Below are 56,243 nucleotides of genomic sequence, written 5' to 3' on the forward strand. Positions count from 1 at the left end.
TGTGATGGATAACCAGATTTACGGCTTGACGAAGGGCCAGCACTCGCCGACGAGCGCTCACGGCTTTAAAGCCAAGACGACGCCAGCGGGCAACATCGAAAACGCCCTCGTGCCGACGCAGATTGCGCTGGCCGCCGGGATCGGCTTCCTCGGTCAAGGCTTTTCGAGCGACGTCAACCAACTAGTTTCCCTGATTCAGCAGGCCATCGAGTACAAAGGCTTCTCGCTCATCAACGTGTTCAGCCCATGTGTGACGTACAACAAGGTGAACACGTACGACTGGTACCGGGAGAACGTCGTCAACCTCGACAATCGCCCCAATTACGACCCGGCTGACCGCGCGACGGCGATGCGGACCGTGATTGAGACACATGGACTGTGTACGGGTCTCATCTACAAGGACGACTCACGCGTCGCCTACGAAGACCAGATTCAGGGCTACGCCAGTCGCCCGCTCTCCGAGGCAGACCTGCGACTTGAGCGCAAAGTGTTCGAAGAGGCCCTGCACGAGTTCGCGTAACGAAACAGATTGATATATGGGTGTGTGAATCACGAGGTCAGGAGCATACGCCCCTGACCTCTTCCGCCTTGTGAGGAGATGAACGATTGAGGAAATTGTTGCAGTGGATCTTTTCGCTCGACCTCGCCCTCTGGTTTGGCGGCGGTGTGTACTTCTCCGCGATGGCAGCCGAGGAACTCTCCAATCAACTGAGTCTCTCGCAATTTGGGCACGTCATCGGCATCCTCTTCCCGCCGTTTTTTACCCTGATGGCGATCACGGCCGTCATCGGCTCCATCCTCTACATCGTGATCGGGCGAAGCAGCGGTATGCACTCGAAGTCGTACACGGTGGGCCTCTGGCTGGTACTGTTCGGCGCGCTCGCCGCCCTCGTCAACTGGCTCATTCTACTGCCGAAGGTACAGCACATCGAACAGGCGATAGGCCCGCTCGCAAGCGCGAGCAGCGCAGAGTTGCAGCAGTTCGGGATGTGGCACGGTCTGTCGCTCGGTCTGCACTTTCTCGAGATGGCGGCCGTAGCCTTGGTCTGGCTTTGCTTTTCACTCAACACATCGACGACGGGGAGGAAATCTGCATGACAGGAGCAGGAGAAAACCACCGCATCGATAGTCTGTCTTGGCATGCTGTACGCTTGCCTGAAGGCAGTACACTCGTTCGCAAGCATACGTTTGAATACACCACAGCGGCGAACATGTACGACCTCGAGTTGTACGAGCACCAGGACAAGACATGGCACGCGATTGCTCTTCCCCGCGGCGGTAGTCGGGTGATCATCTACGGTTCGAACGTGGTCGACACCGCACAAATGGCCATCCAAGTTGTAGTGGACAAGATTCGCCGCGAAGGCCTCGAAGCGTGGGACGAGCCCGCTGTCTCCGAAACGGATGCAGAGGACACCGAATCCGAGCATTGACGGAAGCGGGAGCCTGGGGCGGGAGCCTGGGGCGGGAGCCATTATCGATTCCGCGACCGCGATAACCGCACAGAACAGCTTATCGCGGGTTTTTGCGGGGTGACAAGGTGGAATAGCCAGTTGATTACCGCTTAAACGGCCGTGATCGGCTGGATTTCCACCATATTTAGCGCCCGAAGCGGTTCTGGACCGCTAACTCGTCCCCTGCGAACCCATTTTCGAATGAATAAGCCACCCTGCGCCGCTATTTCGTCGGCCATCGAGCCTGCCCCATCGAGCCTGCCCCATCGAGCCTGCCCATTACCACCACTTGCCAAATACGGCGCCGATCAGTACGCCGATGATTGCCCCGATAACAACTTCCTGCGGTTCGTGTCCGAGAATCTCCTTTAAGCGTTCGCCCTCTTCGGTTGCGGACGCTTCTACGGTCATCCCTGACTGCGACATTTCAACCGCGATGCGATTCAGCAACACGGCGTGTTCACCGGCATGTCGGCGGATCCCGCCCGCGTCGTATAACACGATCGCTGAAAAAACGACTGCCGTCGCGAAGATCGGCGACTTCACGCCCACGACATACGCGAGTGCTGTCGTCAGCGCACAGACACCTGCGGCGTGAGAACTCGGCATTCCGCCCGCGTCGATGACTTTATGAAAATCCCATTTGCGGTGCGTCACAAAGTGAATCGGGACCTTGGAGAGCTGCGCGAGAATGATGGCCGTAAAAGCGCCCATCAGCGGAGCATTGTGCCAAAGGCCTAATAAAATGCGTATGAAATCTGTTTTCATATTCACCCACCACTACTCGTCCAAAGTCGGCTTTCCAGCAATACCATCGTATCACAACCTGCGCACGCACGCCTCATCGCCTCATCGCCTCATCGCCTCATCGCCTCATCGCCTCATCGCCTCATCGCCTCATCGCCTCATCGCAGGGCCCAAGCCACCACGCGTCCGGGCGCAGCGCACGCTTCACCACAGAGCGAGCGATGGGCCGGGGCTTTTGTACTACACTCGCGCACGGGCGAGGACATACGCTGAGTCAGCAGGGGTCGATCCGCTCGACGGCCCAGCCCAAAACGAGGAGGAACCCTACATGTTGCGTGTTCATGATGTGTATATCAACGACGAACGGTTCCAGGCAACCGAAGTCAACCTGCCCAAGACCAACCTACTGATGATCGAGTCCGCATCCGGGTATGTCATGTGCGGTGCACTCGACGTGGAACTGCTGCGCACGAAGCTCGTCAGCCGCGGAATCATCGCGGCTCGGGCCGTTGGCGTGAAGACGATGGACGACCTCCTGAACGGGACGGTTGAATCGTGCACGCAGGCGGCAGAAGGCATCGGGATTTGCGAGGGGATGCCGATTCGAGAAGCGCTTTTGTGCATGCGCGAACATGAAACACACGCCTAAGTACACTTCTTCTATTCCGTTTTGGCCCAGTTTCCTGTACGATGTGGACTGTGACATCTGACGGAGGTGCCGCATGTCCGCACAACACTTAGGGCTCTTTATTTCTCACTATGGCAATGTCGCGGTGTTTTTGTTGATGACGCTGGAGAGCGCGTGTATTCCAATCCCCAGCGAAGTGGTCATGCCGCTCGCAGGCTACCACGCTTTCACTGCACACCAGAGCTTCATTGTCCCGGTTCTAATCGGCACCTTGGCAAACGTCGTCGGCGGGCTCATTGCCTACGCCGTAGGGCGGGCTGGCGGGCGACCTTTCATCCACCGCTACGGCCGTTACATTCTACTCAACGACCGACACCTCGAACGGGCCGAACAATGGTTTGCCCGGCGAGGGGAGATCACGGTGTTTGTAACCCGGCTGCTTCCTGCTCTGCGCACCTTCATTTCGCTGCCGGCCGGTGTCGCCAAAATGGGACTGTGGCGGTTCACCATCTACACAGCCATCGGCTCGTTCATTTGGAACTTTGCGTTGACAGACGCAGGCTACCAACTTGGACAGCACTGGGAGACGGTCGCGAAGTACACCAAGCCACTCACGTACATCGGCGCAGTGCTCTTGGTGGCAGCCGTAGTGTGGTTTTGGTTTGGCCGTCGGCGCGCCAGCGCAGCACAGAGAACCCGCCAACAACGGTAGCTAGAGTGTTCGGTTGAACAAGATGGAGCGAACGCGATCAAACTGAGGGCCTGTGCCCTCCACCACTTCCTTCGGGACAAACACGCGGTACTCGCTGTCGGGCAGGAGCGCACGCACAACGCGCGACTCCCGGCTGAGTTCCGTGCGCGTTCCGTCCTCGCGCAGCAGCAAGATACCCTCGCCACGGTACACATACCCTGCAATCTCGGATGCCCTGCCAGAGACGTAATAGTCCGGATGGAAGCCAAGCGACCGTGCCGCAGTACGCAGCACCGCCCACTCCTCCACATTTGGCTCTGACCGCAGAACAGGTGAAAAGAGGCGCCTGTGCAGAAACCTTCGTGACAAGTCTGCCAGCACTTCATCGTGACACTTGGACCAGGTCCGAAACGCGTACAACAGCGTCGACTCATCCATCGCGAGGTAATCCGCCACAGACACGTTGGCTTCGTCCGCGCCGATAATCGCGAGAAGTTCTGCAGGCACATCCGGCAGTTCGCCAGCTTTGATGACTTCAGCCGCACGCCGTAGGATTTGAAACACCAACACGTCACTGCCCACCGTCACCGGGTGCAGATACACCTGTGTGTACATAAAATAGCGGGCCAGGATATACTGCTCGACGGTATGCAGGGCGTTTGCGCGCAACAAGATTTGACCGTCGACCAGTGTGAGCGACCGCAGCAGGCGAGCCAGTTCAAACCGCCCATAACTCACGCCCGTGTTGAGCGCGTCACGCAGCAGGTAATCCATGCGGTCCACGTCAAGTTGGCTCGTGATTAGCGGTTCGACCATCGGGTGGCGACCGTTCTTCTGCAGAATCCCCACGAGGTCGAGTGGAAAGTCCTCGTCTACTTCGCTTAAGATGCTGCGAATTTCATCGTCTTCCAGAATGATTCGGTGCGTCCAGTGTTCGTGGTGGACGGGGTAAATTGCTTCGAAGGTGTGTGAAAACGGTCCATGCCCGACATCGTGCAACAGCGCGGCCGACAAGGCCAACTTGCGATCACGCTCGTCAGACGGCCACCCGCACTCTTGCTGAAGGTGAATCAGCAGCCGCCGCATCGTTTCGTAGGCGCCGAGCGAGTGTGTAAAGCGGCTGTGCTCAGCCCCGTGAAAAGTGAGATACGACGTGCCGAGTTGGCGGATTCTGCGCAATCGCTGTACTGCGGCGGTGTTCACCAACTGCCAAATCCACGGGTCCTCCACCAGGATTTCATCATGGACGGGGTCCTTCAGGACCTTTTCAAAGTGTGGCATGTCGTCACTCCCGCTTTCGACTCGGCTTGTCCGCTCAAATCCCTGGTTTATCTCTCACTTTCGCAAAAACCCCCAGCCCTCGCCGCCCAAAGTGGGCAGACAAGTACTGGGGGTCTGTCGTCAGTCGCAGGAGCCCGGTTGGCCTGCGTCCTCCGCCGTCCGAAAACTTGCGCCACAGCCGCACGTCGTCGTAGCGTTGGGATTGTTGATTTTAAACCCTTGCCCGGTCAGGTCGTCGACGAAGTCGAGTTGTGCCCCGTCAATCAGGCGCTCGCTCGCTTTCTCCACGGCAATCTGGATACCTTTGAGCGCAAACACATCGTCACCAGGTTGAACGGCATCTAGCGCCATGCCGTAACTAAAACCGGAACACCCACCCGGTTTCGTATAAATGCGCAGCGCACTGACACCTTCCTCTGCATCCGCCAACATCTCCCGCAGTTTCTCGGCTGCGCTGTCCGATAAAGTCAACACCATAAGAAGGCTCACCTCACTTGGATTTCTATGCTTTTATTATACTCCAGGTGCCAAGGCGCGCACGTCTGCGAGTACGGCATCGGCATGACCGTCTACCTTGACCTTCGGGTAGACCTTCGCGACGCGCCCGTCCTGGCCGATCACGAACGTTGTCCGCACAATCCCGCGCGTCACGCGGCCGTACATGTTCTTGTCCTGTATCACACCATACGCTTCGCAAACAGAGGCGTCCTCGTCCGCGAGCAGCGGAAAGTTGAGTTCATACTTCTGGGCGAACTTAACATGGGATTTGACCGAGTCCTTGGACACGCCGAACACAACAGCGCCTGCGTCTTTCAGTTCGCGGTTCAGGTCTCGAAATGAACAGGCTTCTTTGGTGCAACCCGGTGTGTCGTCTTTCGGGTAAAAATACAACACTACCACTTGTCCACGCAACGACTCGAGTGAAACCTCCTGCCCGGATTGGTCAGGCAACGTGAACAGCGGTGCCATCTGTCCAACTTCCAGTTGTGCCATCGTGACAAACCTCCCTAAATCAGTATATCACGCAAGTTCCACATTCTTGTAGGCGTGGACGATGTCTGAACTGCCAATGATGCCAATCGGACGGTCACCGCGACAGACGAGCAGATAAGTGACACCGTGCCGGTTCATTTGGTCGAGCGCGTCAGCCAACGTCGCCCGTTCGTCCACACGGTGAATCACCTTCGGCAGCAACTTCGCGACCGCGTCACCCTTGCGGTGTTCGTCAGCGAGCGCTTCCAGCACCTGCGCGCGAGCGACGGAGCCGACGAGGTTTCCTTGCTCGTCGCGTACCCAGGCATACCACTCTCGACACGTGCCGAACTTATCCCACGCTTGCTTGACAGTCATCTCGGCGTGTAACGTCATTCGCTCGGGTGCGAGCGCCTCGCCCACAAACACAGCGCGCATTCGGTCTGGTTGACGGCGTCGTGCAATGTCGAGACCACGGCGGACCAGCTTCAAGGTGTAAATCGACTCCTTGCTCAGCGTCCCCGTCACAGTGGCGGCGAGCACGGACGTAATCATCAACGGCAGGATGATGCTGTAGTCCCCGGTCATCTCAAACAGCATCATGATGGCCGTGACAGGGGCCTGGGCACTGCCAGCAAACACACCAGCCATGGTGATGGCAGCGAGCGCCCCAGGGCTGATGGTGAGGTGTGGGAAGATGCGCAGCGCAACGAGTGCAAGCGCTCCACCAAGCATGGAGCCCTGGTACAAGCCAGGCGAGAACACACCGCCGGAACCACCGCCGCCAATGGTGATTGACGTAATGAGAAGTTTGAGCACCAACAAGACGAGTAACAGCCACAAGGCCAAGTGGTTCGACAACGCCTGGTCGACTGTGCCGTAGCCAACGCCGAGAACCTGTGGAAACCACATACCCGCGAGGCCCACCAGGAGTCCGGCGAACACAGCTTTGCTCCAGAACGGAATCTTGATGCGATCAAAGACGTCCTCCACCGCGTAGAGCACCTTGATGTACACGTACCCCCACACGCCAGCGAGCAATCCGAGTACGATGTAAATCCAATAAACGCGGAAGTCCCCCGTGTGAAATGGGAAGTTCGCGCGAAAGGAGGCATGATTGCCAAAAAAAACGCGGCCGATAGCCGCACTGACAACACTAGAGATGACGATGGCTGTAAAGTTCTGCAGTGCGAAACTGCCGAGAATGACCTCAGTGGCAAACATCACACCGCCGATGGGAGCGTTAAACGTGGCAGCGATACCGGCTCCCGCACCACACGCGACCATCAGGCGCAGATAACGCTCCGGGAGGCCAAGGTACTGACCAAAGATTGAGCCGAACGCAGAGCCAATCTGGACGATGGGGCCTTCGCGCCCGACAGAACCTCCGGATCCGATGTTAAGCGCTGACGCGATGGACTTGACGACGACCACGCGGCCGCGAATCTTGCTCCCGTTTTCGGCGATGGCTGCCATGACCTCTGGGACGCCGTGACCTTTTGCCTCTGGCGCAAAGTACTTCACAATAAAACTGACAATAACCAGGCCAATGACGGGTAGCAGCAGTACGTCGGCGCGTCCCAGAAACGACAACTGGGGCTTCAACTGACCAAAAAACAGGAATTGAAACACTTTGATAAGCTTCCGGAACCCGACCGCTCCAAATCCTCCGGCTAGCCCAATCAGCACAGCGTAGAGGAGCAACACCAATGGTTCTGGCATCAAGTGTGTGAGCCGACCGTGCACACCCTTGCGAGGCGTGGGCGGCTGTTTGGGCGATGATTGTTTCCCGGCGCTACGGTTCGTTATAGCACTGTCTGTAGTCGTGGGTGTCGTATTCCCAGACACTACTTCTCCCCTCCCCGCTTTACGCGCGCCTAGACGCGTGGTCGACCCAGCACCACTTTGACGTGACGAATTTCCGGGTCATCCGGCCCTTGCACTGGCAACCCAGCCCGTAAGTTCTCTTCAATGTAGTCGATGTTGTCCTGTGTAACGACTTCACCCGGCAGCAGAATTGGGATGCCTGGCGGGTAGACCATAATCATCTCCGCGATGGTCCGGCCGACCGACTCAGCGATTGGCACGACTTCCGTCTTCGCGTAAAATGCCTCGCGTGGCGACATGCGCAACTCCGGCATGGACGGCGACTGCACAGGCATTAAGTGCAGGTCTGTGCGATCGCGGTACGACGCCGCGATTTCAGACAGCGCGTCCACCAACTGGTCTACGTCATCCTGCCTGTCACCCCAGGAGATGATGCACAAAATGTTGTAAAGGTCGCTCAACTCGACCTCGATATTGAACTCTTCTCGCAGCATACGCTCCACGTCGTATCCCCGCAGTCCGAGCTTGCGGACGGACACTGTGAGTTTTGTCGGGTCAAGCGCAAACGTCGCGCTGTCGGTGAGGATTTCGTTGCCGACGCAGTACAGACCCTCAATGTCATTGATGCGCTTACGCGCATCCTCCGCCAGCGCAATCGCAGTCGCGATGCGTTCGTGCCCAAACAACGCGAGCTCGCGCCGAGCCACGTCAAGCGAGGCCAGCAAGAGATAGGAGGTGGAGGTCGTCGTGAGCATGCTCATCACGACTTGTACGTGCCTTGGGTCGACGAGTCCGGCGCGAACATTGAGTACGCTCGACTGCGTCAGAGACCCGCCGAGCTTGTGCACGCTGGTGGCCGCCATGTCTGCTCCTGCAGCCATCGCTGACATCGGCAGGTCGCTGTGAAAGTGCGTCAACACACCGTGCGCTTCATCGACAAGCACCGGTACTGCAAGTCGATGCGCAGCTTCCACAATCGCAACGAGATCGGCGGCCACGCCAAAGTAGGTCGGATTGATGACAACCAGCGCCTTTGCGTCAGGGTGCGCCGCTAAGCCAGCTTCCACGACTTCCACTGACAGTCCGTGGGCAATCCCTAGATTCGCGTCAACTTCTGGCTGCAAAAACACCGGCCGCGCATCCGCCAACATAATGGCTGTCAAGACGGACTTGTGCACGTTGCGCGGGACAAGGATTGTATCTCCAGGTCCAACCGTCGCCAGTACCATCGCCATAATCGCCGTGCTTGTGCCCTGCACAGAGAAATACGTAGCATCCGCGCCAAACGCCTCGGCTGCCAATTCTTGCGCCTGCTTGATTGCGCCTGTCGGGTGATGCAAGTCGTCGAGCGGCGCAATATTGATGAGGTCGAGAGCCAAAGCATCGTCACCCATCAACTGTTGAAACGTTGGCTCCATCCCGCGTCCGCGCTTGTGCCCGGGGATGTGGAACTGCACCGGCTGTCTCGCCGCGTGCCGAAGGAGCGTACTGAAAAGCGGTGTCTCTTGTTGTGGCAATCTGCCGCCCTCCTGTTCCTGATCGGGCACAGACGCTGAAGCGGTCTGCCACCGCTGCTCCGGTTGTCCCTGTTCCGCTTCGAGGTCAATGTGTGTCGTCATGAGGCGTCCGTCTCTGTGATGGCGGCCGTCAAGTCGTGAGCTGCGTGAGTCCATAACTCCGGTCGAACCGACTGTAGAAAATTGACCAGTCGCGACTTCACTTCAGCCGGGACGCGCGATACATCTACTTGGCCCTTCACTGCTTTCTCCATCTGGTTGACTTGCTCGGCAAGTGACTTGTACCCCACTTTGGCCGTTTCATCCAAGTGCAGCGCGAACATCGTTAAGCCGTAGTAACCCTGAACCCCACCTTCGAACCTGTGCAACGTCACCCAGAACCCCCATACCAGACGTGGGTTCGGTACTTCGTCGAGGCTCTTCACGAACTGCATGCCGCGTTCAAGGTCACTCTTCCCGTGGATCGCGCCGTTGTCGATGAACACCCGTTCACCATCGACAAACACAACTGACAACCCCCGCATCGAGTCGTCCGCACCTGACCCATGTTTCGATTGACTTGTCAGGTTTAACTTCTGCATGCGCGACCCCCCTGTGACATGAGAATGAGACGTCTCTGTCGACGTCCAGTCTACATTCTACCCCGACTCTCGCGCGATGTCACATACCTCTGCATGTTCCCTTTCGAACAGGGAAAGTTAGTGGCAAAACCAGACTGGAAAGCAAGGTGAGGACTATGACTGACTTGAAACGGCTGTGGGTCGGCTTGGCTGGCGCCGTCGTCGCGTTCGCCAGTTTAGGGCAGACGGCAACCGCACAAGTCTATAGGATCGACAACACCGCTCAACCGGCTGTAATCCGTGTCGCCATCCGCGGTCTCAACCCAAGCGGCGAACCCGACCCGCGCGGGCGCATTGAATGGGTGCAGACCGTTCCGTTCGAACAGTACTGCGAAGATGTGTTGCCAAACGAGTGGATTCCTTCGTGGAACAGCGAGTCCCTGAAGGCCGGAGCGATGGCCATCAAGATGTTCGCGTGGTACCACCACCTGCACCCCGTTACGGTCGATGGATTCACGTTTGACGTGGACAACACCGTGAACTTCCAGACGTTTCGCTACATGTCTGAGCAACCGATGACCAACCGAGCTGTGCAGGCTGTACGCAGGTTTGCGTACGTCCGGCCTGACGGCGAGATCATCGAACTAAACTACCGCGCAGGCAACCCGCAAGACCCGAACTGGCAATACCGCAATGCACAGAAAATGGCCCAGTGGGGCAGCGAGTACTGGGCGGAACAAGGCCGCAGTTACGTACAGATTCTGCAGTTCTACTACATGGACCGTGCGCTTCGCCAGTACGGTTGAGGAGCACCGAGACAGTGTTGACCGTAAAGGAGGCCGTTTTGTGAGTCGTCACGTTCCCATCAAGCAGATTGTCCAAATCGGCACAGGAGCCATCACAGCGACCGTGTTGTCACTTTCGCTGCTACCCTCTGCCCACCTGCTTGGCGCACATCACCTTTGGTTCGCACAGACAGCACAAGCGGCGAGTGTAACACAAGCGCCTGTGGGCCAAGACGCTCCACGTATGCAACCAGGCGGCGCTTCCGGTGGAACCGGGCCACAACCCGTGCCGTCTCAACCAACCGCGCCGACACCAGGACCTGCACAGCCCGTACAGCCCGCGCAGCCTCCCCCCATCACGCCTACACCGGGGTCTGCACCAGAGACATCACCGTCTGTGCCAAACCTAGACAAACCCTGGCCGCGAAGCGCGAAACTTCGGGTCAAGGTGATCGACGGCCGGACCCTCAAACCACTGGCTGGGGCAGAGGTGGTCGTGATTGAGAGCGAACAACGCCTGCACACCGATGTAGACGGACAGACACCGTGGTTTGACGCGCCGCTGATTAGAGACCCGCGCTACCGTCCCTTGGTTCAGGAACTGCACGGGCAACTCGGCGTGATCGCCTATAAAAACGGGTACCGGGACTCCGTTCACATGGGGATTCGTCTGAACCCTGGCGTCGACTCAGAGACCACGGTCTGGATGTACAAGCTTGGCCCCGGCGACGTGCGGATCGAACCCGTTTTGTACCAGGAGCCGTTCCATCACCTCTGGCTGATTCGGCTCGCCGACCGATATCGCGACCGCAGCCAGTTGGGAGAGGGATTTCAGAAACCCTGAGGAGGTCAGCCTGGCAGACGGAGCGCCGCGTGCACCTGCGCGACGCGCTCCGCTGCTTGGGCCAACCGTGCCTCAGGCGTCAACAAGCCAATCCGGACGTGGTTGTCCCCTTGTTCGCCAAAACCGCGTCCGGGCGCAACAGCTACGTCGACTTCTTCAAACAGCAGGTCTGCATACTCGGACGAGTTGACACCCGCCGGGACAGGCATCCAGGCAAAAAATGAACCTTTTGGCGGCGGACAGTGGATTCCGTGCGCAGTGAGCGCGCCGACCCACGCGTTGCGGCGACGTTCATAGGTCGCCCGGAGGTCACGAACGCAGTCCTGCGGACCTAGCAGCGCGGCAATTGCAGCGCGTTGGACTGCCGGAAAAAGAGAGACGTAGTAGTGATCCTGCAACAGGTTTAGCGCTCTAATCACGTCGCGCCGACCGACCGCAAACGCGACTCGCCACCCGGCCATGTTGAACGTCTTGCTCAGTGTGTAGACCTCGATGCCAGCCTCTTTCGCTCCCTCTGCTTGCAAAAAGGACGGCGGCTTGACGCCATCAAAACCAATCGCGCCATACGCAAAGTCGTGGACCACCAGGGTACCGTGGCGACTCGCCACTTCGGCGCACTTTGCAAAGTAATCAAGCGTCGCTACTGCACCGGTCGGGTTATTTGGGTAATTCATAAAGAGCAGTTTTGCTCTTTGCCAGTCGGTTGTGGACACCGCCTCGAGGTCAGGGAGAAAGCGGTTGTTCGGTGTGAGCGGAAGTTTCACCATCCGCCCCCCGGCGAGCGCAACCCCACTCCAGTAATCGGGATAGCCAGGGTCCGGGACCAACGCGACGTCGCCAGCATCTAGGTAAATCTCGCTGAGTTCGACGAGTCCAGCCTTGCCCCCGAACAAAATCGCCACCTCATGCTCCGGATGAAGGGTGACACCGTATTCGCGTAGGTAAAATTCGGCCACAGCTTCTTTGAGCGACGGAAGGCCGGAAAACGGCGGATAGCGATGTGTTGATGGGTCCAGCACAGCTTCTCGCAGGGCCTCAACGATGTGTGAAGGAGTCGGCAGGTCCGGGTTTCCCTGACCGAGGTTTATGACGTCGCGTCCCGCCTGCACCGCCTGTAGGACTCGGCCGCTGAGTTGCGCAAAAAACTGCTCTGGTAAACGGTCCATCCGCTGTGCCATCTGCACTATGCATACTCCTCCATAGACAGCGTGTCCGGGAGGACCCTCCGCTGCCAAATCAATCTTCAAACTTCGCTACAATCTCCGCAGCACCCGTGTCGTCGCCCGCCAACTCCTTTGCTGTCGCTTCAATTCCCCAAGACTCAAGCGCCGACAGCGCGTCAGCGTAGGAATTGTACGAGGTCGGATACGAGTAGCCGGCAGGGTGTCTCTCACAATTTTGAATGGCGACTTGCCATGTTCCTGCGCTGGTCTGATGGACAGTATACGGCAGTCCGTGTATTTCTCGCAGTGGCACACCTCGAAAGCGCATCGCTAGCGGTCCCCCCATGCTTACCGGATACCGCTAGCGTGTCCTTGCCGCCGTGAGGGTATGTGGCTGCATGCCGTGTCAGTTGAAGCGCAGACGCTTCTTTCGAACTGCGACGGAGAGCGCTATTCCAATCGCCATGTAATCGATAATGAGCGAACTGCCGCCATAACTGACGAACGGCAACGTGATGCCGGTTGCCGGACTCAAGTACATGTCCATCCCGATGTTCTCGAACACTTGGAAGGCAAACATGCCAACGATGCCAATCACGATGTAAGTGCCGAATGTATCGCGAGCGGTGGCCGCAATCCGCGTCATCCGGTAGAAGACGACGAGAAACATGAGCACCAGCACACTCGCGCCGACAAAGCCAAACTCTTCACCGATACCCGTGAAGATGTAGTCGGTCCACTGGTTTGGCACCCATCCCCCACTCGTCTCAATCCCATTGAATAGGCCCTCACCAAAAATCTGCCCGGAGCCAATCGCCATCTGTGAGTAGTGTACCGCGTAGCCGTTGCCGTTTAGAGCCGTGTTTGGGTTAAGCCACGTGATGATGCGTTCAAGCTGAAACTGGTGGATGATTTTATGCTTGACCAGAAAGTTGTGCGTCAGAAAGTATGTCGCCTGGTGCGGGTACTGGACGGCTGCGACTGTGATGCCGCCGATGACGATGACCATAATGAGCGACAATACGATAAACTGCGACCGCTTTACATAGGCAGCGAGCAACGTCATGAAGATTGCAAAGATGACGAGCGCCTGCCCAAGGGCTGGTTCTTTGTACACGAGCCCAAACGGCACGAGCACGAGCAGCCACATCGGCCATGTCTTGATGAAGCGGTAATCCGGTAACTCGGCCTCGTCGTTGTCGGCCATGAGGCGCGCGACGACGACGATGAGCGCCAACTTCATCAACTCGGACGGTTGAAATTCGAGTGGACCGAGTGGGATCCAACTGTGGGCCCCGGCTACTTTCGGCATAGCGTAAACAGCGAGCAACAGAAACAAGGTCACTCCGTAGACCCACCAGCTGTACTTGCGCAGCACCTGGTAGTCGACGATGGTCATGACTAACATCATGATGATGCCGAGTACCTCAAAGGCAATCTGCTTTGTCAACACATGGGGCGGGACTGTGCCATTTGGCGCCGTCGGTTTTCCGTAAGTAACCGCCAGCAATACGAGGCAGCCGTAGGCGGCGAGCAGAACCATCATGCCAATGAGCGTAAAGTCCAGTTGTCTAAAATTCCTGCGCAAAATATCCACAGGGAACCTCCTACTACGAAACGCCGACTCTGTCAGCGTGTGTTGGGTGAACAGCACCTTTGAGTGAACAGCCTAGTGTTTCTTATTATCCCGGATTTGCGGCGTCTGGTCTACCTTCCAATTGATGACCTCTGTCAATCTGGCGAACAATCTGTGCATTCGCCGCGACAATCGGGCCGATGCCCCATAGACTGTGGCAGAAAGGAGGCAGATGTCCATGGTCAAGCGTGATGATGTGACGTCGCTCGTCGGTAAACAGGTTTCCTGCCACACCCACTTTGGGGTGTTTCACGGCGTCATCGTCCACTGCACGGAGGAACACGTCATTCTGGCACCGATGTTTGCACACCATGTGCATGCCGGGCCAGCACCGTACCCCATACACATCCGCGCCGACGATGCGCAAGGTCGGTGGGGACCGGGTGGCTACGGTCCAGGCCCGGGCGGACCCGGACCAGGTGGGCCCGGTGGGCCGGGTGGAGGCGGTGGCTGGCACATTGCGGTGCCACTTGCTGCCATTATCGGTGTGACTGCGATTGGCCTACACTGGTTCTAAGCGTGTGAGCGCCACCTTCTCATGTCGTCACTCAGCAGGGGATTCGCGATTGGCGTCGAATTCTTCCCTGATTGTGGGACACTGCTTAAGGAAGGTGGCGCACTTGCAGGCAGAACGGCACCAGCCCGACTACATCCTGCTGTTTACTGTGGTCATTCTGTGCGCGGTCGGTGTCGTCACAGTTTACTCAGCGAGCACATATTTCGCTTTAGACAGCGGTCTTGCTCCAAACCACTACGCAGTCAGACAGTTGATTGCCTCGTTTCTTGGCCTGGGACTGATGTTTGTTGCCGCCCAAATCAGCTACACCGTTTGGTATCGCTGGGCGCCCCGGTTCATGTTCGGCGTGCTCATGCTGCTGACGCTAGTACTCATTCCGGGCATTGGCATATCCAAACTCGGCGGCCGGCGTTGGCTCGGTCACGGCAGTTTTACCATTCAACCATCCGAGTTCGCGCTCATCGTTCTGGCTCTGTATCTGGCGTTCTTTTTTAGTAAGCAAGTCGCGTTTTCCGACGATTTCCGGCGCGGACTTCTACCAGCGTTAGTTGTCACCGGACTCAACTTCGGACTGGTTTTTCTGGAACCCGACATGGGTACTGCGTTGACCCTGCTCGGTGTCGGCCTCATCGTTGCCATCGGGTCTGGAGCTCGCCTGAAGCCACTGCTCATCTTCATTGGGGCTGCGTTTCCCGTGCTGTTGGGACTGGCCCTTGGCTCCCATTACCGCTCAAGCCGGATCACGGCGTTTTTGCACCCTTTTCCAGAGACCGCCAGCACGTACCAGTTGTTACAAGGGTGGACCGCAATCACTAACGGCGGACTGTTTGGTCGCGGCTTTGGCATGAGCATTGAGAAGACTGGATATTTGCCTGTTCCGCACATCGATTTCATTTTCCCGGTCTTTGTCGAGGAATGGGGCGTTGTCGGTGCCGTTGCCCTGTTGGCCGTGTTTGGCGTCCTGATTTGGCGTGGATTTTGGATCGCGCGACACGCCAAAGACAGGTTTGGCGCGGTGCTCGCCGTTGGTCTCACATCGATTATCACGGTTGGCACGTTTATCAATCTAGGCGCCGTGACCGGGCTGCTGCCTGTCACCGGCATTCCGCTCCCGTTCATCAGTTATGGCGGAACGTCCCTGGTGATTAGTCTGCTCGCGATGGGGATGCTGCTCTCTGTCTCGCGCTATACACTCGACGAGATGCCCGAATCAGATGAACTGGCGACCGTGATTGAGGTCAGTGAAGCACGAGAGCGCCTTGCAGCTCGCAGTGGCTTCGCAACTGCCAAAGAACTGTCAAAACAACGTGGAGCCTCTGTCGAGCGGCTGCGCAAAAAGCGCACGTCGAACAAACGTCCGCCAACGCATGGCACATGGCGAGCATCCGACGAAGTGGCAGCGACGCGAACAAAGTCGAGTAAGGGCCGCACCACGCGCAGTACAGCGAATAGCTCCGCTGCACGCGGTTCTTGGTCGAGCACCCGTTCTTCCGGGAAAACGTCTGAGAGTTCGCGTAGCCGCAGCAGCAGCAGTCAGTCAGGCCGGACATCAGACCGAAACAGCACCTATCGGTCGACGAATCAATCGAGTATGACTTGGCGCGAGCGCAATCAGCGCGGACAGCAAGTAGGCCGAGACAAACCTGGTTCGAAAAAGAGTCTCTTCCGAAGGGATCGGTGATTTGCTTGACGAGTAAGCTTCCCCTAACCCCAGTCTCGCTCGGTGACAATGTGTGGATGATTGACCTCTTGGAGCAGGGCGTGCCGAATCGCACGGCCGCCTACTTTATTCAGGACGAGCAACCAACACTCATTGAAACCGGCTCGTCACTGTCGCACGACCTGCTTGTCGCCGCTCTTGCGCAACTCGGAGTGAAGCCGACTGACCTCGCGTACGTCATTGTCACGCACGTTCACCTCGACCATGCAGGTGGCGCCGGGCACATGATGCAGGTCGCGGAAAATGCGACACTCGTCTGTCATCCGCGCGCAGGGCGTCACATGATGGACCCAAGTAAGCTGTGGGGCGGCGCCCTGCAGGTGTACGGCGAACAACTCGCGAAACTGTTCGGTTCCATCGTCCCTGTACCGTCGGAGCGGGTTCTCATTCGCAATCACGAGGAGACGTTGTCAATTGGGTCACGGACATTGACCTTTTACGATTCACCCGGGCACGCAAAACACCACTTTGCGATTTTTGACGACCGAGCGCGAGTGCTGTATGCAGGTGATGCGCTCGGAATTTTCTATCCGACAGGGTTCACCGGATGGGACTACGAGTGGGTGATGCCCTCGACTTCTCCGACGGACTTTGACCCGCAAGCAATTCGACAGACCGTGACGACCCTGAAGGACGTCCCGTTCGACTTTGCGTATCACGCTCACTTCGGTAAGTCCCCGAAGGACAACGCGCTCAAGGAAACACTGCGAATAGGTGAAGCTTGGGGTCAACTCGCCGACGCTTTGTACACGCCGAGCCTGTCCGTGGCCACACTCGCGGATGCGCTTCGCAACTGGGTGCGCGAGGACTTGCAAGGTCACGGCTTTGACCCCGGGTCAGACCTCTCCGTCCTCGACATGGACATCACCATCAATGCGATGGGACTCTTGGTCTACGAGCAGCGCAAACACCGGCCTGTCTCAAAATAAGCGACTCCACCTAAGGTTACACTCTCAACCTGAGCACACAGCGGCGTCAGCTTGTCGCCGCTGCGCGCGTGGTCATGGTTGTATCAAATCCCAAACTGCACAGAATCCGTCAAAGCTCGCACCACCAGTTCGAGCCCTTGCGCGTCGCCGTTGTCAAACCGCCCTGGCAACGGGCTGTCGATGTCGAGCACCCCAATCAATTCGCCTGCTTGGACAATCGGCACCACCACCTCAGACCGTGACGCAGCGTCGCAGGCGATGTGACCAGGGAAAGCGAACACGTCCGCGACGACCTGCGTCGCTCTGGTCTGTGCTGCTGTACCGCAGACGCCTTTGCCAAGCCCAATTCGGATACACGCTGGCTTGCCTTGGAACGGTCCTAGCACGAGTTCCTGTTCGGCCCTATGCCACAGGTAAAACCCGACCCAGTTGATATCGCCGAGGTGTAAGTTTAACAAGGCAGACAGGTTGGACAGATTCGCAATGACATCTGGCTCACCGGCCAACAAGTGCCGCGTTTCTTGTGCGACACTTTCATAAAAGGCAGTTTTGTTCGACTCATCAATGCGGGTTGTTTCAAACACACTCCCGCCCCCTTTCTCCATGCAGGACAAACACCTCTATAGTATAATCCACTGCAGGAAATTGCTTAGACGAGCGACGCCGTCCATCATTCACCATAGTGTGCCGACAGCGAACCTGTTGCGCCGCTCCAGAAAGGATTTGAGTTATGGATCCGCTCTTCCTCCTCGCCGTGTGGGTAGGTAAGTTGGCACAGGCAGTTCTCCGGGCCGCAGGGAAGAGCGCCACAAGCTTTCCCGGGAAACTTGCCATTCGCGTCGCGCCACGTGTTCTCGAACACCTCGGACGCCAACTGCGGCGCTGCGTCGTTGTCACAGGCACAAACGGCAAGACGACAACAACCAACCTGCTCTCTGCAATGCTCCGCCAAAGCGGTCCGCTGATTACAAACACAGAGGGAGCCAACCTGCAACAAGGCATTGTCAGTGCCATCCTCGAAGCGACAAGTTGGTTCGGCCGAGTGCGCGTCCCATTGGCCGTGTTGGAAGTGGACGAGGCAAGCCTGCCACTCGTCGCCAAATACCTGCCAATTCGGGTGCTCGCGGTGACAAACGTGTTTCGCGATCAGCTCGACCGCTACGGCGAGCTTGATACAACTGTGCAGAAAATCGTCCAGGGGATTGCGGATACGGACGCCGTAATTGTGCTGTGCGCGGATGACCCGCTGGCTCACCACATCGGACGAGTCTCCGGAAAGCGCGCCGTCTACTTCGGTCTGCACCGCGACATGGCGGCTGAGAAAGCGCGCGACGTGATGCGCGATGGCGCGTTCTGTCTACAATGCGGCCATGAGCTTCGCTACGATGGCTATTTTTACGGCCAACTCGGGCTTTATGTGTGCCCTTCCTGCGACTTTTTTCGCCCGCACCCGGACCTTATCGGGCGCCTCGCCAATGGGAAACTCGAGGTCGCGCAAGGACAGTTGCCTGTTGTCTCGTTTGACGTCCCGGTGCGTGGTCTGTTTAACCTCTACAACGAGCTCTGCGCTGTCACAGCGGCTCGAATGTGTGGACTGACCGCACAGCAAGTTGCCACCGGACTAGCGTCGTTTCGCGCGCCGCTTGGGCGCATGCAGGCCTTCACGACACGCCCTGCGTCGGTCCTCAATCTCGTGAAAAACCCTGCAGGCTGTGACGGCGTGCTGCAAGCGATTGCCAGTGAACGCGGTCCGAAAGTTCTCTGTATCGCGATTAACGACCAAGCTGCCGACGGACGTGACGTGTCGTGGTTGTGGGATGCAGACTTTGAACTAGTACCAGAACAGGCTTCGGCCGTACGTGTCATCACCACCGGCATGCGCGCTGAAGACATGGCCTTGCGGCTGAAATACGCTGGATACGATGCACGTCGGACGGAGTGCATCCCGAACCTCGATGAAGGCATCAACCATGCATTGCTGACTGCCGCACAAGAAGGTGGCCTGCCCGTGTACGTGATTTCTACCTACACGGCACTCTACCCGGCAGCGCAAATCTTGCGCCAGAAGGAGGCAGGTCCGAGTGACCCAGTCGCTCAGAATCGCCCATCTGTATCCTGACCTATTGAACCTGTATGCGGATAAAGGGAACATCCTGACGCTCGTGCGACGCCTCGAATGGCGCGGTATTTCAGTCGAGGTCATTTCCGTGCCAAACGGCGAAGAACCGCGGCTGGAAGATTACCATCTGGTCTTGCTCGGGGGCGGTTCTGACCGTGAGCAGGAGTTGGTTGGGCGGACACTCCGCGCTCGCCAAAGTGAGTGGCAGGCGGCAGTACAAGCAGGGTTGCCGCTGCTCGCCGTGTGCGGCGGCTACCAGCTACTCGGGCAATTCTACCAGCTTCCAGATGGCACCAAGGTGCCTGGACTAGAGTTGCTCGACCTCGAGACGATTGCAGGCAGCCCGCGACTGATTGGCAACATTGCCATTGACACAGTGGGTTTAGGGACCATTGTCGGCTTTGAGAACCACGGCGGACGAACCACGCACCGCCACCAGCCGCTCGGAACTGTGGTCAGCGGGCATGGCAACAACGGCACGGACCGTGATGAAGGCGTGCGCCACCTGCACATTGTCGGCACTTACATACACGGCCCGCTGTTGCCGAAGAATCCGCAGCTTGCTGACTACATGCTCAAACTCGCCTTGGAGTACGCAGGCATGCGGTTCGACCTCGAACCGCTCGAGGACAGTTTGGAGCGGGCCGCCCAAGACGCCTTCCTAGCCCGCCGCATCCCTGTCCGGGCGTAAAGGGGACGTAGGGGCACACCTAAAATCCGTAGATGGACATCCCACCGTCGACAAACAACGTGTGCCCGGTGACATAACTCGCTGCGTCAGACGCCAGAAAGACAGCCGGCCCGACCAACTCTTCGACTTGTCCGACGCGGCGCAGCGGTGTCCTCTCGACCACTTGCGCGTGATAGTTCTCGTCGCTGAGCAGTTTTTCAGTGAGCGGTGTCCGGAAGTACCACGGAGCAATCCCGTTCACCCGTACTCCGTGCTGCCCCCACTCGAGCGCCAGCACCTTGGTCATCTGAATGACGCCGGCCTTCGCTGCGGCGTAAACCACGCCAGTACGCAGTGCAACGTGTCCGCCAACCGAGGAGACGTTGATCATGCTCCCGCTACCCTGCTCAACCATCGTGCGTCCGACCTGCTGGGCCATGAAAAATGTGCCGCGCAAATCGGTGTCGATGACCTTCTGCCACTCGGCTTCCGTGACGTCGAGCGCTTTGGTGCGAATGTTAATCCCGGCATTATTGACGAGTATGTCAATGCGCCGCGAAGTTGTCAGTGTAGCGACGACCTCGCGCACGTTGTCGGCGTCCTGCAGGTCACAGACCGCCGACTCTGCCGGCCTGCCGGACAGCGCTTCAATCTCGCCAGCAAGGATTGTTAAGTCTTCGCGGTTGCGGGCGAGTGCTACAACATCAGCTCCTGCTTGCGCAAAACCGATAGCGAGTGCCCGACCGATTCCTCGGCTCGCACCCGTGATGATGGCGCGTTTGCCCGTCAAGTCGAAGGATGTCAACGTTCTGTTAGTCATCGTAGGTCTGGCGCCCCCTCGACCGGTGTGGAGTGCTGCTCCAAGGCGGCGCGAACTTCAGACCAGATGGGCATTGGCTTCTGCGCTGCGTAATCGAATGCAATCATGACAGCTTGGCCACGCGCGACGCAGGTGCGCGACTCGTTAAAGATGCCGTGATCGACTGTGAAACTGCTGTTGCCGACGTGGCTCACCCACGTCTCTATCGACAGCGTCTGTGCGTACCGCACCTGGCCTAGGTAATCACAGCGGGCAGAGGCTACAATCAGGTTCCAGTCGGCGACGGCAAGCGTCGGGTTGAAGAGACGGAACACATCCATGCGAGCTTCTTCCATGTAGGTAAAGTACTTCGCGTGGTTCACATGGCCGAGACCGTCGCAATCGCTAAATGCGACAACAATCGACTTACAGAACATCGAGAGACTCCCCGCTTTCCATAAATAGTTGTTGCGCCATCCGTGGTCAGATGGGACAATGACACACGATCGGGATCCAAAACTTACAGCACAACTTTCAACGAAGTTTCGCAAACCATGTGACAAAATGCAACAGATTGCTACATGTTGCGGGAACATTTGTCCGATCCCAATCGTCCATTACTTTGGGAGGGGTTTTCATGCCTACGGGTTCACACAAAAAAAAGAAGGCCGAGGGGACCAAGAAGCAGCGGCGGCGGCGCAGAATTCTCGCTTGGACGCTGATCCCACTTGGCAGCCTAGTCGTACTTGCGGGAGCCGGAGCAGGGTTGCTCTACTACGGGCTGAAGCCGACTGCACCCAACAGCCAGCCGTCCGCTTTGCACAATGCAGTCAAAAGCGCTGTGCAGAACATCGGTCAGGAGGTTTCCGGCGTCACAAAGCCGACGAACATTCTGCTCATTGCCAATAACGCGCGCGGCGCGTCAAACCCACTGTCCCTGGGAACAGCAGCTGGGCAGGCGGACATCCTCATTCTAGTCCACATTGATCCACAAAAGCACGTGGTGTCGCTCATCTCCATCCCCCGCGACACGCTTGTCGCGATGCCAGGGTGGAATGTGCCAATTCCAAAGATCAAGACCACATTCACTCTCGGGTTGCAGGAATCCCCGCAAAAGGGACCTGTGATGGCGATGAAGTACGTATCGCGAATGACTGGACTCCCCATCCACGACTACATTGCGACTGATTTTCAGGGGTTCATCGACGCCATCAACGCAGTCGGGGGCGTTAAGGTCGACATCAAGCAGCGTATTTATGACCCATTGCACAGCGGCGCGAACTTGTACCCTGGTGTGCAAACGCTCAATGGGTCCCAGGCGCTTGCATACGTCCGCGTTCGTCAAAACCAAGCCGGCAACGGCTACCGGGTCAACGACTTCCAGCGTCAACAGGCCGAGATGCAGGTTCTACACATTCTCAAGCAGCAGGTCCTCGGGGCAGCCAGTCACCCCACCGAGGTCGTGAAGTTGATCGGCACCTGGGAGAAGGACGTCGCAACCAATCTGTCAACCTCGCAGTTGCTTGGCATCGCCATGACGACCAGCGGGTCTAAAATGGCAAACGTGCAGTTAGGCAGTGTGACCGATTCGATGGACCTCGCCAGTGCACCGATATCAGGACTCAACGCGGAGAACTACCTGACAGGTGCCTACTACGACGTGCTCGACGCGAACCACATTACGCAAGTACTCGCGCCGTTCGGTTCCACCGGCGCGACCTTGGGCTTGCCAGCATTCCCAAGTCCTTCGTCCGTGCCAATTGGCCTGTATGGGTCCGCGAGCACTGCGGCTCAACTGCGCAAAGATGGCTTCCCGGTCACTATCCTCGGGCCATCGCAAGGCGGCAGCAGCGTGATCTACCCGCAAGGGAAAATGCCGTGGGGGTGGGTTGTCGCCAGGGCTATCGGCAACTCCAACGAGTGGGTCGCACCCGCTTCGTCAGCGAGCAGCAGCGTCATCGTCTATGGACCGTAACCCGCTGGAGGCAGGCAGCTAGTGACCTGCCCTCAGCAGCACTTCAAAACTGCGCCTGAAGTCATAACCAGGCACCTGAAAAGGCGTGCTGCCGAATTGACTGTACGCCTCACACCCGTCGCTTGAGGGCTTTTCCGCCCACGTGAATTCCTACACAAGCGGGTCGTCTGGCGCCATCCGGCGATGTCCATCGAGAATGATGTCGCCCTGCTCATTCACAGCGAGATACAACACGTCAGCCAGTGAGTTAATCTTGTGCCGCTCTAGCACACTCTCGAGCCAGGCTTGGTCGTGGTTTGTGCTTTTCAACTTGTCCCGGTCCACCTCCCCATCAATCACAATCTCGATATACGGCCCCTGTCCCTTCGGAGATAAGTCTGGGCCTTCCACCAGGTCTTCCTTGGACGCTGACTGTGAAGCCTGAGTCGGCAAAATGCTCAAGTTTCCAGTCGGTTCAAGTATCCCGTATTCAATGTCTCCATAGGAAAAATAGCCCTTCTCACGCAGTGTCATCAGAAGGACATCAAGGTTGACCTTGGATTTTCGCAGGTTCTCTCGCAATAGCGCGCCTTTGTGGATGAGGACTACCGGTTCACCGCTCGTGACACGGCGAAAGTGGCGATTCTTGAGGGCAATATACGACGCAATGATGGTCGCTAGTGTGAACATGACAAGGCTGAGACACGAGGCCACCCACGTGCTCTTATCCGTCGTTGTCATCATGTTCGCCGCCATATTGCCCATTGCGGCACCGGCAACCCAATTGAAATAAGTAAGCTGGGTCAACTGCGTACTGCCAATCCAGCGGACCAACGCGAGCAACACAGCAAACGTCACAAATGAACTTAGGACAATAAAAGACCAGTGAATGTGGAGCAACGATTCCGTCCCCTCTCAACATTCACTGGTATAGACAATTCTGCGTTGTAGCAAACCACGTTCTACGCAAACAGCGCAAGCACCGGTTCACCAACCGTTCTTCCCCGCGCTAGACTCCCTTCCAAGCGAACTACGGAGCGTACACAACGGCGTCCGAATAGTTTTGGGTTGCTGGGGCGACCCACTCGTTGGCGGTGCCAAGCGTCCTGGCGATGGCCCAGCCCCATGGCATCTTGCCGGGCGGATAGTAAATTTGAATCTGCGACCCTGTTGCGCCAGCCCCTCCGTACGTGACTGGATAACCGGCCTGTTGCAGTTCGTTTGCGACCAGTTGACTGCCGTACACAGTGATTGGGACCTGTGAAGGGGCAGGAATCGGTGGTAGCCCCAAGTCGCTGCCCGTCGAACCTACACTCTTCAGCGCCTTCGTGATGTTGTTCGGGTCAAGTACATCGTAGTAGGCGCCAGTCAGATAGTTCTCTGCATTAACGCCTGGCATCGGCGCATTAGCGAGGTCCATCGAATCCTTCACGGAGCCAAGGAAAAGCGTCTTAATCTGACTCCCGGAAGTCGCCAGTGCGAAGCCCACGAGTTGCTGCGTCGACATATTGGTCGCGACGTCCTTCTGCCACACCTTCACCAAGTTACGAATTTTCACCGGATTGGTTGTAGAGTCGAGCAGTTTTTGCTTCAAGATTTGCAGCACCTGTATTTCAGCCTGTTGACGCTGAAAGTCGTTCGTCCGGTACGTGTTGCCGGCCGCGTTTTGACGTACGCGGATGTATGCAAGCGCCTGTGACCCGTTGAGTGTTTGAACACCAGGGTACAAATTCGCACCGCTGTGCAATGGGTCATAAATGCGCTGTTTGACATCGACTTTAATGCCCCCGACCGCGTTGATGGCGTCGGCAAATCCCTGGAAGTCCGTCACGACGTAGTCGCTGATCGACAGACCGAGCATTCGCGAAACGTACCGCATCGCCAGTTTCGGCCCTTCTGTCTGCGACTGGTTCAGGCCGACGGCGAAAGCCGTTTTAATTTTGGGGATGGGGACGTTCCACCCTGGCATCGCAATCAGTGTGTCACGCGGCACGGAGATCAGCGAAACCGTGTGCTGTTTCGGGTCGAGGTGCGCCACAATCATGATGTCGGCTTGCCCACCAGCTGTCCCTAGCGACAGTGGACCCGTCGCGTTGCGAGCGTTGTTCGCGATGAGCAGGATGTTGACCGGTTTGGAGCCAACAATCGTATCGCCAATCTGACTCGTGACCTCTTTGACGCCTTTCTTCGGGTGGAATACGACATCAAGGAGTGTCTTCGGACCCGTCGCGATTGCGGCTGCCACCACCAGCAGCACGATGACCAGAGCGGTAATGCGACCGCCCCGCCGCGGTCGGCGGCCGCCGGGCCCGCCGCTGCGAGCGCCACCCGGCCTCGGCCCATTTCCACGTCCACCAGCCCTAGTTGAACTTGTTGACTGTCCCCCACTTGTCCGACTGCGGTTTGATCTGTTTCCCTTCGACTCGGGTCCGCCGTCCCATCGCACGTTCGGCCGCGGTGGCCTTTGGGAAGAGTCATTTCCCCATCCGCCGTTGTTCATGAGTGGGTCCTCCTCAACTTCAGAATTGACTTGATTCTGTCAATCCTCTCAAATTCGCTTCGAAGTCAATCTTTCGCAGGATATCACCAGCTAGCAGTTCTCTGCAACCAATGGTCACAAGTCACCTTTTTCCGGTGCTGCATATCTTACATGGAACGCCAGCCAAGGAGTGATTCCAGTGCACCTCACCGCATTGACCAGTATCATCGCCATCGGAATCGCCTCCAACCTCGACAACGCAGGGGTAGGCATAGCCTACGGTGTGCGGCGCATCCGCATTCCGTGGCCGCAAAACCTAGTGATCGCAGTGATTTCGTTTGTGGCCACACTTGCCGCCGGACTCTTTGGCAATGCCGTGACGACCTGGCTGTCGCCGCTTGTCGCAAATTTGATTGGCACGGTAGTCATCGTCTGCGTTGGCGTCTGGGTTCTGATGCAGCCGTTTATCGCGCACCGAGCGCCCAAGCCAAAGCAAAAGAATTCGAGTTTCATCACAGACATCCTGCGCAATCCGGAGGCAGCAGACCGAAACAACAATCAGGCGATTGGTTTTGGAGAAGCGATGATTCTCGGCGTCGCGCTCGCCATGAACGCCCTCGCAGGTGGGTTTGACGCAGGCATTACGAAACTAGACGTGTTATGGACGTCCGTTTCCGTCGGTGTGTTCAGCTTCGCATTGCTCGGCCTTGCGGCGTTCTCGGGCCGCCGTTACGCTGCAGAGACACTCGGCGAGAAGGCGACCATCGCAGCGGGCATTCTGCTCATTCTAGTAGGCATCCACCAACTCATCCCCGGATGAGCGGATGCTCCTTCAATACCCCGCATCCCAATCTACAACGCCCGGCAACGGCAGTCCCTGCTCGTACCGTTTGAGGTTGTCGAGGAAGTACTGACCTGCATTTTCAACCGTCGTCGGCCCCGACATATGTGGCGTGACGTATACGTTCGACAGTGTCCACAGCGGACTGTCGCTTGGCAGTGGCTCCACTTCGAACACATCGAGGACGGCTGCCCGCAACCTGCGGTCACGGAGGGCGTCAACGAGGGCCCTCTCGTCGACAAGGGCCCCCCGGCCCACGTTGACCAGAATGGCATCGCGTTTCATTGCCCCTAACACGAATTCGTTCACAGCATGGCGGGTTTTGTCCGTCAGCGGCAGCGTCAACACCAAGTAGTCGAGCTCTTTTACAAAATCCAGCCACTGATCTGGCGTAAAGTGCTTGTCCACTGTCGCGCTTTGCCCGCCGCTTCTGCTCATGCCGTACACCGTCATGTCAAAAGCGCGGGCCTTGGTTATGACGTTTTGTCCAATCGATCCGAGCCCAGCGACACCGATTGTTTTATCGTGCAACACCCCCGCGCGAAACGACTGCCAAGTGTTGCTCGCGTGCTGGTCCCGCAGGCGCTCAATCGCTTTTTCGATGTGAAGCAGGTAAGCAAAGGCGTACTCAGCCATCGGGCGGCTAAACACGTCAAGCATACGCGTGAGCGTGATGTGCGAAGGCAACGGCCCTTGCCGAAGTACAGCGTCGACACCCGCACTCATCAGTTGCACCCAGCGCACCGTAGTTGATGCAGCAACCGCGTCAAGTGGAAAACCGTATCCGTAGATGACCTCGATCGGTGTTTCGGTGAGCCGAGCCCGCGCGGCCTTTGCGTTCGCTGCCGTGTACACCTGTGCACACCCGTGCGCAGTCAGGAAAGCGGCGTACTTGTCCGCCGCGCGCTCGTGGTAGACGAGAATTGGTACACTCATGCGCCAGCCTCCTCGATAGCAGAGACGGCGTGCGCGACAATCGTTGCCACACGCGCCCCAAAGCTTGCAAATCGCTCGTCCGCCGTCTGCCCACCCTTCCAGCGCACGTAAATCTGCTGCAAAATCACAGCGAGTTTGAAGTAAGCGAACACTAGGTAGTAGTCAATCGTGGACAAGTCCCGCCCAGTTCGCTTCGCGTAGCGTTCAATCAGGTCGCGCCTGCTGAGAAATCCCGGCAGTTGTGTCACCGTTGGCAGCATTTGTCGAAGTTCCACTGGGTCATCCGCCTGTACCCAGTAACTCAGGCTAATCGCGAGGTCCATCAAGGGGTCGCCGATGGTCGCCATCTCCCAGTCCACCACGGCGACAGGGCGGTCAAGCGCGCTCGCGTCGAGAACAATGTTGTTGAGCTTGAAGTCGTTGTGGATCACGGTCACGGCCTGCGAAACTGGCACACGCTGTGCCAGCCACCGCGTGAGGTGTTCCACACCGCGAATGTCGTCCGTTTGCGCACGCTGATAGCGCTCAATCCATCCGTGTACTTGGCGCGCGAGAAACCCATCAGGGTGACCGAACTCGGCCAGCAGAGCAGCTTCGTAGTCGACGCTGTGCAGGTCTGCGAGGGTGTCTACGACGGCGCAGGAAATCCGCTGACACAATTCAGGCTGTGGCGCAATGCCCGAGGGAAAGCGGTCATCAAGTACGACCCCGGGTCGATACTCCATGATGTAGAAAGGACTACCAATCACTGACAGGTCGTCGCAAAACGCCAACGGACGAGGTGCAAGTGGAAAGTTTGGGTGAAGCTTTTCCAGAATCGCAGCTTCTCGCGCCATGTCGTGTGCTTTTGGCGGCAACGGTCCAAACGGCGGACGTCGCAGAACACCTTCGAATGGCCCGCTCTGCAGGTAATAGGTCAGGTTGGACGCTCCAGACGGAAACTGCTCGATATTCGGAAGTTCTTCAGGAACCCGAGGTATGCGCTGACGCAGGTAGGTCCACACCCGTTCCACGTCAAAGCCTTCGCCTTGTCGTATCGGTATGGTTCGACGTGTCACGTGCCCATCGCTTGTCTCTGCCACGTCTGCCACTCCCCTCCCTTACTGGTCTCTATCATACCGTGTTAGGCTGGGAATCAGGAAGACCTCGATACAGAAATCGAGAAACTCAAAGTTCGCGGCATGGGACAGCAGCGGTTGTACAAATGAAACGCGCGCTAACCGCAGACGGGGGGAACACCCACCGTGTCTAGCGGCCGCGCGCTGTTTGTCACAAAGTTCCCAGCACGGGACGACGGCGCCGTCAAAACCTCAGAACGCAGTTGTCAAACAGCACATAGTCACTCGCGGTCTCGGACTCTTCCCAGTCGAGCGTGTCAGCATGCTGCTCACCCGATTGCAGCTCGTTGACGTAGTCGGACTGCCCCGCATATGCGTCGTGTCCCGTGTCTTGTGTCATCCTGTCCGCCTCCTCCCTTCGTAAGCGGTAATGTCTGCCTCGTATTGAAGCGTGATTGCGATGTCGTCCAAACCGTTCAGCAGGTTGTACCGCCGCCTTGGGTCGACCTCAAACGACACCTGCCACCCAGCTCCGTCGGACACAGTCTGAGCTTCGAGGTCGACGGTCAACTCAAACGCGCTACCGCCAGTACCCTTGGCAAAAATTTGGTCAATCGTACTTTCCGGAAGCCTAATCGGCAACAAGCCATTTTTGAAACAGTTGTTGAAAAAGATATCCGCGAACGAAGGCGCAAGAACGACGCGAAAGCCATAATCGCCGAGCGCCCACGCAGCGTGCTCGCGCGATGAACCGCAGCCGAAGTTGTGCTGGGCCACGAGAATCGCAGCACCTTGATTGTGCGGTTGGTTCAGCTCAAACGCCTCGTTCGCGCCGCCGTCCTCGCGAAAACGCCAATCGTAGAACAAATACTGACCAAAACCGGTGCGCTCGATGCGCTTCAGAAACTGCTTGGGGATAATCTGGTCGGTGTCGACATTCACCCGATCCATCAGCGCAACCTTTCCTGTCAGCCGGACGAACGGCTCCATGCCAACCCCTCCTTGTATCACAGCAAACACTGTGGAATCGCTTAGACGCTTGCAGCAGCGGCCTCTCGGCCAAGTTCGCGAACATCGACAAAGCGCCCTGCGACCGCAGCTGCTGCCGCCATTGCTGGACTAACCAGGTGCGTCCGGGCCGCCCGTCCTTGGCGGCCTTCAAAGTTGCGGTTCGAGGTGGACGCGCAGCGCTCGCCAGCAGGCACGAAATCCGGGTTCATAGCGAGGCACATGCTGCACCCTGTGGCGCGCCACTCAAAGCCGGCGTCCAGAAAGACGCGGTCCAGTCCTTCGCGCTCGGCCTGTTCTTTCACTTGTTTGGAACCGGGCACGACGAGCGCGCGGACACCCGCTGCGACTTTGCGGCCACGGGCCACTTCAGCCGCCGCACGCAGGTCTTCCAGGCGAGAGTTCGTGCACGAGCCGATAAAGACGTTCTGTACAGTGATGTCCGTGATCGGCATTCCAGGCTCAAGACCCATGTACGCCAGTGCCTGCTTGGCAGCCCTACGTTCAGGCTCCGTGGCAAACGAATCCGGATGAGGCACCCGGCCGTTCACGCTGATGCCCATCCCTGGGTTTGTGCCCCACGTCACTTGCGGGTCAAGTGCAGAGACGTCAAAGGTGACGACTTTGTCATACATGGCGCCATCGTCAGAGCAGAGTGCTCGCCACTCTGTCACCGCTTCGTCAAACTGCTCCCCCTGCGGCACTCGTTCACGGCCCTGCAGGTAGGCAAACGTCACTTCATCCGGCGCAACCATACCGGCGCGCGCGCCTCCTTCAATGGCCATGTTGCAGACGGTCATCCGCTCTTCCATCGACATCGAGCGCACCACATCCCCGGTGAACTCCACCACGTGCCCGGTGCCAAAGTCGATGCCGTTCTCCGCAATCACGCCGAGAATGACGTCTTTGGCTGTTACTCCCGGAGCCCGCTTACCAACGAGGCGGACCTCGCAGGTCTGCGGACGTTTCTGCCACAGGCACTGCGTTGCGAGCACGTGTTCCACTTCACTGGTGCCGATGCCAAAGGCAAGGGCGCCGAATGCGCCGTGCGTAGAGGTGTGGCTGTCACCGCAGACAATCGTCTTACCCGGTTGCGTGAGACCAAGTTCAGGGCCAATTACGTGCACTATGCCCTGGTTCGCGCTGTTCAGGTCCGCGAGCTCAACGCCAAAGTCCTTGCAGTTGACTGCAAGGGTTTCGATTTGTTTGCCTGCAATCTCGTCTGTCACGTGAAACGGGTTATCGGTCGGGACGTTGTGGTCCATCGTCGCGAACGTGAGGTCCGGGCGGCGCACTTGCCGGTTGTTGATGCGCAAGCCCTCAAACGCCTGCGGCGAAGTGACTTCGTGAACCAAGTGCAAATCAATAAAAATCAGTGCGTTGCCACCGTCTTGAGAAACGACGACGTGGCGGTCCCAAATCTTTTCAAACAGTGTCTTTGGGCTCATGCAGGTCACCTCCACCATCTGTACTGTGCCGTCTCTTCCGTGCCGTTATCGAAACCTCTATCTCAACCAGGCGGCAATTACTGCTTCACAGCGGCAGCGCGGAGTCTGTCGCGCACCGCGTCTCCCATTTCTGCAGTGCCGAGCGCACTTTGTCCGATGTCCGCGATGTCCGCGGTGCGCAGCCCGTCGGTGAGCACGTGATTCACAGCTCGTTCGACCGCGTCTGCCTCTGCCGCCATTCCGAGCGATTGGCGCAGCATCAGTGCAACGGACAAGAATGTAGCCAGTGGGTTCGCAACGCCCTTGCCTGCGATGTCCGGCGCCGAACCGTGCACGGGTTCGTACACACCCGGGCCACCGTTACCAAGGCTCGCAGACGGAAGCATACCGATGGAACCGGTAATCATGGCGCCTTCGTCGCTCAAGATGTCGCCGAACAGGTTTTCTGTGACCATGACGTCAAACTGCCCAGGGTTCTTCACAATCTGCATCGCCGCGTTGTCGACGAGCAGGTGGTTCAGTTCGACATCCGGGTACTCGGCTTGCAGGCGCTGTACCGTCTCCCGCCAGACCCGGCTCGACTCGAGGACATTGGCCTTGTCGACAGACGTCAAGCGCCGTCCCCTTGTCCTCGCCGTCTCATAGCCAAGGCGGATAATCCGCTCAATTTCGTGTTCCGTGTAGCGCAAGGTGTCGATGACTTCGAGGCCTTCCGGGGTCTCGATGCGCTCGCGCGGTGTGCCGAAGTACAGACCACCGGTAAGTTCGCGGACGATCAAAAAATCAACATTCTTCAAAATTTCGTCTTTGAGCGGTGAAGCTTTGGCCAAAGCCGGGAAGACAGTGATGGGCCGCAGGTTCGCGAACACGCCGAGCGCCTTGCGCAGTCCAAGCAGGCCTGCTTCTGGACGTCCCGACGCAGGTCCGCGGTCGTACTGCGGCGCACCCACAGCTCCGAGCAGCACTGCGTCGCTGGCGCGACAAGCTGCAATTGTTTCCTCAGGCAGGGGCGTGCCTGCTGCGTCGATCGCGGCGCCGCCGATGTGCGCGAAGGTGAACGAAAATGTGTGGCCAAACTCTGCCCCGACGGTTTCGAGCAGACGACAAGCTTCATTTGTCACTTCAGGGCCAATCCCGTCGCCGGGAAGCACCGAGATGTGCTTAATCAAGAGACACCCACTTCCTTGAACTCGCGTTTGAGCGCAATCCGGTTGACCGCGTCTAGGAACGCCTTGGCGGACGCGGCCAAGACATCGTTGTCGACACCGCGGCCGTTGCCAAACGCGCCATCGTAGCCAACTCTCACATACACTTCAGCGAGTGAGTCCTTGCCGCCCGTCGTCGACTGAATTCGGTAGTCCTGCAGCTCGACAGGGTGATTCAGCAGTCGTTCAATCGTCCGGTAAATCGCTTCGACACTGCCGTTGCCAGTTGCCGCTTCCTGCCCCTTCGTGCCGTCCGCCATGCGTACGCCGAGCGTCGCTGTGGTGATGGCGTTTGAACCGAAAGACACGTGTAGGTACTCCAGCTCATAGTGCGGACGACCGCTGTTCGCGGAAGCTTCGAGCGCGAGCGCCAGGATGTCGTCGTCTGTGACGTCCTTCTTCTTCTCCGTCAGCTGTTTAAAGTTCTTGAACAGCTGATTGAACTCGTCGTCCGACAGGTGTAAGCCGAGCTCCTGACACTTTTCGCGGAAGGCGTGGCGGCCGGAGTGCTTGCCGAGGACCAGCGAGTTCGACGCAAGGCCAATCATTTCCGGCCGGATAATCTCGTATGTCAACACATTCTTCAGCACTCCGTCCTGGTGAATCCCGGACTCGTGCGCGAAGGCGTTCGCGCCGACTACTGCTTTGTTCGCGGGGACGACCATCCCCGTCAACTTGCTGACGAGTCGGCTGGTGCGCATCGTCTGCGCAAGGTCGAGCCTCGTCTCCGCCTGGTAGTAATCGCGTCGGATTGCCAGCGCCACTGCGACTTCTTCGAGTGACGCGTTGCCAGCCCGTTCGCCAATCCCATTGATTGTGCCTTCAATCTGCGTCACTCCGGCTTCAATCGCTGCAATCGAGTTCGCGACGGCTAAGCCGAGGTCGTCGTGGCAGTGCGCGGACAACTTGACGCGGTGGATGTTCGGAACGTGTTCCTGAATGTACTTGAACATCTGCGAGTACTCCGCCGGCGTCGTGTAACCGACCGTGTCCGGCAGGTTAATCACAGTCGCCCCTGCGCGAATCACAGCTTCAATCAACTCCGCGAGAAACGGCCACTCAGAGCGTGTGGCGTCCTCGGCGGACCACTCAATATCAGAAAACCGTTTGGCCGCATAACGGACCATCGACTGCGCAGCTTCAAAGACCTGATTGGGTGTCATTCGCAGTTTGTCTTGCATGTGGATGGGAGAGGTAGCGATAAACAAGTGCAATCGCGGGGCTTCTGCGTCCTTCACGGCTTCCCACACTGCGTCCACATCGCTCTGGACGTGGCGGGCCAAACCAGCCACCGAACACCCTTTGATCGACTTCGCAATCTGCGAAACGGCGTCAAAGTCTCCTGGGGAGGAGGCTGGATAGCCAGCCTCCATGACGTCCACCCCGTAGCGCGCTAACTGATAGGCAATCTCGAGTTTTTCGTGCGTGTGCAGGTTGACGCCCGCAGACTGCTCCCCGTCCCGCAGCGTGGTGTCAAAGATCTCAACTTTTCGCACTCGCAGTCACCTCATTCCCCGGTGGATTGACCGCTTGCCGTCAGCGCCTCTCCAGCCGACTGGCCGCTGTAGTCTGGGCGGCGAATGAACGGCATCAACTCGCGCAACTGGCGACCGACAACTTCAATTGGGTGGTTTTTCTCACGTTCGTTGATCGCGTGGAACATCGGGCGGTTCGCCTGGTTCTCAAGCACCCAGCCGCGCGCAAACGCACCGGTCTGGATATCGGACAGGACCCTGCGCATCTCGTTCTTCGTCTCGTCGGTGACGATGCGCGGACCGGACATGAAGTCGCCCCACTGTGCGGTGTCAGAGATTGAATAACGCATGTACGACAACCCGCCCTCGTACAACAAGTCAACAATCAGCTTCAACTCGTGCAGGCACTCAAAGTACGCCGCTTCCGGCTGGTAGCCGGCTTCTGTCAAGGTTTCAAAACCCGCCTTGACCAGTGCGGAGACGCCGCCACAGAGCACTGCCTGTTCGCCGAACAGGTCTGTTTCAGTCTCTTCCTGGAACGTCGTCTCAAGCACAGCTGCGCGGGTACCGCCGATGCCCTTGGCGTAAGCGAGCGCGATGTCTTTGGCTTGCCCACTGGGGTTCTGCTCCACCGCGATGAGACACGGCACACCGCCGCCCTCTGTGTACACGCGGCGAACGAGGTGGCCTGGTCCCTTCGGCGCGACCATGAAGACATCGACGTCTTTCGGCGGCACCACCTGATGAAAGTGAATGTTGAAGCCGTGTGCGAACGCCAGCGCCTTGCCAGCCGAGAGATTCGGTGCGATCTCGCTGTTGTAGACTTGCGGCTGCCGTTCATCCGGCAGCAAAATCATGACAACGTCAGCCGCCTGCGTGGCGTCGCCGACGGACAACACCTCAAAGCCGTCTTGTTCTGCCTTCGCCCACGAGCGCCCTTGCCGCAAGCCGATTACCACTTGCACGCCGCTCTCGCGCAGGTTCTGTGCATGCGCATGCCCCTGCGAACCGTAACCAACCACAGCTACCTTTTTTCCACGCAGTGCATCAAGTGTAACGTCCTTCTCAAAGTACAGGTTTGCCATGTCGAAATCTCCTCCAATGATGTCTGTCTAAAGCCTTGCTTCATATGAGAGCCGCTGCCGCACTGGTCACAAGCGCACCGGTGTCCGTTTAAATCGGCAGCATCGAACCCTTGTTCAGGCGAATCACTTCGTTCACAGTGTCGCTGTCCCTTGGGAACGCCGTGACACCGGTACGTGCGAGTTCGCGCACGCCGTACGGCCGAAGCAGCGCGATCAATGCGTCAATCTTGTCTGGGCGGCCTGTTGCCTGAACCGTCACGGACTCACGACCGACGTCGATGATGGAAGCGCGAAAGGGTTCAACGAGCGCCATCAGTTCTGCGCGGTTCTGCACGGAACTGTTGACCTTGATGAGCAATAGCTCCCGGGCAACAATCTGCTGTTCCGTGATGTCCATCACCTTCAGAACATCGATCTGCTTGTGTAGCTGTTTAATGACTTGCTCGACAATCCGCTCGTCGTCGGCGCCAATCACAATCGTCATTCGCGACACCCCATCGGTTTCGGTCGGGCCGACGGTGATGCTCTGGATGTTGAAACCCCGCTTCAAGAACAGTCCCGTGATGCGGTTGAGGACACCCATGCGGTTGTTAACCAAGACGGTTAAGACACGGTTCATGGCGTCACCCCCACCATCTCGTGAATGCCACAGCCGGGCGCCACCATTGGGTACACGTTCTCACTCGATGGCACGTGGCAGTCAATCAGAACCGGTCCCGGCGTTGCCAGTGCCAGTTGAATCTTCTCCGTCGCCTCGGCTTCGTTTTGCGCCTGGAAAGCTGGGATGCCAAAGGCGTCCGCGAGTTTCACAAAGTCGGGCTGCACCGGGATGAGAGACTCCGAGTAGCGACGCCCATGGAAGAACTCCTGCCACTGTCTGACCATTCCCAGTGAGCGGTTGTTGAGGACGACCACTTTCACTGGAATCTGGTACTCGACGATGACTGCTAGTTCTTGCATGGTCATCTGGAAGCCACCGTCGCCGACGACCGCGAACACCGGTGCGTCGGGCAGACCAAGTTGCGCCCCAATCGCCGCCGGCAACCCGAACCCCATCGTGCCAAGGCCCCCGGAAGTGACCCACCGTCCCGGCGCGCGGAACGGGAAGTACTGCGCCGCCCACATCTGGTGTTGCCCGACGTCCGTCACGACAACAGCTTCGCCGCTTGTCTCCTCGTGGATAATCTCAATCATCCGCTGCGGCTTCAAGCGCTCGCTGTCCGGGCGGTACCAGAACGGGTACGCCACTTTGAACTCCTGGAGTTGTTCACGCCACGCCGCCGCGTCAGTGAGCGAAACGCCGTCCTCGAGCAACATCGTGATGGCATGCTTGGCGTCGCCCACAACAGGGATGTCGGTCGGTACGTTTTTGCCAATCTCGGCCGGGTCAATGTCAATGTGCACCACTGTAGCTCGGCGCGCGAAGTGCTCGAGGTTGCCAGTGAGTCTGTCGTCGAAGCGTGCGCCGATATTCACCAACACGTCGCAGTCGTAGATCGCCATGTTGGCGGCGTAGGTCCCATGCATGCCGGCCATACCGAGAAACAGTGGGTGGTCGCCAGGAAAACTGCCGAGACCAAGCAACGTGTTCGTGACAGGAATCTGCGTAGTTTCAACCAACTTCAGCAATTCTTCCGTAGCGTGGGCGTGCAGCACACCGGCCCCTGCCAGGATGAGCGGACGCTTGGCATTGCGCAAAGCCTGTGCGACTTTTTTGATTTGCAAACTGTTCGGAATAAATGTCGGTTGGTAGCCCGGAATGCGCACCGGTTTTGAGTAGTCGAACGAACCTCTGGCGTTCGCGATGTCTTTCGGCAGGTCGATGAGGACAGGCCCAGGACGGCCTGTCGAGGCGATATGGAACGCCTCTTTAATGACCATCGGCAATTCGCGCACGTCCTGCACTTGGTAACTGTGCTTCGTGACAGGCATTGTAATGCCGAGAATCGAAGCCTCCTGAAAGGCGTCTGTGCCGATGACTTTGGTCGCTACCTGACCTGTGAAGACGACGAGCGGTAAGGAGTCCATCATCGCGTCAGTCAGGCCTGTCACAAGGTTGGTAGCGCCTGGGCCAGATGTCGCGATCACGACGCCCGGCCGGCCAGTAACACGCGCGTAGCCTTCCGCTGCGTGAATCGAGCCTTGCTCGTGCCGGGTCAAAATGTGCGGAATGCCACACTGGTAGAGTGCGTCATACACCGGCAGGACGGCGCCGCCAGGATACCCAAAAATCACTTCCACGTTTTCTGCTCGCAAGGACTCCACCAACATCTGCGCGCCGGTCAGGATGCTCGGGCTTTGTGCGCGCTCCCCTGGTTCTGCAGGCAGCGACGGCTGCACTCGCGGTGTCATGATCGTTCCCCTCCATTCACTCCATTTTTTTCACATCGTCGTGCCAGTTCGCTTAAACCATCAACACGCCACCCGTGTTTGCCGAGGTGACGAGCTTCGCGTACCGCGCCAGGTACCCGCTCTTGACCTTCGGCTCCGGTTGCTGCCACTTGGCACGGCGCCGCTCGAGTTCAGCATCGTCGATACACAGTTCAATCCGCCGTTCTGTCAGGTCAATCCGAATGCGGTCACCCGCTTCGATGAGGCCGATGGGCCCGCCTTCGGCAGCTTCCGGCGAGATGTGGCCGACACAAATTCCGCGCGTCGCACCGGAGAATCGGCCATCGGTGATGAGCGCGACATCTGTGTCAAGTCCGCGACCGACAATGGACGAGGTTGGAGCGAGCATTTCCGGCATCCCTGGACCGCCCTTCGGCCCTTCGTAGCGAATCACGACGACGTGGCCTTTGTGCACTGTACCGTCGTCAATGCCAGCCTGCGCCGCCTCCTGCGATTCGAAGCAGATAGCCTCTCCTTCGAAGAAGGTAATGCCGGAAGCCACCGCACCGACCTTAATCACGGCGCCATCCGGTGCCAGGTTGCCGTAGAGAATGGACAGGCCACCCGTCTGACTGTATGGATTCGTGCGGTGACGAATCACGTTCTCGTTCTTGATATCCGCGTCCGCCACATTGTCGCGCAGGCTGTTGCCCGTGACTGTGATGCGGTCCGGGTGAATGGTCCCTTCGACTGACATCAGTTCCTTGATGATGGCGCTGATGCCACCGGCGTTGTGGACGTCTTGCATGGAGTATTCAGAGGCAGGACTAATCTTCGAGAGGTACGGCACACGCTTCGCCACCTCGTTGATTCGCTCGAGGTCGTAGTCGATGCCGGCCTCGCGGGCGATGGCGAGCACGTGCAGCACTGTGTTGGTGGACCCGCCCATCGCCATGTCGAGCGCAAACGCGTCGTCAATCGCCTCTTCGGTGATGATGTCGCGCGGTTTGATGTCCTTCTCGACCATTTCCATCACACGACGCGCTGCCTCGCGGAACAGGTTGTGACGTTCTTCAGACGTCGCCACAAGCGTGCCGTTCCAAGGCAGCGCGATGCCGAGCATTTCCATCAAGCAGTTCATCGAGTTGGCCGTAAACATTCCCGAGCAAGAGCCGCAGGTCGGACAAGCGTTTTGCTCAATGTCGAGCAGGTCGGATTCGGACATTTTTCCTGAACGGTACGCACCGACACCTTCAAACACAGAAGTGAGCGACAACGGTCTGCCGGTGTTCGAACGACCAGCTTCCATCGGCCCACCAGACACAAAAACACACGGCACATTCGTTCGCACGGCCGCAAGGAGCATGCCTGGCGTGATTTTGTCGCAGTTGGGCAGAAACACGACACCGTCGAACCAGTGAGCGTTAATCATCGTCTCCGCAGAGTCGGCGATGAGTTCCCGGCTTGGCAGAGAGTAACGCATGCCGATGTGCCCCATAGCGATTCCGTCGTCGACACCAATCGTGTTGAACTCAAACGGAATGCCGCCAGCCTCTCGAATCGCCTCTTTCACCATTTCTCCAACTTTGTTCAAATGAACGTGGCCAGGAATGATGTCCACATAGGAATTGCACACGCCGATGAAGGGTTTCGTCAAATCCGTCGGTTTGACTCCGGTCGCGTACAAGAGACTGCGGTGTGGGGCCCTGTCTACCCCTTTTTTGATCATGTCGCTTCTCATTTCTCTCCACTCCCAGCAACGATGGAATGCCATTGGCATCTCTGTTTCAGAACCCGGGCAGAGCCCGGGCATGGCACAAACTCAGTCCGACACCGCAGAGCGGTCCGGGTGAATCTTAACGCCGTCAACTACAACGCGCTCGCGGAAGAGAGCCTCGAGCCTTCTCGTCACTTCGCCTGGCTTGCCTTCGCCAATCACCCGACCATCCACCTTGACAACCGGGATGACTTCCGCAGCGGTCCCTGTTAAAAACACTTCATCTGCCGTGTACACTTCATGGCGTGTAAACGGTTCAATGTGAACGGTGTAACCCTGTTCACGCGCGAGTTGGATGATTGCTGCTCGCGTGATGCCTTCAAGTGCGCCAATGTAGGATGGTGGCGTCCAAATTTCGCCGCGCCGCATGACAAACACGTTGTCCCCAGAGCCTTCGGCGACATACCCCTCTGTGTTGAGCATCAGCGCCTCACTGACGCCTGCGAGGTGCGCTTCAATCTTGACTAAGATGTTGTTCAGATAGTTGAGCGATTTCAGTTTCGGGTTCAAAATGTCTGACCGACTGCGGCGGGTAGCGACCGTTACAATCTCGAGGCCGTTCTGATAGAGTTCTTTCGGATACAACGCAAGCGGTTCGACGATTACGATAACATTCGGACTTTGACAAGTTAACGGGTCAAGTCCGAGGTTGCCGACGCCGCGAGAAACGACGAGTCGGATGTACGCGTCTTCGAGCTCGTTTGCCAACACCGTGTCGACGATGATTTTGGTCATTTCATCGTACGAGTACGGGATGTTAAGTAGAATCGCCTTCGCGGAATCGTACAGGCGCTCCATGTGTTCGTGCAGGCGATAAATGTTGCCACCATACACACGAATGCCTTCAAACACCCCGTCGCCGTACAGAAAACCGTGGTCGTAGACAGAAACTTTTGCCTCTTCTTTCGGCACCAACTGGTCATTCAAGTAAATCCACTGCGCCATCTCGGGCCACGCTCCTGACTGGGTCAAATTCCGCTGGATTGGGAGGGAAAATAGGCTAAATATTACGATAACTATTTATCAAGCCCGAGGTCACGGGCTCGATCGGGGAGGCAACGTTCAGTGCGCTGTGCCATGCTGTCAGTCCCTCTCTAGGTGTGCAAGTAATGTTTGAATTTGTCGAGCATTTTAGTACGCAACGCTCCCTGTGTCAATGCTTATCCGACTTGTCAGAATCATGTAAACGCTTACGAAAACGCTTACTGATGAAAATTTCTGGCTTATTTTCATAGCTTCACAAAAATTTTAGAATCATTCTTCAGCAGGGCCATCACCGCCGTCACAAGCCCAGTCGGCGGTGTTCTTCCACCCTGACTTGCTTGCGCTGCTGGCGAATGACGTACCTAGCTTGGGCAGTGTCGTACTGACGCTTCTCCTCGTCGGTCTCCGGGATGACCGGCGGAACTTCGGTCGGGTGCCCATTTTCGTCAAGTGCTACAAAGGTCAGGTACGAAGAGCCGGTCACTTTCCCTTTCCCAGTCACCAAGTCCTCGGACCGGACCGTGACATACACTTCGACAGAAGTGCGGTAGGCGCGTGTTACGCACGCTTCGAGGTTGATTGTCTCTCCCAGCAAAACCGGAGCAAGAAAGTCCATGCTGTCGATGGAAGCCGTCACCACGGGCTTGCGACAGTGCTTCATGGCAGTCATCGCACCCACCTTGTCGACAAACGCCATGACCTTGCCTCCGAAGATGGTATTGCGGTTGTTTGTGTCAGGTGGCAATACGTGGTCGTTGTACACCGTACGTGATATGCGGACTGGCTTTCCTTCCATACTGATGACCCTCCTTTTTCGTCGTCGCCTTCAAAGACGATTATAATGGTTTGCGCAAAGCCGTAGGTTAAAAACAGACATCCTTTCTGCCAGTGTGGTTCGTCGGCGCCTAGGTTTGCAAATGACAGGAACTGCGGTACGATTTGAGTACGACGCACAAAGGGGATAGGGCACAACAATGAATACACCCGAGCGAGATCGCTCGAGTTCCGACGTAAAAGCCCAAAATGCGCCAGTTTTGACCAAGCTTGCACGACTCGGCATTTCCCCCACGCATAAGCGGATTGGGGCCGTTTCGAGTATTGGTCTGTTTCTGTTTGGGATTTTCCTCCTATTTGTTATTTATTATCTGCAACGCAAATACCACTTTTCCGAAGCGATTCGCGCCTGGGGTTGGATTGGCATTGTCGCGAGCATCCTGTTGATGGCCCTGCTCTGTATCATCCCAGTGCCGTCAGAGTTCTTGCTGTTGATGAATATGAACGTCTACGGTATTGTCTGGGGCATTGTCTACGCCTGGATCGGAGTTCTGCTAGGAACTGGGGGCATCTTCCTGATGGCTCGTTACCTTGGCCGTCCAGCGCTGGAGAATTTCATTCCACCCGACCGCTTTGAACAGGTGGAGAGTTGGGTCAAAAGCAAGGGTAGCATCGGACTCTTGATGGCGCGGCTGTTGCCCGTGCCAGCCTCTGTCATCAACTATGTCGCTGGCGTTCTGAAGTCCGTGCACTGGTGGGACTACCTGTGGACAGCGGCTATCAGTATGATCCCCTATTACTGCGCGGCTGCACTGATCTACTTCGGCGTCTCAAAGCGAATTGTCATGCTGCTCATCTTCGGCGGTATCGCGCTCGTCTTTGTGTGGTTTATCGGCAGACATCTTAGTCGGCGCAGACAGCGGCGTCACTGACTCCGTGTTTCTCCAGGAACCCCGCCGATCGTAGAACAATCGACCGAATCCCCCTCGAGTAAGTCGAAAACGCTTCCATTTTGTAGTAATTTTTATGTTGATATTTTCCGTATAGCACGCATACAATGAAGCCGTCTACCAACTGTACCTAGTACAATCACACTACAGCTTGTCTCAGAATCAGCAATTGTTCGCTGCCAGCAGCATGCGAACGGCGGCGTTCGCGCGCCCATACGTTTCCTGCAGGCACGCGTTCGTCGAAGGTCGAAGGGGTGAACCGGGTGATGAGCAGTGCAGAGGATGACTTGGTGTCGTACAGAGAGGACGAAGTCGATCTGGATGACGAGTGGCTGGTGCTCATTCTAAAGGCGCGAGAGGCAGGATTGACGCCCGACGACGTGCGCCAGTTTTTTCGTTTCCGTCAAAAGGCCGTCTAGTTTTTCGATCAACAAAAAACCACGCTTGTTACATGAATCTGATATAATTTCCTGCAGACCCAGCGCAAAACTGTGACAACAAGGAGAGGCTGGCCACCGTGATCGGAGACCGTATCCGTCAGTACCGCCTACAAAAAAACTTGTCTTTGTCGGAACTCGCGGAACGGGCCGGGGTGGCAAAGTCGTATTTGAGTGCCATCGAGCGCTACATTCAAGTGAATCCGTCCATTCACGTGTTGGAGCGGTTAGCCGCTGTGCTGGACGTACCCGTTCACGTATTGATCGAAGCGGAAGACACCTCATCAACCGCCGTCACGGGAGACGACAATCACTTCGACCCTGACTGGCTGAACATCGTACGTGAGGCGATGAACTCAGGTGTCAGTAAAGAGGAGTTCCGACAGTTTCTCGAGTTCCAGAAATGGCGGCGTCAGGGGCAGGACTGACGTCATGGGCACGAACCGAACACCACGACATTGACCGGGCAGGTTCCGCAATGGGGACCTCCCGCGTTCATTTTTCCAGCCGCAGTGGCGGGCTGGTCGCCCCAACGCCCACGCGGTCAATTAGACTCAGTCGGAGGCTGTCCACGAACGGATCCCAGTATGTGCGCGCTGAAACGCCGAACACGTCAGCGAGTGCCTTCTCGCTCAGAACGTCCTGCACGTCTCCTGAACCATGCATTTTACCTTTGTGCAAAAGCAGGAGGTCGCTGCAAAAGCGAATCGCGAGTTCCAAGTGGTGAATCGCCAACACGACGAGATACCCAGACTCCGTCAATTTCTGCAGGTGTTGCAAGATATCCAGTTGGTAGTACAAGTCGAGACTCGCAATCGGTTCGTCGAGCAGGAGCACCCTGCTTTCCTGCGCCAGACAGCGAGCTACCCCAGCCCGTTGCCGTTCGCCACCGGACAGCGACGACAGCGGCACTTCTGCTGCATGCTCAAGGTTCATCCGCGCCAAGGCCTCACGAACTGCGGCTTCGTTGTCGGCCGCCGTGGATCCAGGATGCGAGTAGCGCCCCATTCGCACGAACTCGTAGACGTTAAATGGGACGTCTTCCGGGATCTGCTGAGGTAAGTATGCAATCGCCCGGGCACGTGCTCTGGTGCCGAGCTCGCGGATGTCCAGGCCGTCTAGGTCAACCCGCCCTTGGTCTGGCGAGCGGACCCCGGCCATCAGGCGCAGAAGCGTAGATTTGCCTGCGCCGTTTGGCCCAATCAGGCCGACCAACTGACCGGCCTTCCAGTCGACGCTGATGTCTTCAACGATTGTGCCAAAGCCAACGCCCGACAAGGTCAAACGAGTCATCAGCCTCAGCGCCTCCCATATGCAGTGTCGCGACTGCGCAACAAGTATAGAAAAAACGGAGCGCCCAGGCTCGCTGTGACAATTCCGACGTTCAGTTCACGCGGCAACAGCACCATCCGCGCCACCAAGTCAGAGAAAAGAACGAGCACCGCACCGCCAATCGCAGATGCCGGCAGCAGCAGCCGGTGGCGGGGACCAATGACAAGGCGCATCACGTGTGGAACGATTAGACCGACGAACGCAATCACGCCACTTACGCTGACGCAGGCGCCAACCACGAAAGCCGCCGCCACAAAAGTCACCTGCTTGACCCGCTGCAAGTGGACACCGACCGCCTCCGCGTGCTCCTCTCCGAGCGACAGAATATCCAGACCATCGGCAAGCAGGAAGTAGGCGACAAATCCTCCCGCGAACACCCCGCCGACCATCAGAACGCTTGCCCAAGTAATCCCGTCGAGTCCCCCCATCAACCAGAACAGCATCTGCTGCATCGTCTGCAGCGGGGTGAGCGACATGATGAGGCTGACCATGGCGCTGCAAAAGGAACTGACCGCGACGCCCGCTAGTAACAGCGAGTAGATGGCGGTACGGCCACGGACGGTCGCGATGCGGTAAATCAGGAAGACCGCCACCAAGCCCGCGGCAAACGCGCCAAGCGGCGTCCACCAGAAACCCGCTGCGGCCAGCCCGCTTTGGATCACCGCGACAGCGCCAAGGGAGCCTCCGCTCGCGACGCCAATAATGCCGGGATCGGCCATTGGGTTGCGAAACACTGCCTGCAGCGCGGCTCCGGTCGACGCCAGTCCTGCCCCTACAACAGCACCTGCGACCATCCGAGGCAAGCGAATTGCGCCCATGACGACTGCGTCGGCACTGCGCCCGCCGTGAAAATACGCCCACAGCTGCACAACGGCTTGGCCGGGGCTGATGGACATCGGGCCGACGGCCACTTCGGCCAAGGCCGCCGCAACAAAGAGCAAGCCAAGCCACGTCATCGTGCGGGCGGGCGACATTCGTCTCATCGGGACGCCTCCTTCGTGGCTGCCTGCTGCGTGTCTGCCTTGCACACGAGGCAACAGCTCGCTTCTACGTGGTCGTGAATCCACATTTCAGCGTCCCTTGTCAAAAGAAAAACCCTGTCGACGACAGGGTGGCTGGAGTTCCGTATGTACGTTCCCATACAGATCCATAACCTTTCCTCGAAGGTCGGCTGCTGCTCCTATCAGGCAGGTCTCCTGGCTCACAGTCCATGGCCTCCACGCTAGATGTGAAGGTGGGCTGATTACAGTGGCGGGACCGCACCGGACTCACACCGGTTTCCCTATTCTCCCGAGGCTCAAGTCCTCCGGGCACCTGATGGGTTAAGTTTTCATTGCGATCATAGAGCAGGGCCCGGCACCTGTCAACGCGCGCCCGAGTCCCGGTCACATTGTGCTGAGGTCAGCGGGACTCGAACGCTGACGGAGGAACGTCAAATCGCGTTCCCGCCACCGTGGATGTAGATCACCTGACCAGACACGTAGCTCGCATCCTCGCTCACGAGGAACGCGATAACGTTCGCGACGTCTTCCGGTTTGCCGACGCGGCGCAGAGCGACGCGAGCGGCCACCGCCTGTTTGAATTGCTCCGGGTTCAGTCCCATGCGCTCTGCCGTCTGCTTGGTCATCTCCGTGTCAATAAAACCCGGTGCAACTGCGTTGACGTTAATGTTGAACTGGCCGAGTTCAATCGCCAGGGTTTTCGTAAAGCCCTGCAATCCAGCTTTGGCAGCAGAGTAGTTCGCTTGTCCACGGTTGCCGAGCGCTGAGGTGCTGCTCGTGTTGACAATTTTCCCGTACTTCTGTTCCACCATCACTCTTTGCGCTGCCTTCGCACACAAAAAGCTCCCTTTCAAATGCACGTTCAGAACCGTATCCCAGTCGTCTTCTGTCATCTTGAACAGCAGGTTGTCCCTGATTAACCCAGCGTTGTTGACCAGAATATCGAGTCGGCCGTAGGCTTGGACAATCCGTTCGACCGCCGCATCCACTTCGCTGGCGACAGCCACGTTGCAGCCGATGCCGATGGCCTTGCCGCCTTCCGCCTCAATCGACGCCACGGTGTCGCGCGTGAACTCCTCTTGTAGGTCAATCACGGCGACCTTTGCGCCGTCCTGCGCAAGCTTGCGCGCGGTAGCAGCCCCAATGCCACGCGCAGCTCCTGTCACCATTGCAACTCGGTTCTCTAAACGCCCCATATGTAGGCATCCTCTCTTCAGTTAATTTACGACATTACGATACTCCTTGGTGCCCCACCTCGCCGACGTCAGCGAAGAGCTACAGCAAACTCTGCATGACCCGCAACGACGCGCTCTTGCTTTTGCGTCATCCCCCACACATCGGCGCGCACCACCTGCTGCCCATCTACATCCTCAACCGCTTTCACTGTACCTGCGCAGGTGACAACATCCCCCGGGCGGACCATACCCGTGAATCTAATCCCAAACGTCAACAAGTCCCCTTCCACACCGACAATCTCCGACAGCATCTGGCCGACAAACGCCATTGTCAACATACCGTGCGCGATAACGCCGCCAAGCCCCGCCTGCTGCGCAAACTCGTCCACTGTATGAATGGGGTTAAAGTCCCCTGATGCGCCCGAGTACATCACGAGCTGCGTCTTGGTGACTGGCGGCTTGACCAGCGGGCCGAGCGCTTGACCCGGCTGATAACGTTCCATTCGTTCCACACTCCCTCCTCCGGCCAAACCGACCGGTTGGTGCTCAAGCAGCAAACGACGTTACAGAAGTGCAAATGCGATGCCTACGCCTGTGGTCGATAAATGACCGTCGACTTCTGCACAAGCAAGTGCTCCCCAGCTTCGTCGGCAACTGTCTGCTCAAACACAAGGAACACCATCGTGCCAAGCGATCCCGATTTTTCAAACACATCGACGAGTTTGTTGCTGCAGTACACCACATCGCCAGCGCAAATCGGCTTTTTGTAGCTGAACTCCTGCGAACCGTGGATGAGACCTGCAAATGGCAGTTCGAACTCAGGAATGTCACCAAAGTCGAAAGACCTGCTGAACGTCGGCGGTGCGACGATGCGCCCATAACGCGTCCCGGCAGCATACTGTTCGTCGCGGTAGAGCGGATTTGGATCACCGATGGCCTCAGCGAACTTCCGGATGGCCCCTTTCTCGACTTCGTTTTTTACCGGCGTGGAGCTACGCCCGACAAACGGGCGAAACCTGTCAGCGGCAGCCATGACTCACTCTCCTGTCACATTCTCTGTCCAGTGCCGTCAAGACGAACCTCAACGCTTGAATGACGCGGCGCCGTCGTCGACGAAGAACTCGTGTCCGTTGAGGAATGAGGCATCGTCGCTGGCGAGGAAGGTGACGAATTTCGCCACCTCCTCAGGCGTCCCCATACGACGGCGCATCTGTGCCTTCTGAGCAGCGTCCCAGATGGCAGGATTGTCGCGCCAGCCGTCGACGATGTGCGTGTCGATCAGACCTGGCGCAATCGCGACCACGCGAATTCCGTACGGGGCGAGTTCCAGCGCCGCCGCCTTCGTCATCATGACAACTGCGCCTTTGCTCGCGTGGTACGGGAACTGTCTGCGGTCTGCGATGAAACCGTAGACCGACGCGGTGTTGATGATGACGCCGCCGCCCGTCTCTTTCATTGCTCGGCCTGCTGCTCGAATCCCGTAGAACACACCGTGTTGATCAACTGCCACCACACGGTGGTACTCTTCAATCGGCATCTCCAGCACGCTCACCTGCAAGCCGCCGACGCCAGCGTTGTTGAACATCACGTCGAGCCTTCCGTAATGGTCCACGGCGGTTTGCACCAACGCCTCGACCTGCCCGTAGTCGGCAGTGTTTACAGGGTGAAACAGCGCGTTGCCGCCACCCGCCGTGATGTCTGAAACGACTTCCTGACCCGTCTCATGGTTGATGTCCCCGACGACAACCTTCGCCCCTTCACGGGCGAACTCTCGCGCACAGGCGCGGCCAATACCGCTTCCCCCGCCCGTGACAACGGCGACTTTACCTGCAAGTCTCACAGCCGATACCTCCAATCAATCGGTTTGCAACTTTGCAGCGATGAGTTCACGCAAGCGGAACTTCTGTACCTTGCCGCTCGCGGTGCGCGGGAACTCCTCGACAATTTCGATGCGTTCCGGCCAGTATTGCCGGGTCACGCCTTTCTGGTTGAGAAAGGCGGTCATCGAGGCCATCGTCAGCGGCTCGCGTCCTGGTTTCATGCTGACGAACGCGCAAGCGCGTTCCTGCAGACGCGCGTCCGGCATCGCCACCAATTGTGCGACTGCCACATCCGGGTGCTCATGCAGGAGGTTTTCTATGTAGGAGACCGGCACGTTTTCACCGCCACGGATGATGGTATCCTTTTGCCGGCCGGTGATGCGGACGTACCCATCGGAGTCAATCGTTGCGCGGTCACCCGTGATAAACCACTCGTCGACGAACTGAGAGACGGTGTACTCGTGGTTTTTCAAATAGCCAACAAACACCGTTGCCCCAGCCACCCACAAATCTCCTTCCGTATCCGGGGCAACCAGTGCCTGAGATTCATCAACAGTCTTGACCTTGAGATGCCCCAGTGGACACCCGTCAGTGCTAGTCAGCTTGTCGATCGAATCTCCTGGCATGGTGACAGTGACGAGACCGTTCTCAGACTGGCCCCATCCGGACAGGATTCGGCAGGGCAGCTTCTCGTACGCTTCGCGCACCAGCGGGCGCGGGATGGGCGCTCCGGCCGAAACAAAGTATTTCAGCGAACTCAAGTCACGGTCCTTGAGCCCTTCAAGCTGCACAAGGTCGTACAGAAATGGCGTTGCTGCCATCGTGAAGGTAACTTTGTCCTGTTCAATGTGGTCGACAAGGCGATGTGGATTCCACACGTCCTGAAAAATGGCTGTAGCGCCGAGTTCAATTGGCATCCGTACGCCGTACAAAAATCCGGTCTGGTGCGCAAACGTCGAGGCCATGAAGATGACGTCGTCAGATGTCAAGCCAAGGCGTTCCACCATGATATCGTTGGTCGTGCCAAGCGTGTTGTGTGTATGCATGACACCTTTGGGCATACCCGTAGTTCCGGACGTGAAGACAATTTCCGTGACGTCGTTCGGGTCAAGCACGATGTCGTCCAGCGCTGTTATACTGCCACGCGTCTCCCATGGCTCGTCCGTAAGTTTTGAGAATGCCTCAAAGCCTTCAGGAACGTGCTCACCAATCACAAATACATGCTGGAGCGCTGGCCAGTTTGGCCGCAGGCGGCTAATCATCTCCGTGTAGTCGAAACCGCGAAAGACATCGGGAATGACAAGAACCTTTGACTCCGCCTCTCTGACCATATATGAAATTTCGCGATCTCGATAGATCGGAATGAGCGGGTTGCTAATGGCGCCAATGCGCGTCGTCGCAAAATGTAAGATGAGGAATTCGTTCCAGTTCGGCAGTTGGAAGGAGACGACATCGCCCGCTCCCACTCCGTAGGCCTGCAAAGCAAGTGCGACGCGGTCTACGACTTCTTCAAATTCCCGATAGGTGTAAGAGGAATTACGGTCTATGATGGCAACCTTGTCTGGAATCTCCTTGGCTCGCTGTTTCAGCACAGACACAATGGTTCGGTGCGGCCAGTCGTTCATGTACCGCGCCTTATACGAATCTGTGAGTATGGTTTGAAGCTTCACCGGCAACCTCACCCCTCGTGCTTCTCTAAATTACATCGTCCTCATTGTAGCGCAACCACAGCTAGAATTGTCTATACCATGGTTAAACCACCACTCACTGACAGCGTCTGGCCCGTGACATAGCTCGCCTCTTTGGAGACAAAATACGCGACTGCCCCTGCGATGTCCTCCGGCCGTCCAAGGCGCCGCAGTGGAATCGCCTTCTCAAGGGCACTCTTGATGCCGGGGTTATACGACCCAATCTCCGCAAACAGCGGCGTGTCTGCAGGTCCTGGCGCAACGCAGTTGACGTTGATGTGGTAACGCGCTAGTTCTCGAGCCAACGTCTTCGTGAAGGCAATCACGCCTCCTTTCGCCGCGGAGTATACCGCTTCCCCGGTTGAACCGACACGACCCGCATCAGAGGCAATGTTGACGACGCGACCGCTCCCATGCTCAATCAGGGTTGGCAGCAGAACTTTGCACGTGTGCATCGGACCAAGCAGGTTGATCCGCAGAATGCGGTCCCAGGTATCAGGCGAGCTGTCGAGAAAAGGCTCGACCTTGTCCCAGCCCGCATTGTTGACGAGGACGTTTACGAACCCGCACGCTGCAAGCACCTCATCGCGCGCCCGTTCCACACTTGCGAGGTCGGTCACGTCACAGTGAACGGCAATGGCCTTTCCGCCCGCGCGTTCAACTTCTGTCACCGTCTCCCGCGCCGCATCAAGTCGCACGTCCGCCACAGCCACCGTCCCTGCTTGCGCTAACTGATGCGCGATGGCTCTGCCAATTCCGCTTCCCGCCCCGGTGACAAATGCCACTTGTGCCGTCATCATGCATCCTCCCCTTGTGCACTGCCAGTTGTCAACGTGATCGAACTGAGTCTCAGAGCAGGTGCGTCACCCCCGGAACTTCCGAAAGTCAACGGGTCGCTTCGCTCGGAAGGCTCGATTGCCCTCCTGCGCTTCTTCCGTGCCATAGTACATCGCTAGACTCGCCATGCCGAGTTGCGAGATGCCCTCAATGAACGCCACATCTGCGTTAAACGACTGCTTCAGGACCTTGAGGGCGGTCGGACTCTTATCTAGAATCTTCTGACACCAACGGTCAACTTCCTCCATGAGCTGTTCATGCGGCACAACTTTATTCACAAGCCCCATCTCTCGCGCTTCTTCGGCACTGTACTGTTCGCACAGGTACCAAATTTCACGGGCCTTTTTGTGACCGACAATGTGCGCGAGGTAGCTGCTCCCAAAGCCGACGTCGTAGCTGCCCACCTTCGGCCCACTCTGCCCGAAGATTGCCCTGTCAGAGGCGATTGTCAAGTCGCAGATCACGTGCAAGACGTGTCCGCCGCCGATGGCGTAACCGTTGACGGCCGCGATGACAGGCTTCGGAATGCTGCGAATGTAGTAGTGCAGCGTCTCAATCTCGATACCAATGCCGTTGCCAAGCCCACTTTTCGCACCGTACCCGTCCGCTGCACGCTCCTTTTGGTCACCGCCGGCACAAAACGCGCGGTCACCCGCACCGGTCAAGACGACGACACCGATTTCGTTGTCGTCCCACGCGTCGCGAAAGGCCGTGATCATCTCGTCCACGGTCTGGCCGCGAAACGCATTCATCGCCTTTGGCCGATTGATTGTTACTTTGGCAACACCGCCCTGCTTCTCGTAGAGAATGTCGGTCAAATTCATGCCGGTTCCCCTCCTCGGTTGCGCTTAACAGGGTTTATAGGCGCGGCCGAACAATTCCCGGGCAATGACCATCTGTTGGGTCTGCGCGGCGACGGCAGCCTTTGGCCCCATCCACTTCGCCATCGCGGCCTCCATCGTGTGCGGCCGCCCGCAATCGCGAAGCCACAGCGCTCGATAGCAGTGCCACCTGACCATCTGTAGTTTGGTGTAGTGCTCGACAATGGGAAAAGACGCCCCTTGGTACTTGGCCAAGGGGTGTCCTAAGGTGTGTCTGACTTTGACAAACGCTATCGTCTCGTCGAGGCTTTGCAACGCAGCGCCAATGCACTGGAGAGCAATCAAAATGCGACTCAGGTCAAACCCGTTCATCACTTCGTAAAACCCGCGGTTCTCCACTCCGACCAAATTCTCGGCAGGCACGCGAACGCTGTCCAGAACGACCGAGCCACGCGCAATCGGGACGGTCCCCATATCCCGACAGACCTCGGTATGCACACCTGGCAGACCTGTTGGCACGAGAAAGGCGCTGATGCCCTTGGCGCCCTTTGACGTAAATGAGAAGTCGATGACCGCTCCCCCCTCTACTCAAGTTCATGCGAGGTAGACGAGAAACATGCGTGGCTCAGCCGAGCATCGTAAATCCGCCGTCGACTGCGAGAACCTGCCCTGTCACCCAGTTCGAGCGGCTCGACAACAAAAACAGCATCGCATCTGCGACGTCTTGCGGCGTTCCAAGTCGGCCGGCAGGATACTGCCGAGTGATTTTCGGAACTAGCTCTGGGTCGAGCGGACTGTCTGGCTTGTCCACGAGGCCGAGCGACATGGTATTGCACTGCACACCCTTTGGCCCGACTTCCTGGGCAAGTGACTTGACAAAGCTAATGGCCGCTCCCCGCGCGGACGAGGAAATGATGAGATTGCGGTCGCCGGTGCGGGCTGAATCCCCGACGAGATTGATGAACTTCCCCCGCCCCTGATGTGTCATCTGTGGGACTAACAAATAGGCCAGGTGTAAGACGCTGAAGTAACAAGCGCTCACTTCTCTGTGCCACTCGCCGGGTTGATAGTCGTACAGCCGCTTATACTGACCGAACCCCGCGTTGTTGACCACGCCGTACAGGTCTCCGATGCGCGCGAGTTCGTCGCGCAAGCGCTCTACTTGTTGGTAGTCGCCGAGGTCTCCCTGCACCAGGTGTACCTCTGCTGCGACGGAAGAGCGCACTTCCTCCATCAATGCTTGGGCTGCATCTGCAGAGTTGAAGTAGTGGAGCACTACGCGCGCGCCTTCAGCCGCGAGCGCTCTCACCATCTGCCTGCCAACCCCAAGTGCGGCGCCTGTGACTAGCACCACTTTGCCTTCCAAATCGAGGTCCACGCCAGTGCCTCCTTGTATGTACGTAAGTCGGCGCACGCGTCAAGCGCGCGCGCCGATGGGAGTGATGACCGAAACGGTTTGTTGCGAAGTAACGAAGTGACTGCGCAAGCGCTCATTGGCCTGGGCCAACGTCAAAGACTCCAAGACGTCTGCAGTATCGAACAAATCCACGTCCTTAAACGCGTATGAACTGTAGCTGTGTGCGATGTAGTACGGAGAATCCAGAGACGCAACGAAGCGTCCCAAGGTTTTTTTTCTGCACCGTTCAAAGTCAGCTTCTGCGAGCCCAACCTCAGTAGCCTTGTCCAAGGCTGCGTTAATCCGGGCCAGGAGAGTGTCTGGAGAGGTCGTATTGCCACCGACCAGGGAAAACCCGTAAGTCGGCGTCACTTCGTACTCCCAGCCGAATTGTTGGTCAATCAGTCCTTCATCCACCCACTCTTGGTAGGTCGGACTGCTGCGGCCGAACAACACATCGAGCACTACCGCCGTGAGCAACTCCTGGTGCAAGAGTTCCCGTCCGCTCAGTCCCGTTTTCGCATCCTTCCAACCGACCAGACACCGTGGTTGGCTGACGCTCAGCCCAACCTCTGCTTTCGCCCGTGCCACCTTGGCCGGTTCGTCCGGATAATAGCGGTCAATCGTCGGCGCAGGCGCGAAACTCTTCCCAGACTGATTCTCTCGGACCAAGTCCAGCACGTGCTCGGGGTCAAATCCACCAACCACAAGCAACAACATGTTGGCAGGGTGATAGAAGGTTTGGTAGCAGCGCATCAACAAGTCGCGGGTGATGCCTTGAATACTCTCTACAGTCCCGCCAATATCAATTCGCACGGGGTGCTCACTGTACATTGCCTGGAGCAGTTCAGACAGGGACCGGCGGTCAGGGTCATCTTCATACATTCTCAGTTCCTGCCCGATAATGCCTTTTTCTTTCTCGATGCTGGCGTCGGTGAAGTACGGCTCCTGCACGAAATCCAGCAACACACGCAAGTTTTCGTCTACGTTCTCGGTCGAGGAAAACAAGTACGTGGTCTGGTCGTACGACGTGTAGGCATTTGCCGTAGCTCCGCCGCGAGCAAAGTCATTGAATACGTCACCTTGCGGAGACTCAAACATTTTGTGTTCAAGAAAGTGTGCAATGCCTTCAGGCACTGATACGTAGTCAGGTTCGCCGGACAGCCGAAAAACGCTGTCGATTGATCCGTAGTGCGTGCTGAAGGTGGCAAACACCTGTTCAAATCCTGGCTTTGGCAACAGGCATACAGTCAACCCGTTGTCTAATTGCTCTGTGTACAACTTTTGCCGGAACCGAGAATAGTCATGTTCACGCATGGCTCGTCACCTCACTGCGCAAAAAATACACGGTGTCGAGCTGAACCTGTTGTGCGACTCTCACCACATCCTCCAGGTGGACAGCTTCAATGGCTGCGACCGTGTCAGGCAGCGCGCGCTCTTTCCCTGCCAAAACTCCGGCGAAGTGCAAATCCACCAGCGACATCGGCTGGTCGTTCGCCTGCAGGTACTGGTTGCGCATGCCGCGCTTTGTATAATTCAACTCATCTTCAGCGATCCGGCCGTCTTTCATGGCTTGCACCTGTTCGAGGATAATTGACTCTGCTCGCTCAGCCTGTGCCACTTCAATCCCTGTCTGCACAGCCAGCACCCCGGTCAAGCCGTCTAGTCGGCTGGATGCGTAATAAGCAAGGCTGGCCTTTTCGCGAACGTTGACAAACAACTTCGAGTGTGGAAACCCCCCGAGGATACCGTTATAGACCATGAGAGCGGGATAGTCGGTCCCCGGCAGAGATGTCCCAGTGCGAAACGCCAGGTTCAGTTTGCCTTGCCGAACGGGTTGTTCGTCTGTGACACGGCGAATTTCACCACTCCGGACCTCGAGCGGTTTGATGGGCCCTGTTTCAGCAGCGCGACTGCTCGGCAATACCCGCCGCAGTGCCTCCAGTGCATCGGCTGCCACGCGCTCTGCATCAGACCAGGCTCCAACCAGATACAAATGCGCTTGTGCCTCCGACAACAAGCGCTCGTGGGCAGTCGCCAGTGTTTCAGTGGTGACGGCTTCAACGTCGTCCAGGCGACCTAACCGCGGTAGCCCAAACCGCCCGTCGGCATACACCGACTGCATACAGCGGTCCATAGCCCAGGCAATCTTGTCGTCAAACAGGCTCTCGATCCGGCGCCGATGCAGAGCCTTTTCACGGGTAACGTGTTTTTCCGGAAACACGCCGTCGACTCGGTAAGGCTTCGTCGCGACGTCAAACGCAAGTCGCTGTGCCTCCTCGAACACGCCGTTCATGGACAGCGCCATCTCACCAGGCACGCCTGCGTACACTTCCGCGATGTGGCGGTCTCCGCGCTTGGCGATTCCAGCGCGGAGGGCCACCCCATACAGTTCATCCGTGCGCTGCATCAAGGCGAGTGCCGATGGAAAAGCCTCTGTCCCTTCCATCCAGAGGTAAGGGAGCATTGCGGTACTGGTGAGCCCCTCTGACTGGAGAGGGACCACCAGTTTGAGTTGGAGATGCTGTGTTTGGAACTGGTGCGTCGGGTAGACGTGAACGTGCAGTCGACCGTCGTGCACACTGGTAAATCCGGTCATGGGAGGCCTCCTTCCAGACCAGCTACGAATCGATGGAGGGTCTGTCTCCAATCGCACCTAGTATGAACGAAAGCTGTACCCCTTATCAACGAGGTCACCAGGGGCAAAATTCAGCGCTGATTTCGAGCGGCCGCCTGTGCAAGGTCAAAATCGAGTCGCTTGATGACCTGGACGTCTCGAATCCACCGCTGAACGTCCCGGTTGACAGCTGGGATGATGTACTTGGGCGTTCCATAACGAGCAATGAGTTCCGTCCGACTTGCGCGATGATGTGTGCGACAATGCACGTTCGTGAGAGCCTCAAGCAGTTCACCGCAGGCAGGACACTGAAACATCAAACCCCTTCTTTCCATATTGTCAATCCATTTGCTCAATTCATATGGGCTGGGAATGCCCGGTATGTCTGTCCGTCTCTGCCGCCTGCCTACTACAGCGTAAAGAGGCCAGAGTGCCCTCACAGGAGGGACAAACTGACCTCTTGATATAGAAACGCGGACGTCAAGACGCCAGCGGGGTTCGGGCATGCAGGCCATCTTATGACCGCTGCGCAGCGAGCGTGCATGCCTGCTCATCTGTGAACCGCCAACTTGCCAATTTCAAAGAGAAAGGGAATACACTTTGACCTCTTTGAGCGGATTCGTTCTCATATATTCGGTTGCGGACAAGTGCCGTTTAAGCCACCCGGATATGCCACGAAATCCCTGATCGGACGGACACCACCGCTGTTGAAATGCCCATGCCCGTGGTATATGATGTTTGTAGTCTTTGGTAACCTATTTTCTTTGTTTGAGGAGGAGTTCCGCGTGGCTTTCGTAATTGTGTCGCCTTGCATCGATGAAAAGGCCGCTGACTGCGTCGAAACCTGTCCGGTCGACTGCATCCACGAGGGAGAAGACCAGTACTACATCGATCCAGATTCCTGCATCGACTGCGGTGCTTGCGAGGCCGTCTGCCCCGTGTCGGCTATTTTCATGGAGGACTTTGTCCCAGAAGAAGAGAAGTCCTTTATCGAAAAGAACCGGGCTTTCTTCCAAAAGTAAGCCGGAACCGAACCTCAATTTGGAGAGAACAAGCTTGTCGTCTTACGGGCTGTCCTGAAGGTGTTCCTGTGGATAGCCCGCGCATTTATCCGTGATTTGTTAGAATCTTTTACCGACTCTGCGAGGCGCCCAGTTGCTTCTCTCTTGTTGCTTAACGTCCACGTCCACTTCTTGTCGCCCTCCCTGCAACAGCAGTCCCCACGTCCCGAGTTGTACGAAGCCCAAAACCACCGCAAACCAGCCGATTGCGCGCGCATCAGGTCGAAACGCAATCACGGCAAGGAACGCACCAACCCCAACAACCCGGCCAGCGTTTTCAATGACTTCACGTAAGATGATCTGTTCGACGTACGTCTCGCCAGTTCTGTCAAGCGCACCAATCTGATTAAAGACCGTCCCCTGCAACGGCACGATGAACATCGGCAAAAAGACCGCTATCAGACTGCCGTACCACATCACGGACGCCGCCGTGATGGGCAAAATAAAGACCAGGGCTGTCACCGCCATGCCCACTGCACCGATGCCAATTACCCACATCCGGTTGCGGTCTGTTGTAAAGCGTCCGACCAAGAAAAACGAGGCAAACGACAGCGCGTTTTGCCACAACAGGAACTCTCCGAGTTCGAGTTCACTCCCGGTTGCGACGTAAATCAAGAGGCCAATCAAGAACAGAAACACGCCTTCTCGCAAGCCGTACACACCGCACCCGTAGAGCGTCTTGCGCCATTTCGGATCGGACAGTGCGGCTCGCAGAGCCCGCCGCAGTTTCAGTTGACCCCCGATTGCCTTTGCTCGCAGGCGCAAGCTCGCGACCGTCGCGACAGCAAAGAGAGCGAGCGACAAGCCAAAGATCACATGGTACCCTGTCAGTCCCCCAAAGCGGTCCTCGTGGCTGATCACGTATCCGGCAACTGTTGGCGCCGCCATTCCCGC

The 56,243-nt window shown here is 57.5% G+C and carries 62 protein-coding genes and 1 riboswitch (2 of these 63 cut by a window edge); of the genes, 18 read left to right on the top strand and 44 right to left on the bottom strand.

Annotation, left to right across the window (positions count from 1 at the left end):
• The 3 genes from JC200_RS04405 to JC200_RS04415 form a co-directional block, all read left to right on the top strand.
• Positions 1 to 520, top strand: the 3' portion of a protein-coding gene (locus tag JC200_RS04405; RefSeq protein WP_274434957.1) for a 2-oxoacid:ferredoxin oxidoreductase subunit beta. Its footprint begins 347 nt before the window's first position; the window shows 520 of its 867 coding nt (coding positions 348-867); its start codon lies beyond the left edge, outside the window; its stop codon occupies positions 518 to 520.
• Positions 521 to 606: 86 nt separating this feature from the next.
• Entirely contained in the window at positions 607 to 1,098 is a 492-nt protein-coding gene (locus JC200_RS04410) for a DUF4149 domain-containing protein (protein ID WP_274434958.1), read from the top strand.
• On the top strand, positions 1,095 to 1,433 hold the full coding sequence (locus JC200_RS04415; RefSeq protein ID WP_274434959.1) for a hypothetical protein: 339 nt from the start codon (positions 1,095 to 1,097) through the stop codon (positions 1,431 to 1,433). The genes JC200_RS04410 and JC200_RS04415 overlap by 4 nt, the downstream gene beginning before the upstream one ends.
• Before the next feature lie 131 nt (positions 1,434 to 1,564).
• Here the strand turns inward: JC200_RS04415 and JC200_RS04420 are convergent, their stop codons facing one another.
• A complete protein-coding gene (locus JC200_RS04420; protein WP_274434960.1) occupies positions 1,565 to 1,693 on the bottom strand; it encodes a hypothetical protein in 129 nt (42 codons plus the stop codon).
• A gap of 40 nt (positions 1,694 to 1,733) precedes the next feature.
• Positions 1,734 to 2,222 (bottom strand): divergent PAP2 family protein, encoded by a 489-nt coding sequence (locus tag JC200_RS04425; protein WP_274434961.1) that lies wholly within the window; start codon positions 2,220 to 2,222, stop codon positions 1,734 to 1,736.
• Between the two features lie 307 nt (positions 2,223 to 2,529).
• Here JC200_RS04425 and JC200_RS04430 point away from each other — a divergent pair, with 307 nt between their 5' ends.
• Positions 2,530 to 2,850 (top strand): YunC family protein, encoded by a 321-nt coding sequence (locus JC200_RS04430; RefSeq protein WP_274434962.1) that lies wholly within the window; start codon positions 2,530 to 2,532, stop codon positions 2,848 to 2,850.
• Positions 2,851 to 2,923: 73 nt separating this feature from the next.
• Positions 2,924 to 3,541, top strand: a complete 618-nt coding sequence (locus JC200_RS04435) for a DedA family protein (RefSeq protein WP_274434963.1) — start codon at positions 2,924 to 2,926, stop codon at positions 3,539 to 3,541.
• On the opposite strand, the gene JC200_RS04440 is transcribed toward JC200_RS04435, so the two are convergent.
• From JC200_RS04440 to JC200_RS04465, 6 genes are all read right to left on the bottom strand, one after another.
• Entirely contained in the window at positions 3,542 to 4,801 is a 1,260-nt protein-coding gene (locus JC200_RS04440; RefSeq protein ID WP_274434964.1) for an HD domain-containing protein, read from the bottom strand.
• Positions 4,802 to 4,921: 120 nt separating this feature from the next.
• A complete protein-coding gene (locus JC200_RS04445; protein WP_274434965.1) occupies positions 4,922 to 5,278 on the bottom strand; it encodes a HesB/IscA family protein in 357 nt (118 codons plus the stop codon).
• A 36-nt stretch (positions 5,279 to 5,314) separates the two neighbouring features.
• Positions 5,315 to 5,794 (bottom strand): thioredoxin-dependent thiol peroxidase, encoded by a 480-nt coding sequence (gene bcp, locus JC200_RS04450; RefSeq protein ID WP_274434966.1) that lies wholly within the window; start codon positions 5,792 to 5,794, stop codon positions 5,315 to 5,317.
• A 27-nt stretch (positions 5,795 to 5,821) separates the two neighbouring features.
• A complete protein-coding gene (locus JC200_RS04455) occupies positions 5,822 to 7,621 on the bottom strand; it encodes a chloride channel protein (RefSeq protein ID WP_274434967.1) in 1,800 nt (599 codons plus the stop codon).
• 29 nt (positions 7,622 to 7,650) lie between these two features.
• Positions 7,651 to 9,117, bottom strand: a complete 1,467-nt coding sequence (locus JC200_RS04460) for an aminotransferase class I/II-fold pyridoxal phosphate-dependent enzyme (protein WP_274436463.1) — start codon at positions 9,115 to 9,117, stop codon at positions 7,651 to 7,653.
• Positions 9,118 to 9,215: 98 nt separating this feature from the next.
• Complete coding sequence (locus tag JC200_RS04465; protein WP_274434968.1) at positions 9,216 to 9,698, bottom strand: YwhD family protein; 483 nt, start codon at positions 9,696 to 9,698, stop codon at positions 9,216 to 9,218.
• 155 nt (positions 9,699 to 9,853) lie between these two features.
• Here JC200_RS04465 and JC200_RS04470 point away from each other — a divergent pair, with 155 nt between their 5' ends.
• The gene (locus JC200_RS04470) at positions 9,854 to 10,483 is read left to right on the top strand and encodes a SpoIID/LytB domain-containing protein (RefSeq protein WP_274434969.1); all 630 of its coding nucleotides are present in this window, start codon (positions 9,854 to 9,856) and stop codon (positions 10,481 to 10,483) included.
• A 40-nt stretch (positions 10,484 to 10,523) separates the two neighbouring features.
• Complete coding sequence (locus tag JC200_RS04475) at positions 10,524 to 11,306, top strand: hypothetical protein (RefSeq protein ID WP_274434970.1); 783 nt, start codon at positions 10,524 to 10,526, stop codon at positions 11,304 to 11,306.
• A gap of 5 nt (positions 11,307 to 11,311) precedes the next feature.
• On the opposite strand, the gene JC200_RS04480 is transcribed toward JC200_RS04475, so the two are convergent.
• The 3 genes from JC200_RS04480 to JC200_RS04490 form a co-directional block, all read right to left on the bottom strand.
• Positions 11,312 to 12,484, bottom strand: a complete 1,173-nt coding sequence (locus tag JC200_RS04480) for a pyridoxal phosphate-dependent aminotransferase (protein ID WP_274436464.1) — start codon at positions 12,482 to 12,484, stop codon at positions 11,312 to 11,314.
• 58 nt (positions 12,485 to 12,542) lie between these two features.
• Positions 12,543 to 12,797, bottom strand: coding sequence for a hypothetical protein (locus tag JC200_RS04485; RefSeq protein WP_274434971.1), 255 nt, complete (start codon positions 12,795 to 12,797; stop codon positions 12,543 to 12,545).
• 78 nt (positions 12,798 to 12,875) lie between these two features.
• A complete protein-coding gene (locus JC200_RS04490) occupies positions 12,876 to 14,066 on the bottom strand; it encodes an FtsW/RodA/SpoVE family cell cycle protein (RefSeq protein ID WP_274434972.1) in 1,191 nt (396 codons plus the stop codon).
• A 217-nt stretch (positions 14,067 to 14,283) separates the two neighbouring features.
• On the opposite strand from JC200_RS04490, the gene JC200_RS04495 reads away from it, so the two are divergent.
• From JC200_RS04495 to JC200_RS04505, 3 genes are read left to right on the top strand one after another with little or no spacing between them, the layout of a single operon-like run.
• A complete protein-coding gene (locus JC200_RS04495; RefSeq protein ID WP_274434973.1) occupies positions 14,284 to 14,622 on the top strand; it encodes a hypothetical protein in 339 nt (112 codons plus the stop codon).
• 49 nt (positions 14,623 to 14,671) lie between these two features.
• Complete coding sequence (locus tag JC200_RS04500; RefSeq protein WP_274434974.1) at positions 14,672 to 16,303, top strand: FtsW/RodA/SpoVE family cell cycle protein; 1,632 nt, start codon at positions 14,672 to 14,674, stop codon at positions 16,301 to 16,303.
• Positions 16,304 to 16,308: 5 nt separating this feature from the next.
• Positions 16,309 to 17,271 (top strand): MBL fold metallo-hydrolase, encoded by a 963-nt coding sequence (locus tag JC200_RS04505; protein WP_274434975.1) that lies wholly within the window; start codon positions 16,309 to 16,311, stop codon positions 17,269 to 17,271.
• 83 nt (positions 17,272 to 17,354) lie between these two features.
• Here the strand turns inward: JC200_RS04505 and JC200_RS04510 are convergent, their stop codons facing one another.
• Positions 17,355 to 17,876: a GAF domain-containing protein gene (locus JC200_RS04510; protein WP_443111869.1), complete on the bottom strand. Its 522-nt coding sequence runs from the start codon at positions 17,874 to 17,876 to the stop codon at positions 17,355 to 17,357.
• A 125-nt stretch (positions 17,877 to 18,001) separates the two neighbouring features.
• Here JC200_RS04510 and JC200_RS04515 point away from each other — a divergent pair, with 125 nt between their 5' ends.
• Positions 18,002 to 19,390: a Mur ligase family protein gene (locus tag JC200_RS04515; protein ID WP_274434977.1), complete on the top strand. Its 1,389-nt coding sequence runs from the start codon at positions 18,002 to 18,004 to the stop codon at positions 19,388 to 19,390.
• Positions 19,353 to 20,081, top strand: a complete 729-nt coding sequence (locus JC200_RS04520) for a type 1 glutamine amidotransferase (protein WP_274434978.1) — start codon at positions 19,353 to 19,355, stop codon at positions 20,079 to 20,081. Before JC200_RS04515 ends, JC200_RS04520 begins: the two co-directional genes overlap by 38 nt.
• A gap of 19 nt (positions 20,082 to 20,100) precedes the next feature.
• Here JC200_RS04520 and JC200_RS04525 read toward each other — a convergent pair whose 3' ends face one another.
• Complete coding sequence (locus JC200_RS04525; RefSeq protein ID WP_274434979.1) at positions 20,101 to 20,880, bottom strand: SDR family NAD(P)-dependent oxidoreductase; 780 nt, start codon at positions 20,878 to 20,880, stop codon at positions 20,101 to 20,103.
• Complete coding sequence (locus JC200_RS04530) at positions 20,877 to 21,296, bottom strand: acyl-CoA thioesterase (protein ID WP_274434980.1); 420 nt, start codon at positions 21,294 to 21,296, stop codon at positions 20,877 to 20,879. Before JC200_RS04530 ends, JC200_RS04525 begins: the two co-directional genes overlap by 4 nt.
• A gap of 200 nt (positions 21,297 to 21,496) precedes the next feature.
• Between JC200_RS04530 and JC200_RS04535 the strand changes: the two genes are divergently transcribed.
• Positions 21,497 to 22,834: an LCP family protein gene (locus JC200_RS04535; protein ID WP_274434981.1), complete on the top strand. Its 1,338-nt coding sequence runs from the start codon at positions 21,497 to 21,499 to the stop codon at positions 22,832 to 22,834.
• A gap of 150 nt (positions 22,835 to 22,984) precedes the next feature.
• Here JC200_RS04535 and JC200_RS04540 read toward each other — a convergent pair whose 3' ends face one another.
• Both JC200_RS04540 and JC200_RS04545 read right to left on the bottom strand, forming a co-directional pair.
• Positions 22,985 to 23,713: a DUF421 domain-containing protein gene (locus JC200_RS04540; RefSeq protein ID WP_274434982.1), complete on the bottom strand. Its 729-nt coding sequence runs from the start codon at positions 23,711 to 23,713 to the stop codon at positions 22,985 to 22,987.
• Between the two features lie 130 nt (positions 23,714 to 23,843).
• Positions 23,844 to 25,313, bottom strand: a complete 1,470-nt coding sequence (locus tag JC200_RS04545; protein ID WP_274434983.1) for an LCP family protein — start codon at positions 25,311 to 25,313, stop codon at positions 23,844 to 23,846.
• Positions 25,314 to 25,491: 178 nt separating this feature from the next.
• On the opposite strand from JC200_RS04545, the gene ytaF reads away from it, so the two are divergent.
• Positions 25,492 to 26,112: a sporulation membrane protein YtaF gene (ytaF, locus tag JC200_RS04550; RefSeq protein ID WP_274434984.1), complete on the top strand. Its 621-nt coding sequence runs from the start codon at positions 25,492 to 25,494 to the stop codon at positions 26,110 to 26,112.
• Positions 26,113 to 26,124: 12 nt separating this feature from the next.
• Here the strand turns inward: ytaF and JC200_RS04555 are convergent, their stop codons facing one another.
• From JC200_RS04555 to JC200_RS04615, 13 genes are all read right to left on the bottom strand, one after another.
• Positions 26,125 to 27,069: a D-2-hydroxyacid dehydrogenase gene (locus JC200_RS04555; RefSeq protein WP_274434985.1), complete on the bottom strand. Its 945-nt coding sequence runs from the start codon at positions 27,067 to 27,069 to the stop codon at positions 26,125 to 26,127.
• Complete coding sequence (locus JC200_RS04560; RefSeq protein WP_274434986.1) at positions 27,066 to 28,151, bottom strand: phosphotransferase family protein; 1,086 nt, start codon at positions 28,149 to 28,151, stop codon at positions 27,066 to 27,068. The genes JC200_RS04555 and JC200_RS04560 overlap by 4 nt, the downstream gene beginning before the upstream one ends.
• A gap of 220 nt (positions 28,152 to 28,371) precedes the next feature.
• The gene (locus tag JC200_RS04565) at positions 28,372 to 28,527 is read right to left on the bottom strand and encodes a hypothetical protein (RefSeq protein ID WP_274434987.1); all 156 of its coding nucleotides are present in this window, start codon (positions 28,525 to 28,527) and stop codon (positions 28,372 to 28,374) included.
• The gene (gene leuD, locus JC200_RS04570; RefSeq protein ID WP_274434988.1) at positions 28,524 to 29,117 is read right to left on the bottom strand and encodes a 3-isopropylmalate dehydratase small subunit; all 594 of its coding nucleotides are present in this window, start codon (positions 29,115 to 29,117) and stop codon (positions 28,524 to 28,526) included. Before leuD ends, JC200_RS04565 begins: the two co-directional genes overlap by 4 nt.
• A gap of 41 nt (positions 29,118 to 29,158) precedes the next feature.
• On the bottom strand, positions 29,159 to 30,583 hold the full coding sequence (gene leuC / locus JC200_RS04575; protein WP_274434989.1) for a 3-isopropylmalate dehydratase large subunit: 1,425 nt from the start codon (positions 30,581 to 30,583) through the stop codon (positions 29,159 to 29,161).
• A 77-nt stretch (positions 30,584 to 30,660) separates the two neighbouring features.
• Positions 30,661 to 31,752, bottom strand: coding sequence for a 3-isopropylmalate dehydrogenase (gene leuB / locus JC200_RS04580; RefSeq protein ID WP_274434990.1), 1,092 nt, complete (start codon positions 31,750 to 31,752; stop codon positions 30,661 to 30,663).
• Positions 31,749 to 33,284, bottom strand: coding sequence for a 2-isopropylmalate synthase (locus tag JC200_RS04585; RefSeq protein ID WP_274434991.1), 1,536 nt, complete (start codon positions 33,282 to 33,284; stop codon positions 31,749 to 31,751). The genes leuB and JC200_RS04585 overlap by 4 nt, the downstream gene beginning before the upstream one ends.
• Positions 33,285 to 33,295: 11 nt before the next feature.
• Positions 33,296 to 34,348 (bottom strand): ketol-acid reductoisomerase, encoded by a 1,053-nt coding sequence (ilvC, locus tag JC200_RS04590; protein ID WP_274434992.1) that lies wholly within the window; start codon positions 34,346 to 34,348, stop codon positions 33,296 to 33,298.
• Positions 34,349 to 34,436: 88 nt separating this feature from the next.
• A complete protein-coding gene (gene ilvN, locus JC200_RS04595; protein WP_274434993.1) occupies positions 34,437 to 34,967 on the bottom strand; it encodes an acetolactate synthase small subunit in 531 nt (176 codons plus the stop codon).
• Positions 34,964 to 36,700, bottom strand: coding sequence for an acetolactate synthase large subunit (ilvB, locus tag JC200_RS04600; RefSeq protein WP_274434994.1), 1,737 nt, complete (start codon positions 36,698 to 36,700; stop codon positions 34,964 to 34,966). The genes ilvN and ilvB overlap by 4 nt, the downstream gene beginning before the upstream one ends.
• 52 nt (positions 36,701 to 36,752) lie before the next feature.
• Positions 36,753 to 38,420: a dihydroxy-acid dehydratase gene (ilvD, locus tag JC200_RS04605; RefSeq protein WP_274434995.1), complete on the bottom strand. Its 1,668-nt coding sequence runs from the start codon at positions 38,418 to 38,420 to the stop codon at positions 36,753 to 36,755.
• 81 nt (positions 38,421 to 38,501) lie between these two features.
• Positions 38,502 to 39,401 (bottom strand): branched-chain-amino-acid transaminase, encoded by a 900-nt coding sequence (ilvE, locus tag JC200_RS04610; RefSeq protein WP_274434996.1) that lies wholly within the window; start codon positions 39,399 to 39,401, stop codon positions 38,502 to 38,504.
• 337 nt (positions 39,402 to 39,738) lie between these two features.
• The gene (locus JC200_RS04615; RefSeq protein WP_274434997.1) at positions 39,739 to 40,236 is read right to left on the bottom strand and encodes an acyl-CoA thioesterase; all 498 of its coding nucleotides are present in this window, start codon (positions 40,234 to 40,236) and stop codon (positions 39,739 to 39,741) included.
• Positions 40,237 to 40,414: 178 nt separating this feature from the next.
• Between JC200_RS04615 and JC200_RS04620 the strand changes: the two genes are divergently transcribed.
• The 3 genes from JC200_RS04620 (at position 40,415) to JC200_RS04630 (ending at position 42,029) form a co-directional block, all read left to right on the top strand.
• A complete protein-coding gene (locus JC200_RS04620; RefSeq protein WP_274434998.1) occupies positions 40,415 to 41,146 on the top strand; it encodes a TVP38/TMEM64 family protein in 732 nt (243 codons plus the stop codon).
• Positions 41,147 to 41,430: 284 nt separating this feature from the next.
• Positions 41,431 to 41,583, top strand: a complete 153-nt coding sequence (locus JC200_RS04625) for an anti-repressor SinI family protein (protein ID WP_274436465.1) — start codon at positions 41,431 to 41,433, stop codon at positions 41,581 to 41,583.
• Between the two features lie 98 nt (positions 41,584 to 41,681).
• On the top strand, positions 41,682 to 42,029 hold the full coding sequence (locus JC200_RS04630; RefSeq protein ID WP_274434999.1) for a helix-turn-helix domain-containing protein: 348 nt from the start codon (positions 41,682 to 41,684) through the stop codon (positions 42,027 to 42,029).
• Between the two features lie 67 nt (positions 42,030 to 42,096).
• Here JC200_RS04630 and JC200_RS04635 read toward each other — a convergent pair whose 3' ends face one another.
• From JC200_RS04635 to JC200_RS04700, 14 genes are all read right to left on the bottom strand, one after another.
• Entirely contained in the window at positions 42,097 to 42,894 is a 798-nt protein-coding gene (locus JC200_RS04635; protein WP_274435000.1) for an ABC transporter ATP-binding protein, read from the bottom strand.
• Between the two features lie 5 nt (positions 42,895 to 42,899).
• On the bottom strand, positions 42,900 to 43,916 hold the full coding sequence (locus JC200_RS04640) for a FecCD family ABC transporter permease (RefSeq protein WP_274435001.1): 1,017 nt from the start codon (positions 43,914 to 43,916) through the stop codon (positions 42,900 to 42,902).
• Between the two features lie 186 nt (positions 43,917 to 44,102).
• A riboswitch (cobalamin riboswitch) is annotated at positions 44,103 to 44,266 on the bottom strand.
• A 99-nt stretch (positions 44,267 to 44,365) separates the two neighbouring features.
• Complete coding sequence (locus tag JC200_RS04645; RefSeq protein WP_274435002.1) at positions 44,366 to 45,130, bottom strand: SDR family NAD(P)-dependent oxidoreductase; 765 nt, start codon at positions 45,128 to 45,130, stop codon at positions 44,366 to 44,368.
• A gap of 68 nt (positions 45,131 to 45,198) precedes the next feature.
• Positions 45,199 to 45,612, bottom strand: coding sequence for a MaoC/PaaZ C-terminal domain-containing protein (locus JC200_RS04650; RefSeq protein WP_274436466.1), 414 nt, complete (start codon positions 45,610 to 45,612; stop codon positions 45,199 to 45,201).
• An 83-nt stretch (positions 45,613 to 45,695) separates the two neighbouring features.
• A complete protein-coding gene (locus JC200_RS04655; protein ID WP_274435003.1) occupies positions 45,696 to 46,142 on the bottom strand; it encodes a MaoC family dehydratase N-terminal domain-containing protein in 447 nt (148 codons plus the stop codon).
• Between the two features lie 48 nt (positions 46,143 to 46,190).
• The gene (locus JC200_RS04660; protein WP_274435004.1) at positions 46,191 to 46,949 is read right to left on the bottom strand and encodes an SDR family NAD(P)-dependent oxidoreductase; all 759 of its coding nucleotides are present in this window, start codon (positions 46,947 to 46,949) and stop codon (positions 46,191 to 46,193) included.
• A 15-nt stretch (positions 46,950 to 46,964) separates the two neighbouring features.
• Positions 46,965 to 48,599 (bottom strand): AMP-binding protein, encoded by a 1,635-nt coding sequence (locus tag JC200_RS04665; protein WP_274436467.1) that lies wholly within the window; start codon positions 48,597 to 48,599, stop codon positions 46,965 to 46,967.
• Between the two features lie 71 nt (positions 48,600 to 48,670).
• Positions 48,671 to 49,414 carry an SDR family NAD(P)-dependent oxidoreductase gene (locus JC200_RS04670; RefSeq protein WP_274435005.1) on the bottom strand — a complete coding sequence of 248 codons (744 nt, stop codon included), beginning with the start codon at positions 49,412 to 49,414 and terminating at the stop codon, positions 48,671 to 48,673.
• Positions 49,415 to 49,480: 66 nt separating this feature from the next.
• Positions 49,481 to 50,278, bottom strand: coding sequence for a 1,4-dihydroxy-2-naphthoyl-CoA synthase (gene menB / locus JC200_RS04675; RefSeq protein ID WP_274435006.1), 798 nt, complete (start codon positions 50,276 to 50,278; stop codon positions 49,481 to 49,483).
• Positions 50,279 to 50,302: 24 nt separating this feature from the next.
• Entirely contained in the window at positions 50,303 to 50,749 is a 447-nt protein-coding gene (locus tag JC200_RS04680; RefSeq protein WP_274435007.1) for an acyl-CoA dehydrogenase family protein, read from the bottom strand.
• A gap of 151 nt (positions 50,750 to 50,900) precedes the next feature.
• Positions 50,901 to 51,653, bottom strand: coding sequence for an SDR family NAD(P)-dependent oxidoreductase (locus tag JC200_RS04685; RefSeq protein WP_274435008.1), 753 nt, complete (start codon positions 51,651 to 51,653; stop codon positions 50,901 to 50,903).
• A gap of 39 nt (positions 51,654 to 51,692) precedes the next feature.
• Positions 51,693 to 52,988, bottom strand: coding sequence for an EF-P 5-aminopentanol modification-associated protein YfmH (gene yfmH, locus JC200_RS04690; protein ID WP_274435009.1), 1,296 nt, complete (start codon positions 52,986 to 52,988; stop codon positions 51,693 to 51,695).
• Positions 52,981 to 54,270, bottom strand: a complete 1,290-nt coding sequence (gene yfmF, locus JC200_RS04695) for an EF-P 5-aminopentanol modification-associated protein YfmF (protein ID WP_274435010.1) — start codon at positions 54,268 to 54,270, stop codon at positions 52,981 to 52,983. Before yfmF ends, yfmH begins: the two co-directional genes overlap by 8 nt.
• 110 nt (positions 54,271 to 54,380) lie before the next feature.
• Positions 54,381 to 54,605, bottom strand: coding sequence for a hypothetical protein (locus tag JC200_RS04700; RefSeq protein WP_274435011.1), 225 nt, complete (start codon positions 54,603 to 54,605; stop codon positions 54,381 to 54,383).
• 468 nt (positions 54,606 to 55,073) lie between these two features.
• On the opposite strand from JC200_RS04700, the gene JC200_RS04705 reads away from it, so the two are divergent.
• A complete protein-coding gene (locus tag JC200_RS04705; protein ID WP_274435012.1) occupies positions 55,074 to 55,310 on the top strand; it encodes a ferredoxin family protein in 237 nt (78 codons plus the stop codon).
• Between the two features lie 99 nt (positions 55,311 to 55,409).
• Here the strand turns inward: JC200_RS04705 and JC200_RS04710 are convergent, their stop codons facing one another.
• Positions 55,410 to 56,243, bottom strand: the 3' portion of a protein-coding gene (locus JC200_RS04710; RefSeq protein ID WP_274435013.1) for an MFS transporter. Its footprint extends 441 nt past the window's final position; the window shows 834 of its 1,275 coding nt (coding positions 442-1,275); its start codon lies off the right edge, out of view; it ends in the stop codon at positions 55,410 to 55,412.

This window comes from Alicyclobacillus sp. ALC3 (assembly GCF_028751195.1).
Lineage (GTDB): Bacteria > Bacillota > Bacilli > Alicyclobacillales > Alicyclobacillaceae > Alicyclobacillus_L.

Coding starts and splice junctions, on each gene's coding strand:
- JC200_RS04565 (WP_274434987.1), bottom strand. CDS start 28,527: ATGACACAAGACACGGGACACGACGCATATGCGGGGCAGTCCGACTAC.
- JC200_RS04655 (WP_274435003.1), bottom strand. CDS start 46,142: ATGGCTGCCGCTGACAGGTTTCGCCCGTTTGTCGGGCGTAGCTCCACG.
- JC200_RS04510 (WP_443111869.1), bottom strand. CDS start 17,876: ATGGAGAAAGGGGGCGGGAGTGTGTTTGAAACAACCCGCATTGATGAG.
- JC200_RS04530 (WP_274434980.1), bottom strand. CDS start 21,296: ATGTTCTGTAAGTCGATTGTTGTCGCATTTAGCGATTGCGACGGTCTC.
- JC200_RS04670 (WP_274435005.1), bottom strand. CDS start 49,414: ATGACGGCACAAGTGGCATTTGTCACCGGGGCGGGAAGCGGAATTGGC.
- JC200_RS04680 (WP_274435007.1), bottom strand. CDS start 50,749: ATGGGGACCGTCCCGATTGCGCGTGGCTCGGTCGTTCTGGACAGCGTT.
- JC200_RS04430 (WP_274434962.1), top strand. CDS start 2,530: ATGTTGCGTGTTCATGATGTGTATATCAACGACGAACGGTTCCAGGCA.
- JC200_RS04625 (WP_274436465.1), top strand. CDS start 41,431: ATGAGCAGTGCAGAGGATGACTTGGTGTCGTACAGAGAGGACGAAGTC.
- JC200_RS04425 (WP_274434961.1), bottom strand. CDS start 2,222: ATGAAAACAGATTTCATACGCATTTTATTAGGCCTTTGGCACAATGCT.
- JC200_RS04485 (WP_274434971.1), bottom strand. CDS start 12,797: ATGCGCTTTCGAGGTGTGCCACTGCGAGAAATACACGGACTGCCGTAT.
- JC200_RS04645 (WP_274435002.1), bottom strand. CDS start 45,130: ATGGGGCGTTTAGAGAACCGAGTTGCAATGGTGACAGGAGCTGCGCGT.
- JC200_RS04640 (WP_274435001.1), bottom strand. CDS start 43,916: ATGAGACGAATGTCGCCCGCCCGCACGATGACGTGGCTTGGCTTGCTC.
- yfmH (WP_274435009.1), bottom strand. CDS start 52,988: ATGCGTGAACATGACTATTCTCGGTTCCGGCAAAAGTTGTACACAGAG.
- JC200_RS04465 (WP_274434968.1), bottom strand. CDS start 9,698: ATGCAGAAGTTAAACCTGACAAGTCAATCGAAACATGGGTCAGGTGCG.
- JC200_RS04635 (WP_274435000.1), bottom strand. CDS start 42,894: ATGACTCGTTTGACCTTGTCGGGCGTTGGCTTTGGCACAATCGTTGAA.
- menB (WP_274435006.1), bottom strand. CDS start 50,278: ATGAATTTGACCGACATTCTCTACGAGAAGCAGGGCGGTGTTGCCAAA.
- JC200_RS04535 (WP_274434981.1), top strand. CDS start 21,497: ATGCCTACGGGTTCACACAAAAAAAAGAAGGCCGAGGGGACCAAGAAG.
- JC200_RS04415 (WP_274434959.1), top strand. CDS start 1,095: ATGACAGGAGCAGGAGAAAACCACCGCATCGATAGTCTGTCTTGGCAT.
- JC200_RS04420 (WP_274434960.1), bottom strand. CDS start 1,693: ATGGCCGACGAAATAGCGGCGCAGGGTGGCTTATTCATTCGAAAATGG.
- JC200_RS04650 (WP_274436466.1), bottom strand. CDS start 45,612: ATGGAACGTTATCAGCCGGGTCAAGCGCTCGGCCCGCTGGTCAAGCCG.
- JC200_RS04700 (WP_274435011.1), bottom strand. CDS start 54,605: ATGTTTCAGTGTCCTGCCTGCGGTGAACTGCTTGAGGCTCTCACGAAC.
- ilvN (WP_274434993.1), bottom strand. CDS start 34,967: ATGAACCGTGTCTTAACCGTCTTGGTTAACAACCGCATGGGTGTCCTC.
- bcp (WP_274434966.1), bottom strand. CDS start 5,794: ATGGCACAACTGGAAGTTGGACAGATGGCACCGCTGTTCACGTTGCCT.
- JC200_RS04445 (WP_274434965.1), bottom strand. CDS start 5,278: ATGGTGTTGACTTTATCGGACAGCGCAGCCGAGAAACTGCGGGAGATG.
- JC200_RS04435 (WP_274434963.1), top strand. CDS start 2,924: ATGTCCGCACAACACTTAGGGCTCTTTATTTCTCACTATGGCAATGTC.
- ilvC (WP_274434992.1), bottom strand. CDS start 34,348: ATGGCAAACCTGTACTTTGAGAAGGACGTTACACTTGATGCACTGCGT.
- ilvD (WP_274434995.1), bottom strand. CDS start 38,420: ATGAGAAGCGACATGATCAAAAAAGGGGTAGACAGGGCCCCACACCGC.
- ilvE (WP_274434996.1), bottom strand. CDS start 39,401: ATGGCGCAGTGGATTTACTTGAATGACCAGTTGGTGCCGAAAGAAGAG.
- JC200_RS04470 (WP_274434969.1), top strand. CDS start 9,854: ATGACTGACTTGAAACGGCTGTGGGTCGGCTTGGCTGGCGCCGTCGTC.
- yfmF (WP_274435010.1), bottom strand. CDS start 54,270: ATGACCGGATTTACCAGTGTGCACGACGGTCGACTGCACGTTCACGTC.
- ilvB (WP_274434994.1), bottom strand. CDS start 36,700: ATGACACCGCGAGTGCAGCCGTCGCTGCCTGCAGAACCAGGGGAGCGC.
- leuD (WP_274434988.1), bottom strand. CDS start 29,117: ATGGAGCCGTTCGTCCGGCTGACAGGAAAGGTTGCGCTGATGGATCGG.
- JC200_RS04495 (WP_274434973.1), top strand. CDS start 14,284: ATGGTCAAGCGTGATGATGTGACGTCGCTCGTCGGTAAACAGGTTTCC.
- JC200_RS04615 (WP_274434997.1), bottom strand. CDS start 40,236: ATGGAAGGAAAGCCAGTCCGCATATCACGTACGGTGTACAACGACCAC.
- JC200_RS04620 (WP_274434998.1), top strand. CDS start 40,415: ATGAATACACCCGAGCGAGATCGCTCGAGTTCCGACGTAAAAGCCCAA.
- JC200_RS04480 (WP_274436464.1), bottom strand. CDS start 12,484: ATGGCACAGCGGATGGACCGTTTACCAGAGCAGTTTTTTGCGCAACTC.
- leuC (WP_274434989.1), bottom strand. CDS start 30,583: ATGAGCCCAAAGACACTGTTTGAAAAGATTTGGGACCGCCACGTCGTC.
- JC200_RS04525 (WP_274434979.1), bottom strand. CDS start 20,880: ATGACTAACAGAACGTTGACATCCTTCGACTTGACGGGCAAACGCGCC.
- JC200_RS04555 (WP_274434985.1), bottom strand. CDS start 27,069: ATGAGTGTACCAATTCTCGTCTACCACGAGCGCGCGGCGGACAAGTAC.
- JC200_RS04545 (WP_274434983.1), bottom strand. CDS start 25,313: ATGAACAACGGCGGATGGGGAAATGACTCTTCCCAAAGGCCACCGCGG.
- JC200_RS04515 (WP_274434977.1), top strand. CDS start 18,002: ATGGATCCGCTCTTCCTCCTCGCCGTGTGGGTAGGTAAGTTGGCACAG.
- JC200_RS04440 (WP_274434964.1), bottom strand. CDS start 4,801: ATGCCACACTTTGAAAAGGTCCTGAAGGACCCCGTCCATGATGAAATC.